This is a genomic window from Ruegeria sp. BJ5 (assembly GCF_056537865.1).
In genome coordinates, this window is the sequence record NZ_JBQFSH010000005.1 from 219,129 (window position 1) to 274,021 (window position 54,893).

60 protein-coding genes (2 of these 60 cut by a window edge) are annotated in these 54,893 nt (G+C 61.8%); 30 read left to right on the forward strand and 30 right to left on the reverse strand.

The window, feature by feature from the left end; all coding sequences use genetic code 11:
• From ACR0NY_RS16590 to ACR0NY_RS16630, 9 genes are all read right to left on the reverse strand, one after another.
• On the reverse strand, window positions 1-236 hold the start of the coding sequence (locus ACR0NY_RS16590; RefSeq protein WP_170342248.1) for a transcriptional regulator GcvA. 712 nt of this gene lie to the left of the window's left edge; 236 of the gene's 948 nt are visible here — the first part of the coding sequence; the start codon lies at window positions 234-236; its stop codon lies off the left edge, out of view.
• Window positions 237-534: 298 nt separating this feature from the next.
• A complete protein-coding gene (gene phbB, locus ACR0NY_RS16595; RefSeq protein ID WP_093963512.1) occupies window positions 535-1,257 on the reverse strand; it encodes an acetoacetyl-CoA reductase in 723 nt (240 codons plus the stop codon).
• A gap of 186 nt (window positions 1,258-1,443) precedes the next feature.
• Window positions 1,444-2,619, reverse strand: a complete 1,176-nt coding sequence (locus tag ACR0NY_RS16600; RefSeq protein WP_170342247.1) for an acetyl-CoA C-acetyltransferase — start codon at window positions 2,617-2,619, stop codon at window positions 1,444-1,446.
• Window positions 2,620-2,815: 196 nt separating this feature from the next.
• Window positions 2,816-3,649, reverse strand: coding sequence for an EAL domain-containing protein (locus tag ACR0NY_RS16605; protein ID WP_170342246.1), 834 nt, complete (start codon window positions 3,647-3,649; stop codon window positions 2,816-2,818).
• A 101-nt stretch (window positions 3,650-3,750) separates the two neighbouring features.
• Window positions 3,751-3,942, reverse strand: a complete 192-nt coding sequence (locus tag ACR0NY_RS16610) for a hypothetical protein (RefSeq protein WP_093963509.1) — start codon at window positions 3,940-3,942, stop codon at window positions 3,751-3,753.
• 92 nt (window positions 3,943-4,034) lie between these two features.
• On the reverse strand, window positions 4,035-5,006 hold the full coding sequence (locus ACR0NY_RS16615; RefSeq protein WP_170360087.1) for a sterol desaturase family protein: 972 nt from the start codon (window positions 5,004-5,006) through the stop codon (window positions 4,035-4,037).
• Window positions 5,003-5,389, reverse strand: coding sequence for a hypothetical protein (locus tag ACR0NY_RS16620; protein WP_170369804.1), 387 nt, complete (start codon window positions 5,387-5,389; stop codon window positions 5,003-5,005). Before ACR0NY_RS16620 ends, ACR0NY_RS16615 begins: the two co-directional genes overlap by 4 nt.
• A gap of 59 nt (window positions 5,390-5,448) precedes the next feature.
• Window positions 5,449-5,778, reverse strand: a complete 330-nt coding sequence (locus ACR0NY_RS16625) for a hypothetical protein (protein ID WP_170369801.1) — start codon at window positions 5,776-5,778, stop codon at window positions 5,449-5,451.
• Between the two features lie 81 nt (window positions 5,779-5,859).
• Window positions 5,860-6,426, reverse strand: coding sequence for a TlpA disulfide reductase family protein (locus ACR0NY_RS16630; RefSeq protein ID WP_170369799.1), 567 nt, complete (start codon window positions 6,424-6,426; stop codon window positions 5,860-5,862).
• 21 nt (window positions 6,427-6,447) lie between these two features.
• On the opposite strand from ACR0NY_RS16630, the gene argH reads away from it, so the two are divergent.
• Together argH and ACR0NY_RS16640 are read left to right on the forward strand one after the other, a co-directional pair.
• Window positions 6,448-7,839 (forward strand): argininosuccinate lyase, encoded by a 1,392-nt coding sequence (argH, locus tag ACR0NY_RS16635; RefSeq protein ID WP_170342241.1) that lies wholly within the window; start codon window positions 6,448-6,450, stop codon window positions 7,837-7,839.
• Window positions 7,836-8,018, forward strand: a complete 183-nt coding sequence (locus tag ACR0NY_RS16640; RefSeq protein WP_170360096.1) for a hypothetical protein — start codon at window positions 7,836-7,838, stop codon at window positions 8,016-8,018. Before argH ends, ACR0NY_RS16640 begins: the two co-directional genes overlap by 4 nt.
• 242 nt (window positions 8,019-8,260) lie before the next feature.
• On the opposite strand, the gene ACR0NY_RS16645 is transcribed toward ACR0NY_RS16640, so the two are convergent.
• Together ACR0NY_RS16645 and ACR0NY_RS16650 are read right to left on the reverse strand one after the other, a co-directional pair.
• Window positions 8,261-8,647 carry a glycine zipper family protein gene (locus ACR0NY_RS16645; protein ID WP_170360098.1) on the reverse strand — a complete coding sequence of 129 codons (387 nt, stop codon included), beginning with the start codon at window positions 8,645-8,647 and terminating at the stop codon, window positions 8,261-8,263.
• Window positions 8,648-8,740: 93 nt separating this feature from the next.
• Window positions 8,741-9,172 (reverse strand): DUF8051 family protein, encoded by a 432-nt coding sequence (locus tag ACR0NY_RS16650; protein ID WP_480771291.1) that lies wholly within the window; start codon window positions 9,170-9,172, stop codon window positions 8,741-8,743.
• A gap of 141 nt (window positions 9,173-9,313) precedes the next feature.
• Between ACR0NY_RS16650 and ACR0NY_RS16655 the strand changes: the two genes are divergently transcribed.
• The 3 genes from ACR0NY_RS16655 to ACR0NY_RS16665 all read left to right on the forward strand — a co-directional run bounded on the left by ACR0NY_RS16655 (window position 9,314) and on the right by ACR0NY_RS16665 (window position 13,845).
• A complete protein-coding gene (locus ACR0NY_RS16655) occupies window positions 9,314-9,901 on the forward strand; it encodes a TetR/AcrR family transcriptional regulator (protein WP_170369797.1) in 588 nt (195 codons plus the stop codon).
• A 98-nt stretch (window positions 9,902-9,999) separates the two neighbouring features.
• A complete protein-coding gene (gene lysA / locus ACR0NY_RS16660; RefSeq protein WP_170369795.1) occupies window positions 10,000-11,265 on the forward strand; it encodes a diaminopimelate decarboxylase in 1,266 nt (421 codons plus the stop codon).
• Window positions 11,266-11,301: 36 nt separating this feature from the next.
• A complete protein-coding gene (locus ACR0NY_RS16665) occupies window positions 11,302-13,845 on the forward strand; it encodes a TIGR02302 family protein (RefSeq protein ID WP_367646366.1) in 2,544 nt (847 codons plus the stop codon).
• Between the two features lie 9 nt (window positions 13,846-13,854).
• Here ACR0NY_RS16665 and ACR0NY_RS16670 read toward each other — a convergent pair whose 3' ends face one another.
• Window positions 13,855-14,622, reverse strand: a complete 768-nt coding sequence (locus ACR0NY_RS16670) for a zinc-ribbon domain-containing protein (RefSeq protein WP_170369793.1) — start codon at window positions 14,620-14,622, stop codon at window positions 13,855-13,857.
• Window positions 14,623-14,803: 181 nt separating this feature from the next.
• Between ACR0NY_RS16670 and ACR0NY_RS16675 the strand changes: the two genes are divergently transcribed.
• The 4 genes from ACR0NY_RS16675 to ACR0NY_RS16690 are packed head-to-tail and all read left to right on the forward strand — an operon-like array spanning window position 14,804 to window position 17,709.
• The gene (locus ACR0NY_RS16675) at window positions 14,804-15,481 is read left to right on the forward strand and encodes a cell division ATP-binding protein FtsE (protein WP_170342228.1); all 678 of its coding nucleotides are present in this window, start codon (window positions 14,804-14,806) and stop codon (window positions 15,479-15,481) included.
• Window positions 15,478-16,377, forward strand: coding sequence for a cell division protein FtsX (locus ACR0NY_RS16680; protein WP_170369791.1), 900 nt, complete (start codon window positions 15,478-15,480; stop codon window positions 16,375-16,377). The genes ACR0NY_RS16675 and ACR0NY_RS16680 overlap by 4 nt, the downstream gene beginning before the upstream one ends.
• On the forward strand, window positions 16,377-17,120 hold the full coding sequence (locus tag ACR0NY_RS16685; protein WP_170369789.1) for a lysophospholipid acyltransferase family protein: 744 nt from the start codon (window positions 16,377-16,379) through the stop codon (window positions 17,118-17,120). Before ACR0NY_RS16680 ends, ACR0NY_RS16685 begins: the two co-directional genes overlap by 1 nt.
• The gene (locus ACR0NY_RS16690) at window positions 17,104-17,709 is read left to right on the forward strand and encodes a pyridoxamine 5'-phosphate oxidase family protein (protein ID WP_170369787.1); all 606 of its coding nucleotides are present in this window, start codon (window positions 17,104-17,106) and stop codon (window positions 17,707-17,709) included. Before ACR0NY_RS16685 ends, ACR0NY_RS16690 begins: the two co-directional genes overlap by 17 nt.
• On the opposite strand, the gene ACR0NY_RS16695 is transcribed toward ACR0NY_RS16690, so the two are convergent.
• On the reverse strand, window positions 17,710-18,303 hold the full coding sequence (locus ACR0NY_RS16695; RefSeq protein ID WP_170369785.1) for an NAD(P)H-dependent oxidoreductase: 594 nt from the start codon (window positions 18,301-18,303) through the stop codon (window positions 17,710-17,712).
• 102 nt (window positions 18,304-18,405) lie between these two features.
• Here ACR0NY_RS16695 and ACR0NY_RS16700 point away from each other — a divergent pair, with 102 nt between their 5' ends.
• Window positions 18,406-18,984: a TetR/AcrR family transcriptional regulator gene (locus ACR0NY_RS16700; protein ID WP_170369783.1), complete on the forward strand. Its 579-nt coding sequence runs from the start codon at window positions 18,406-18,408 to the stop codon at window positions 18,982-18,984.
• Between the two features lie 18 nt (window positions 18,985-19,002).
• Here the strand turns inward: ACR0NY_RS16700 and lpdA are convergent, their stop codons facing one another.
• From lpdA to sucC, 7 genes are all read right to left on the reverse strand, one after another.
• Entirely contained in the window at window positions 19,003-20,391 is a 1,389-nt protein-coding gene (gene lpdA, locus ACR0NY_RS16705) for a dihydrolipoyl dehydrogenase (RefSeq protein ID WP_170369781.1), read from the reverse strand.
• Between the two features lie 72 nt (window positions 20,392-20,463).
• Window positions 20,464-20,733 (reverse strand): hypothetical protein, encoded by a 270-nt coding sequence (locus ACR0NY_RS16710; RefSeq protein ID WP_170342212.1) that lies wholly within the window; start codon window positions 20,731-20,733, stop codon window positions 20,464-20,466.
• 2 nt (window positions 20,734-20,735) lie between these two features.
• Window positions 20,736-22,238 (reverse strand): 2-oxoglutarate dehydrogenase complex dihydrolipoyllysine-residue succinyltransferase, encoded by a 1,503-nt coding sequence (gene odhB, locus ACR0NY_RS16715; protein ID WP_170369779.1) that lies wholly within the window; start codon window positions 22,236-22,238, stop codon window positions 20,736-20,738.
• Between the two features lie 6 nt (window positions 22,239-22,244).
• A complete protein-coding gene (locus ACR0NY_RS16720) occupies window positions 22,245-25,199 on the reverse strand; it encodes a 2-oxoglutarate dehydrogenase E1 component (RefSeq protein WP_170367629.1) in 2,955 nt (984 codons plus the stop codon).
• Window positions 25,196-25,738 carry a DUF805 domain-containing protein gene (locus ACR0NY_RS16725; RefSeq protein ID WP_170360119.1) on the reverse strand — a complete coding sequence of 181 codons (543 nt, stop codon included), beginning with the start codon at window positions 25,736-25,738 and terminating at the stop codon, window positions 25,196-25,198. The genes ACR0NY_RS16720 and ACR0NY_RS16725 overlap by 4 nt, the downstream gene beginning before the upstream one ends.
• Window positions 25,739-25,782: 44 nt before the next feature.
• On the reverse strand, window positions 25,783-26,667 hold the full coding sequence (gene sucD, locus ACR0NY_RS16730) for a succinate--CoA ligase subunit alpha (protein ID WP_170360120.1): 885 nt from the start codon (window positions 26,665-26,667) through the stop codon (window positions 25,783-25,785).
• A gap of 84 nt (window positions 26,668-26,751) precedes the next feature.
• A complete protein-coding gene (sucC, locus tag ACR0NY_RS16735; protein ID WP_093963486.1) occupies window positions 26,752-27,945 on the reverse strand; it encodes an ADP-forming succinate--CoA ligase subunit beta in 1,194 nt (397 codons plus the stop codon).
• 372 nt (window positions 27,946-28,317) lie between these two features.
• Between sucC and ACR0NY_RS16740 the strand changes: the two genes are divergently transcribed.
• Complete coding sequence (locus ACR0NY_RS16740; protein ID WP_170342203.1) at window positions 28,318-29,310, forward strand: zinc transporter ZntB; 993 nt, start codon at window positions 28,318-28,320, stop codon at window positions 29,308-29,310.
• 105 nt (window positions 29,311-29,415) lie between these two features.
• Here ACR0NY_RS16740 and mdh read toward each other — a convergent pair whose 3' ends face one another.
• Window positions 29,416-30,378: a malate dehydrogenase gene (gene mdh, locus ACR0NY_RS16745; protein ID WP_170342201.1), complete on the reverse strand. Its 963-nt coding sequence runs from the start codon at window positions 30,376-30,378 to the stop codon at window positions 29,416-29,418.
• 160 nt (window positions 30,379-30,538) lie between these two features.
• Between mdh and ACR0NY_RS16750 the strand changes: the two genes are divergently transcribed.
• Window positions 30,539-31,294 (forward strand): sulfite exporter TauE/SafE family protein, encoded by a 756-nt coding sequence (locus tag ACR0NY_RS16750; protein WP_170369777.1) that lies wholly within the window; start codon window positions 30,539-30,541, stop codon window positions 31,292-31,294.
• Between the two features lie 3 nt (window positions 31,295-31,297).
• Here the strand turns inward: ACR0NY_RS16750 and ACR0NY_RS16755 are convergent, their stop codons facing one another.
• Window positions 31,298-31,603, reverse strand: coding sequence for a hypothetical protein (locus ACR0NY_RS16755; RefSeq protein ID WP_170369775.1), 306 nt, complete (start codon window positions 31,601-31,603; stop codon window positions 31,298-31,300).
• A 168-nt stretch (window positions 31,604-31,771) separates the two neighbouring features.
• On the opposite strand from ACR0NY_RS16755, the gene ACR0NY_RS16760 reads away from it, so the two are divergent.
• From ACR0NY_RS16760 to ACR0NY_RS16810, 11 genes are all read left to right on the forward strand, one after another.
• Window positions 31,772-32,629, forward strand: a complete 858-nt coding sequence (locus ACR0NY_RS16760) for an HpcH/HpaI aldolase/citrate lyase family protein (RefSeq protein ID WP_170369773.1) — start codon at window positions 31,772-31,774, stop codon at window positions 32,627-32,629.
• 6 nt (window positions 32,630-32,635) lie between these two features.
• A complete protein-coding gene (locus tag ACR0NY_RS16765) occupies window positions 32,636-33,190 on the forward strand; it encodes an NnrU family protein (protein WP_170369771.1) in 555 nt (184 codons plus the stop codon).
• 12 nt (window positions 33,191-33,202) lie between these two features.
• Window positions 33,203-33,409: a DUF1737 domain-containing protein gene (locus ACR0NY_RS16770; RefSeq protein WP_170343327.1), complete on the forward strand. Its 207-nt coding sequence runs from the start codon at window positions 33,203-33,205 to the stop codon at window positions 33,407-33,409.
• Window positions 33,409-34,437 (forward strand): MaoC family dehydratase, encoded by a 1,029-nt coding sequence (locus ACR0NY_RS16775; protein WP_170369769.1) that lies wholly within the window; start codon window positions 33,409-33,411, stop codon window positions 34,435-34,437. The genes ACR0NY_RS16770 and ACR0NY_RS16775 overlap by 1 nt, the downstream gene beginning before the upstream one ends.
• Window positions 34,438-34,497: 60 nt before the next feature.
• The gene (locus ACR0NY_RS16780) at window positions 34,498-35,160 is read left to right on the forward strand and encodes a DUF1194 domain-containing protein (RefSeq protein WP_170342187.1); all 663 of its coding nucleotides are present in this window, start codon (window positions 34,498-34,500) and stop codon (window positions 35,158-35,160) included.
• A gap of 215 nt (window positions 35,161-35,375) precedes the next feature.
• Window positions 35,376-35,762 carry a succinate dehydrogenase, cytochrome b556 subunit gene (gene sdhC, locus ACR0NY_RS16785; RefSeq protein WP_170342185.1) on the forward strand — a complete coding sequence of 129 codons (387 nt, stop codon included), beginning with the start codon at window positions 35,376-35,378 and terminating at the stop codon, window positions 35,760-35,762.
• Window positions 35,763-35,773: 11 nt separating this feature from the next.
• Window positions 35,774-36,145, forward strand: a complete 372-nt coding sequence (gene sdhD, locus ACR0NY_RS16790) for a succinate dehydrogenase, hydrophobic membrane anchor protein (RefSeq protein ID WP_093963475.1) — start codon at window positions 35,774-35,776, stop codon at window positions 36,143-36,145.
• 19 nt (window positions 36,146-36,164) lie between these two features.
• Complete coding sequence (gene sdhA / locus ACR0NY_RS16795) at window positions 36,165-37,970, forward strand: succinate dehydrogenase flavoprotein subunit (protein WP_093963474.1); 1,806 nt, start codon at window positions 36,165-36,167, stop codon at window positions 37,968-37,970.
• A gap of 12 nt (window positions 37,971-37,982) precedes the next feature.
• Complete coding sequence (locus ACR0NY_RS16800) at window positions 37,983-38,762, forward strand: succinate dehydrogenase iron-sulfur subunit (RefSeq protein WP_170343321.1); 780 nt, start codon at window positions 37,983-37,985, stop codon at window positions 38,760-38,762.
• A 136-nt stretch (window positions 38,763-38,898) separates the two neighbouring features.
• Complete coding sequence (locus ACR0NY_RS16805; RefSeq protein WP_170342184.1) at window positions 38,899-39,039, forward strand: hypothetical protein; 141 nt, start codon at window positions 38,899-38,901, stop codon at window positions 39,037-39,039.
• A gap of 316 nt (window positions 39,040-39,355) precedes the next feature.
• Window positions 39,356-40,201, forward strand: coding sequence for an urea carboxylase-associated family protein (locus ACR0NY_RS16810; protein ID WP_170369767.1), 846 nt, complete (start codon window positions 39,356-39,358; stop codon window positions 40,199-40,201).
• A gap of 29 nt (window positions 40,202-40,230) precedes the next feature.
• Here the strand turns inward: ACR0NY_RS16810 and deoD are convergent, their stop codons facing one another.
• From deoD to ACR0NY_RS16825, 3 genes are all read right to left on the reverse strand, one after another.
• Window positions 40,231-40,941, reverse strand: a complete 711-nt coding sequence (gene deoD, locus ACR0NY_RS16815; protein ID WP_170369764.1) for a purine-nucleoside phosphorylase — start codon at window positions 40,939-40,941, stop codon at window positions 40,231-40,233.
• Window positions 40,942-40,958: 17 nt separating this feature from the next.
• On the reverse strand, window positions 40,959-41,276 hold the full coding sequence (locus ACR0NY_RS16820; RefSeq protein WP_170342178.1) for an H-NS histone family protein: 318 nt from the start codon (window positions 41,274-41,276) through the stop codon (window positions 40,959-40,961).
• A 114-nt stretch (window positions 41,277-41,390) separates the two neighbouring features.
• The gene (locus ACR0NY_RS16825; RefSeq protein ID WP_170369762.1) at window positions 41,391-43,358 is read right to left on the reverse strand and encodes a protein meaA; all 1,968 of its coding nucleotides are present in this window, start codon (window positions 43,356-43,358) and stop codon (window positions 41,391-41,393) included.
• Between the two features lie 146 nt (window positions 43,359-43,504).
• Here ACR0NY_RS16825 and ACR0NY_RS16830 point away from each other — a divergent pair, with 146 nt between their 5' ends.
• The 7 genes from ACR0NY_RS16830 to ACR0NY_RS16860 all read left to right on the forward strand — a co-directional run bounded on the left by ACR0NY_RS16830 (window position 43,505) and on the right by ACR0NY_RS16860 (window position 50,401).
• Window positions 43,505-44,890, forward strand: a complete 1,386-nt coding sequence (locus ACR0NY_RS16830) for a 1-acyl-sn-glycerol-3-phosphate acyltransferase (protein WP_170369761.1) — start codon at window positions 43,505-43,507, stop codon at window positions 44,888-44,890.
• 112 nt (window positions 44,891-45,002) lie between these two features.
• Complete coding sequence (gene ccrA, locus ACR0NY_RS16835; RefSeq protein ID WP_170369759.1) at window positions 45,003-46,289, forward strand: crotonyl-CoA carboxylase/reductase; 1,287 nt, start codon at window positions 45,003-45,005, stop codon at window positions 46,287-46,289.
• 205 nt (window positions 46,290-46,494) lie between these two features.
• Window positions 46,495-46,713: a hypothetical protein gene (locus ACR0NY_RS16840; protein WP_170369618.1), complete on the forward strand. Its 219-nt coding sequence runs from the start codon at window positions 46,495-46,497 to the stop codon at window positions 46,711-46,713.
• Window positions 46,652-47,371, forward strand: coding sequence for a helix-turn-helix transcriptional regulator (locus ACR0NY_RS16845; RefSeq protein WP_170369757.1), 720 nt, complete (start codon window positions 46,652-46,654; stop codon window positions 47,369-47,371). The genes ACR0NY_RS16840 and ACR0NY_RS16845 overlap by 62 nt, the downstream gene beginning before the upstream one ends.
• Window positions 47,372-47,453: 82 nt before the next feature.
• Window positions 47,454-48,092 carry an acyl-homoserine-lactone synthase gene (locus ACR0NY_RS16850; RefSeq protein WP_170360153.1) on the forward strand — a complete coding sequence of 213 codons (639 nt, stop codon included), beginning with the start codon at window positions 47,454-47,456 and terminating at the stop codon, window positions 48,090-48,092.
• Window positions 48,093-48,143: 51 nt separating this feature from the next.
• Entirely contained in the window at window positions 48,144-49,676 is a 1,533-nt protein-coding gene (locus tag ACR0NY_RS16855; protein WP_170369755.1) for an ATP-dependent DNA helicase, read from the forward strand.
• Window positions 49,673-50,401: an SDR family oxidoreductase gene (locus tag ACR0NY_RS16860; protein WP_170369752.1), complete on the forward strand. Its 729-nt coding sequence runs from the start codon at window positions 49,673-49,675 to the stop codon at window positions 50,399-50,401. Before ACR0NY_RS16855 ends, ACR0NY_RS16860 begins: the two co-directional genes overlap by 4 nt.
• 3 nt (window positions 50,402-50,404) lie before the next feature.
• Here the strand turns inward: ACR0NY_RS16860 and ACR0NY_RS16865 are convergent, their stop codons facing one another.
• From ACR0NY_RS16865 to ACR0NY_RS16885, 5 genes are all read right to left on the reverse strand, one after another.
• Window positions 50,405-51,184: a TIGR02186 family protein gene (locus ACR0NY_RS16865; RefSeq protein ID WP_170369750.1), complete on the reverse strand. Its 780-nt coding sequence runs from the start codon at window positions 51,182-51,184 to the stop codon at window positions 50,405-50,407.
• Window positions 51,171-52,091 (reverse strand): sulfite exporter TauE/SafE family protein, encoded by a 921-nt coding sequence (locus ACR0NY_RS16870; RefSeq protein ID WP_093963459.1) that lies wholly within the window; start codon window positions 52,089-52,091, stop codon window positions 51,171-51,173. Before ACR0NY_RS16870 ends, ACR0NY_RS16865 begins: the two co-directional genes overlap by 14 nt.
• Before the next feature lie 121 nt (window positions 52,092-52,212).
• Window positions 52,213-53,136, reverse strand: coding sequence for a sulfite exporter TauE/SafE family protein (locus ACR0NY_RS16875; protein WP_170342163.1), 924 nt, complete (start codon window positions 53,134-53,136; stop codon window positions 52,213-52,215).
• 90 nt (window positions 53,137-53,226) lie between these two features.
• Window positions 53,227-54,195: an ABC transporter permease gene (locus ACR0NY_RS16880; protein WP_093963457.1), complete on the reverse strand. Its 969-nt coding sequence runs from the start codon at window positions 54,193-54,195 to the stop codon at window positions 53,227-53,229.
• A protein-coding gene (locus ACR0NY_RS16885; RefSeq protein WP_170342161.1) for an ABC transporter permease crosses the window boundary here: on the reverse strand, window positions 54,195-54,893 show its 3' portion. It continues 396 nt past the right edge of the window; 699 of the gene's 1,095 nt are visible here — the last part of the coding sequence; its start codon lies off the right edge, out of view; the stop codon is at window positions 54,195-54,197. The genes ACR0NY_RS16880 and ACR0NY_RS16885 overlap by 1 nt, the downstream gene beginning before the upstream one ends.

Genomic DNA, 54,893 nt, shown 5'->3' on the forward strand with positions numbered 1-54,893 from the left:
GCAGCAAACCCTTTTTCCGTGCCTGGGGCCAAGGTTCGTCCGGCCTCGGTCAACTCGACCGCACGGTTCAATCGGCGGAACAACGGCTGGCCCAAATGCTCTTCCAGAGACTTGATCTGAAACGACAGCGCGGCCGGTGTCACGTTCAACTCGTCCGCGGCCTTGGCGAAGGACATATGGCGGGCGGCGGCATCAAAGGCCCTGAGGGCGGTGAGTGGGGGAAGTCGGTCGCTCATCTTCACATAAGATTTTCTAAACTGAATGTGGAAAAACTCTCGTTTGTACCCATTGAAAACAACAGGCATGTTGAGTGCAAGTCAAGTTCACCTTTAGTAGAAGGGAAAAGCCATGATCGAGATGACGACCAATCCTGCCGCACAAAAGGCAATTCTGCGCGCTCATCAAGAGCGCGGCAAGGCGATCCGGAGTTTCTGGAAGTGGGTTCTGGGTTCCCGCTGAACGCTGCGCGCGCGTTCTTACGGGATCAAAGAAGGGCCGACCCGTTGGGTCGGCCCGTTTTCATTTAAGCCGCGATCAGACGAAAAACTGCGCGCCGTTGGCCGAAATCGTCGACCCGTTGATGAACTGCGAATCTTCCGAGGCCAGGAATGCGACGCAGCGGGCAATTTCCTCGGGTTCGCCCAAACGGCCTGCAGGGATCTGACCGATGATGGCTTCACGCACCTTTTCCGGAACGGCCATGACCATCTCGGTCGCGATGTATCCGGGGCAGATGGCGTTTGCGGTGATGCCGGCGCGCGCGCCTTCCTGCGCCAGGGATTTGACGATGCCCAGATCACCGGCTTTGGTAGCGGCATAGTTCACCTGAGCGAACTGGCCCTTTTGCCCGTTGATCGAGCTGATCACGATCACCCGACCGAACTTGCGCTCGCGCATGCCGGGCCAGACGGGGTGTACGGTGTTGAACACCCCGGTCAGGTTGGTGTCGATCACCTGGTGCCATTGTTCCGGTGTCATCTTGTGGAACGGCGCGTCGCGGGTGATGCCTGCATTGGCGACAACGATGTCGATCGGGCCGAGCTCGGCTTCGACCTTTTCGATGCCCGCCTTGGACTCGTCATAGTCGGCCACGTTCCATTTGTAGGTCGCAATGCCGGTTTCCTCGGTGAACTTGGCCGCGGCTTCGTCATTCCCCGCATACGAGGCGGCTACATTGTATCCTTCAGCCTTGAGCGCTTTGGAAATTGCTGCGCCGATGCCGCGGGTGCCGCCGGTTACGAGTGCTGTACGTGCCATTTAGGACTCCTCCAAATTTAATCGTGTTGGTAATTCTGTTACTCTGAGAGATTGTGTAGCGCAATATCGTTTCGCCGCGAGCTGGCTCTTTCCGTTTGGTGATATTGTCGCATCCTGGGGATATTCCTCGAGAGTAACAAAAAAGGGCGCCCATTGGACGCCCTTATTCGTGACTTGTCAAAGCACTTAGACGCGCTCCACGCACAGGGCGACGCCCATGCCGCCTCCGATGCAGAGGGTTGCCAGACCCTTTTTCGCGTTCCGGCGCTTCATTTCGAACAGCAGCGTGTTCAGAACCCGGCAGCCGGATGCTCCGATCGGGTGGCCAATGGCGATGGCGCCGCCGTTCACGTTCACGATCGAGGGATCCCAACCCATGTCCTTGTTCACGGCGCAGGCCTGTGCCGCGAAGGCTTCGTTGGCTTCGACCAGATCCAGATCGTCAACCGACCAGCCGGCCTTTTCCAACGCCTTGCGCGAGGCATAGATCGGTCCGACACCCATGATCGACGGGTCCAGCCCGGCGGTCGCATAAGACGCGATGCGGGCCAGCGGTTCGATCCCGCGCTTTTCGGCGTTGTCGGCAGACATCAGCAGGGTTGCCGCCGCGCCGTCATTAAGACCCGAGGCGTTGGCCGCAGTCACCGAGCCATCCTTGGTGAAGGCCGGACGCAGCTTGGACATCGCCTCCATGGTTGCGCCGTGACGGATGTACTCGTCACTATCCATCACGATGTCGCCCTTGCGGGTCTTGATGGTGAAGGGGACGATCTCGTCCTTGAACTTGCCGGCCTTCTGCGCGGCCTCAGCCTTGTTTTGGCTGGCCACCGCAAACTCATCCTGCATATCGCGGCTGATCTGCCACTTCTCGGCCACGTTCTCGGCCGTCTGGCCCATGTGGTAGCCGTTGAACGCATCCCACAGGCCGTCGCGGATCATGGTGTCGATGTATTTCATGTCGCCCATCTTGTGGCCCGCGCGCAGCGATGCGGCGTGGGGGGACAGGGTCATGTTTTCCTGACCGCCTGCGCATACGATCTCGGCATCGCCCAACTGGATATGCTGAGCGCCGAGGGCAACGGCACGCAAGCCTGAACCACAGACCTGGTTGATGCCCCAGGCCGCGCTTTCCTGCGGCAGGCCGGCGTTGATGTGCGCCTGGCGTGCGGGGTTCTGGCCTTGGGCGGCCGTCAGAACCTGACCCATGATGGTTTCGCTCACCTCGGACTTGTCGATCCCGGCGCGTTCCACGACGGCTTCGAGGACGGCAGCGCCCAGATCATGTGCGGGGGTGTTCGCAAAGGAACCGCCAAAGCTGCCGACGCCTGTGCGTGCGGCGGATGCGATTACTACGTTGGTCATACAGTCAATCCTTTACCGTCAAGGTCCTGTGGGAAATCTGACGGCGCAGGTCGCACAGAGCCTCTCTGGCGATGCAAGAGCGCCTCGTGATCCCCCGCTCCAGCACTTTCTGCCATAGCGCAATGCTGCACGTGCAGCAACGGACAGCTTGTCTCATGGGAAAGCCTCGGCCGAATTGCGCCCAAGGGAATTGGGTTCAACTTCCTGTTTTGGCTTCTTTTTCGGGCTGCCACGGGGCTTTCACCGTCGGAGCGCCGAATAGATAGCCCTGCAGGCAGTCCACACCGCTGGCTACCAGAAACTCGGCATCTTCACGAGTTTCGACCGATTCGGCGATGACCAGAATCTCAAACTCACGGGCGACGGCGATCAGCGCGCGCACCAGCGCCTGATTGTCCGGGTTGGTGCTGACACCCCGTACGAACTGCCCGTCGATCTTCGCCGCGTCAAAGAAGAACTCGCGAAAATACCTGAAGCTGAAGTTGCTGGCGCCGAAGTCATCCAGCGCAAAAGCGATCCCGCGATCCTGAAGCCGGTCCATGAAATCGACCACCAGTTCGGGAACCTGCATTGCCGAGCTTTCGGAGATTTCGAGGATAAGCCGCTCGCCCAGGGTTTTGTCCCGTTTGAGAAACCGGTCCAATATCCGTGACCAGCGCGCGTATCCGATCGAGCGTGCGGACATGTTGATAGAAAGCCGGATTTCCGGATTTCTCGACAGGGCGCGCAACCCTTTTTCCAATGCTATGCAATCCAGTTCCCGGCCGATTGGTGTGTTTTCCACCTGCGGCATGAACTCCCGCGCGGGGATCACGCGGCCGGTTTCGTCCAGCACGCGGATGAATGCCTCGTAGAATGCGACGCCGTGCGGGTCGCGTGCTTGCATGACGGGTTGGAACGCGAGGCGGCATTGCTGATGCTTGACGGCCTCGGTCGCCATTTGAACGGTCGAATTGTCCCGCGCGGCGACGGCCGAATTCAACGGGCTGTCCCCACCTTCTGGCAGATCTGCAAAGTCCTTTTTCCGCATCGACGCCGAATCCCCGTACGTTTCCGAAACCGGTCAGCACGTAGTTTCGGATCGTACCGGTGAATTTGCGGTTAATGCGCGTCGGGAATCAGTGGGTGGGATCAGCGGGTCGTCTGGGCTGCGTGGCGCAATTCGACCACGGCGCCAATGACAGCGCCCAGGAAGCCTGTGCCCACCATAGCCACTCCAAGCATCATCACCGCCGGGGCAGGCTGCTGGCCAAGGGCGCTGAGCATCGCGATTACCAGGCCCAACAGGCCGGTTGCGGTGAAGATGGCAGTAACGCGAGACATTGTGGAACTCCGACCGATCAAACTTGTCACTTGTCCGGATATGGAGCACGCGCGCGGGATTTCAAGCGCCCGCCCGGCAGACGCCGCCAGTCTCAGGCCTGTTTTGCCTGTTGGTTGGGCAGGTTTTCGTCAAATTGCTCGAAACCGGGCGTTCCGCGATCTTCGGGGTGGCGGGCCAGGTGCTTGGACTTGATCTGCTCGGAGCTGTCGCGGCTGCCGTCATGGCTGTAGCCCGGCGGGGCAAAGCAATAGGCCAGCCGCTGTTTCAGGGTCAGGCCCGGCTGGGTCGCGTCGCGCCAGATGGCCACCCATTCGTGAAAGGCCACCCGCAGCGGGTTGAAGGTGCCGATATTGTGCACCAGGCCATAGTCGACCCGGTCGTGCTCCTGCTCGGGGACGAAGGTGCCGAACAGCTTGTCCCAGATGATGAACACCCCGGCATAGTTGCAATCCAGATAGCGCGCGTTGCGGCCGTGGTGGGCACGGTGGTGGCTGGGGGTGTTCATGACCGCCTCGAACCAGCGGGGCATCTTGCCGATGGCTTCGGTGTGGATCCAGAACTGGTAGATCAGGTTCAGGCCGCCGCAGAACAGCACCATCGCCGGGTGGAACCCCAGCAGGATCAGCGGCGCGCGCACGACCATCATGAAGGTGAAGGTATAGGTCCAGGTCTGCCGCAGGGCGGTCGTCAGGTTGTAGTGCTGCGAGCTGTGGTGGTTTACATGGCTGGCCCAGACCCAGCGGATGCGGTGCCCGAACCGGTGCACCCAGTAGTATCGCAGGTCATCCAGCACAAAGCACAGGATGATCACCGGGATCGATGTGCCCAGATCCAATGGCGTAATCTTCCACAGCCACATGAAGAACCCATAGGCGATGAAGCCCAGCAGGAATCCGGACGCGATGTTGCCCGCTCCCATGATCAGCGAGGTCACGGCGTCGCGGGTTTCATACCGCCCGCCACGGCCCTTCATGGCGATCCACAGAAATTCGGCCAGGATTGCGGCGATAAAGAACGGCACGGCCCATTGGACGACATCGGGAAAGCTGATCTGGTCGGTCATGCGGGCTCCAGCAGGTGGCGCCAGTGGCGGCGCTCGGTTTCATCAAGGCGGACGGTGACGCCGGGGGTGGCGAAGTCGTGGAACTGGACCTCGATGCCCTCGGGGTGGTCGATCCAGTCGAAATCGCGCAGGTGGCGGGCCACTGTATCGGCGCCAAAGGACCACAACAGGCCCGGCCCGGTCTTGGTGCGCAGCAATGCGGCGTGTCCGTCATGGGCCAGGGTGACGTCGATGATGGTGTCGTCGGGGAAATGGCGCAGCCATTCGGCGCGCGCGACATCGGCGCTCAGCACGCGCTGGCGCGATTTGCCCGTCAGATGCAGCAGTGCGGTGATGCCGGCAATGCCACCGACCACCAGAACCAGCAGGATTTCCAGCGGCATGATGTCCTCCCGCGGACAGAGTGCAAGCGGGGTCAGGCCCTGTCAAAGGTGGCGTTGCGTCAGGGGGTGTTGTGCGGCTCAAGCACTTCGTGCCGGACAACGCGCTCGAGGAAGGGCACCAGCCCTTCGGGTCCCGAGGCGCGATCCTTGAGGTGAATGCAGATATCCGGCCGCCGCGCCGCGATGATGCCCACCAGTTCGCCGCGCACCTTGTCATCGAGGCCCGCGCCCATAATCGCGCAGGCGATGCGCGGTTCGGCGTCCAGTTGCCGCCGCACCTCGTCGGGATCATGCGCGCCCAGCCACCGGATCGGAAGATGCTCCAGTTGCCGCGCCACGTCGCCGATCACGTTGGGCAGCCGGCCGATCAGTAAAACCACCGGTTTCATCTCAGCCTCCTGTCTGTTGCCAATGAAAAACCGGCCCTGTTCAGGCCGGTTCCAGTCTAGCACAAAAGGCCCGTCAGGTGGTCAGCTTTCGGGGTTCAGCAGGGCCGCGATGATCGCCTTGGCGCTGTCCGAGTTCCATTCGGCATCGCCGATCAGCCGTGCGATTTCCCGGCCGTCAGGGTCGATGATCACGGTGATCGGCAGGCCGACGATACCCATCTCGCGGGCGACGGCCTGTTTCGGGTCTTGATGGCGGGGCAGGTTGGTGATGCCGTTTTCATCAAAGAACTTCTTGATCCCCGCGGGCGAGTTGCGCCCGGTGGCCAGCGTCAGAACCTCGAACTGGTCTCCGCCGAATTCCTCCTGCAGCTCGGCGATCTGGGGCATCTCCTTGCGGCAGGGTGCGCACCAGGTGGCCCAGAAGTTCAGCAGAACGTATTTGCCGCGATAGTCCGCCAGCGTGGCGGTGCCGCCGTCATCTTCCAGCTGGAATTCCGCGTCCGAGACCGGTTTCGGCTCGGAATGCAGGATCAGGCGTTTCAGGCTGCCGTCGCGCAGGTCGGCCAGGGCCTGTGTGTCGGCGGCCAAAGCGGCATTTGCACCCAGCGCAAGGGCCATATAAAGGGGGATCAGACGAAACAGGCGCATATCAACTCCGGGTTTTCCAGCATGACCGAACAATCCTCGAACCAGATGTGGGGCGGCCGCTTTGCCGCCGGACCAGACGCGATCATGGAGGCGATCAATGCCTCGATCGGGTTCGACCGACGGATGGCGGCCCAGGACATCGCGGGCTCGCGTGCCCATGCCGCCATGCTGGCCGCCACGGGCGTCATAACTGATAGTGATGCCGAGGCCATTCGGGAAGGGCTGCTCACCGTTTTGTCAGAGATAGAAGGTGGTGAGTTCCAGTTCTCGACCGCGCTGGAAGACATCCACATGAATGTCGAGGCGCGCCTGAAAGAGATCATCGGAGAGCCCGCAGGCCGCCTGCACACGGGTCGCAGCCGCAATGACCAGGTGGCGACCGATTTCAAACTGTGGGTCCGCGATCAGCTGGACGCCGCCGAATCCGGCCTGCTGGCCTTGATCCGCGCGCTATTGGCGCAGGCCGAGGCCGGGGCCGATTGGGTCATGCCCGGTTTCACCCACCTGCAGACAGCGCAGCCGGTGACCTGGGGCCACCACATGATGGCCTATGTCGAGATGTTTGGCCGCGACCTTTCCCGCGTGCGCGACGCGCGGGCGCGGATGAATGAATGCCCGCTGGGCGCGGCGGCGCTGGCCGGCACCTCGTTCCCGATCGACCGGCACATGACGGCGCAGGCGCTGGGCTTTGACCGGCCTGCCGCCAACTCGCTGGATGCGGTCAGCGATCGCGATTTCGCGCTGGAATTCCTGTCGGTGGCCTCGATATGCGCGGTGCACCTGTCGCGCTTTGCCGAGGAACTGGTGATCTGGTCTTCGGCCCAGTTCCGCTTTGTCACCCTGTCAGACCGGTTCTCGACCGGCTCGTCGATCATGCCGCAGAAAAAGAACCCCGACGCCGCCGAGCTGATCCGCGCCAAGGTGGGCCGGATCTTTGGTGCCAACACGGCGCTGATGATGGTTATGAAAGGGCTGCCGCTGGCCTATTCCAAGGACATGCAGGAAGACAAGGAGCAGGTCTTTGACGCCGCCGACAACTGGATGCTGGCGCTGGCCGCGATGGAGGGCATGGTCAAGGACATGACCGCCAATCGCGACAGCCTGGCCGCTGCCGCCGGCTCGGGCTTTTCCACCGCGACCGATCTGGCCGACTGGCTGGTGCGGGTGCTGGGCCTGCCCTTCCGTGATGCGCACCACGTCACCGGATCGCTGGTCGCCATGGCCGAGAAGAAGGGCTGCGACCTGCCCGATCTGACGCTCGAGGACATGCAGTTGGTTCACGCGGGCATCACGCAGGATGTCTATTCTGTCCTTGGCGTTGATAATTCGGTAAACTCGCGCCAGTCCTATGGCGGTACGGCCCCGGACCAGGTCCGGGCGCAGATCGCCCGCTGGAAGGAGATGCTGGAATGACAATCTTGCGTGTGATTGCCCTGATCGGGGCCGCCTTCACCTTGGCGGCCTGCGGCGCTGACGGAGAGCCCGTCCAGCCGACCCTGAACGCCAATGTGGGCGTTTCGACCAGTGGCACATATGTGAGCGGGGGCGTCGGCCTGCACCGAGGCCCCCTCAGCGTGTTTCTGGGGATCTGAACGCTCTGCGGTTGAAAGCGACGTGCCAGTCGCCATTTAGCAAGTGATCCAACAAATGAAGGCAGCGAAATGAAACCACTCGGCCTTATCCTGTCGCTTGCCATACTGGCGGCGTGTGAGACCACGAATCCGCCGCGTTCGCAGCCAGTAGAAGAGCCCGCGCGCTCGGGGGCTGGAGTGTCCGTATCCGGATACGCGCGGGCCGGGGTGTCGACGAATTTCTGAATGAGCCGTTGATGCGTTCAGCCGGCCACTGGGTGCCCGCGCTGCCGCAGACACTCGATCAGAATGTCACGCCGGGTGTTGCGCATCTCGGCAGCTCCGGCGACGGCACCTGCCGCTGATCCCACTGCTGCGCCGGCTATGGCGCCTTCTGTGTTTCCAACCGTGTCGTCCGAAATGCCTGCCAGTGCGCCGATCCCGGCGCCTATCAAGGCCTGTGTCCGGGTTTCCGGGTTCCACAGGTCCTGGGACTTGGCCAATGCGCGGCACTGATCCAGATCAGCGGCGTAAGCCGGGCCCGGCTCGGCAGACAGGACGGGTTGGTGTTGGGCCCCGGTGCCGCTGCATGCGGCTGTGACCAGGGCCAGCGGCAAGACGGTCAATGTGAATCGTTCCTTGAACAGCATGAGTTGTCTTTCCTTGTCGGTATTCCGGCGGGACCCGGAGCCACTTCCTTTTGCTGTGGCTTCGGCCCCTATACGAGGGCGTGCCGGGCGGGTTCAGATGTGGCCCAGGCCACGATGAGCCAAGGCCACGATGTAGAAAGCCAGGATGAAATCCAGAATCTCGATCAGTCCCAGCATCAGCGGAATTGAGTCGGGTGATGTGGGGAAGACGTGACCCAGGTCCAACAGGACCACGAAGATGTATCCCCAGGCCGCCACGATGGCGCCCCAGCTTGCCGTTGCCGAACCGCGCAGCATGGCCACCGCCGACCCCACGGCCAGCAGGGCAAGGGCGATCAGAAAGGCGTTGAAACCCCAGAATACCGTTCCGCCCAGTCCGGAAAAGTCGCGGGTCTCGATCGGGCCGCCGGGGACCAGCGTGACAAAGCTGGCAACGAGGACAAGCATCAGTTTGGCGGCTGTCGCCGTGGGTTGGGACGCCATAGGCCGCGTTGGGCCGGTGTTGATTTGTGACGAATGCACCATGACAGAATCCTTTTAATGACTTGCGGGTCATAAATGGAGGTGGCGTTACTGACCGTCAAGTCATTAAAAAGATTGAATTTGCGTGACGCCGCGTCCAATCTGCGTCAAGAGAGGCGCGCCGGAAGAAAATCGGGGGGCAAGATGCCGAAGATCGTCGATCGCGAAGAGATGCAGGGGCGGATATTGGATGCCGCCATGGCCTGCTTTCTGGATCAGGGCTATCACGCCACCAAGATGCAGGACGTGGCCCATCAGGCCGGGATGGCCAAGGGCACGTTGTATCTGTATTTCCAAAGCAAGGAGGCTTTGCTTCTGGCGTTGCTGCAGCGGTATTTCGAGGATATCCGCGCTCGCATCAACGACATCCCGGCCCCGCAGACGCTGGACCAGTTCATGACCGGGCTACGTCTGTCCATGCCCGCTGACCGTCTGGCGGCGACGTGGCTGTTCTTTGACGTGCTGGGCCCCGGATTTCAGGACCCGCGCGCGGCCGAGATCATCGGCGGGTTCTTCGCCTGGCTTGCCGATCATTATGCTGCTCAGTTCGCCCCATTGATCCGCGCGGGTGAAATCCGCGGCGATCTCAGTGCGCTGGCCGCCGCGCAGGCGGTGACGGCGATGCTGGATGGATTAGTAATCCATCTGGCGATCTTCGGGGGCGATGAAAGCGACTTTGAAGCGCGGCGCGACGCGACCCTTTCGTTGCTTGAGGCCGGCCTGCGCGGATAAGCCGTTGCGCCCGACTACTGTGCGGTTCGCACCGGAATGCGTGCCCGCGACGCAAATCCCGTTGATCCACAGGCCTGTTTTGGTCTAAGCGCGCAGATATGGATCACTTTCTCTACCGCGATGGCGTGTTGTGCGCCGAGGATGTCCCGGTTGCCGAGATCGCAGCTGCGGTCGGCACGCCGTTCTATGTCTATTCCACGGCGACGCTGCTGCGGCACTACAACCTGTTCGACGAGGCGTTGGCAGGTACCGACCACGTGGTCTGTTATGCGATGAAGGCCGCCAGCAACCAGGCCATTCTGAAAACGCTGGCGCAAGCCGGCGCGGGGATGGACGTGGTTTCGGGCGGCGAGTACCTGCGGGCCAAGGCAGCGGGTGTGCCGGGCGAAAAGATCGTGTTCTCGGGTGTCGGCAAAACGGTCGAGGAAATCCGCATCGCACTGACAGGCGGGATTCGCCAGTTCAACGTCGAATCCGAGCCCGAGATGGAGGTGATAAACGCCGTCGCGCAGGAACTGGGCGTGATCGCGCCGATCACCGTTCGCGTGAATCCGGACGTTGACGCCAAGACCCACGCCAAAATCGCCACAGGAAAATCCGAAAACAAATTCGGCATCCCGATCGCCCGCGCACCCGAGGTCTATGCCCATGCCGCTAGCCTACCGGGGCTGAAGGTGGTGGGCATCGACGTGCATATCGGCTCGCAACTGACCGATTTGGAGCCGTTCCGTCTGGCCTACTCCAAAGTCGCCGAGCTGACCGAACAGCTGCGCGCACAGGGCCACGACATTCACCGTCTGGACCTGGGCGGTGGGCTGGGCATCCCCTATGCGCGCTCGAACGAGGCTCCGCCGCTGCCGGTCGAATACGGTGCGATGATCAAGGAAGCGCTGGGCCATCTGGGCTGCGAGATCGAGATCGAGCCGGGCCGACTGATCGCGGGCAACGCGGGGCTGATGGTGTCGAAGGTGATCTATGTGAAGTCGGGAGAAGGACGCGATTTCCTGATCCTCGACGGGGCGATGAACGATCTGATCCGTCCGGCCATGTACGACGCCTATCATGACATCGTTCCCGTCATCGAGCCCGCCCCGGGGGTCGAACAACGCCCCTATGACATTGTCGGGCCGGTTTGCGAGACCGGGGATACCTTTGCGAAACAAAGGGCGATGCCACCGCTGAACCCGGGGGATCTGGTCGCATTTCGCAGCGCCGGCGCCTATGGCGCGGTTATGTCCAGTGAATACAACACCCGGCCTCTGATCCCCGAGGTTCTGGTGAATGGCGATCAATTCGCGGTTATTCGTGAACGGCCAACCTTTGACGAAATCATAAACCGCGATACCATACCTGAGTGGCTGTGACGCGATAACCGCGCGGGCCCGACCCGGAGGCCTGACGTGACCGACACTCGCAACCTGCCGATCCCCAGACTGTCCCTGTTGCTGACGCGCACGGGGATGCTGGCCGAGCAGGTGATGCGCGCCTTTTGGCCGTTCCTGTCGATTGCGGCCCTGATCATGGCGGCCTTGCTGCTGGGTCTCCACGACCTGGTCGGCGTTGAAACCGTCTGGATCATCGGGGCCGCAGCCATTGTGGCGTTGGCGGCTGCACTGATTTGGGGCACGCGGAGGTTTCGGTTCCCCACCCGCACGCAGGCGCTTGTCCGACTGGACGAGACACTGCCGGGCCGTCCCATTCAGGCGTTGCTGGACGATCAGGCCATCGGGGCGATGGACGAAGATTCGCGCGCTTTGTGGCAGGCCCATCAGGCGCGCATGGCCGCCCGCGCCGCGCAGGCAGGACCGGTCAAGCCTGACCTGAACCTTGCCGCTCGTGACCCCTACGCGCTGCGCTATGCGGCGCTTTTGGCGCTGGTGGTCGGATTGCTGTTCGGATCGTTCTGGAAAGTTGGATCGGTCGCGCAGATGACACCCGGTACGGCCGTGGCCGGCCAGGGCCCCAGCTGGGAAGGCTGGGTCGAGCCGCCTCGCTATACCGGCCTGCCGACGCTGTATCTGGCCGATCAATCCGGTCCGACGCTGACAGTGCCACAAGGCAGCCGCGTCACTTTGCGCTTCTATGGCGAGGTCGGCGCGCACAGTTTGACCGAAACCAGTTCCTTAGCTTCCACCACGACAGCAACCGATCCGGATCAGGAGTTTGTCGTCGAGCGTTCGGGCCGATTGTCGATCGAAGGCCCTGCAGGGCGTGACTGGGGTGTCGAGGTCATTGCGGACGCGCCGCCGGTAATCGCCGTGGCTGAACCCGCCACGGCCGAGGCTGGTGGCCAGATGAAACTGCCGTTCTCGGCACGTGACGATTATGGGATCCTGTCAGGCACCGCGTTGATCGAACTGGACCTGGCCGCGGTCGATCGTCGCCATGGTCTGGCCGTTGCACCCGAACCACGCGATGCGGTCACCGTCGACCTGCCCATGCCGATCGCTGGTGACCGGAGCGATTTCACGGAAGACTTGATCGAGGACTTTTCGGAACACCCTTGGGCGCACCTGCCGGTCAAGATCACCCTTTCGGCCGTCGATGCCGCTGATCAGGTTTCCGAGTCGGATGTCTACCGAACCGACCTTCCCGCCCGCCGGTTCTTTGATCCGCTGGCTGCGGCGGTGATTGAACAGCGTCGCGATCTGCTGTGGTCGCGCGACAACGCCAAACGGGTGGCTCAGCTGTTGCGGGCGGTTTCGCACCGGCCCGAAGATGTCTTCCGTTCGGAAACCGCATATCTGCGACTGCGCTACATTCTGCGCCGGTTGGAAACCTTTACGGAATTCGGCCTGGACCCCGAACAGCAGACCGAGATCGCGCAAGCCCTGTGGGATTTGGCCATCCTGATCGAAGAAGGCACGCTCGCCGATGCGCTGGAGCGGATGCGCCGCGCTCAGGAGCGTCTGACCGAAGCGATGCAGAACGGTGCCAGCGACGAGGAAATCGCCGAGTTGATGCAGGAACTGCGTGAAGCGACCGACGAGTATCTTCGTCAGCTGCAGCGACTGGCGCAAGAGAACCCGGACGGCCAGCAGGGCCAGCAGAACCAATCCGGTGAATCCATGCAGATGACGCAGGATGACCTTCAGCGGATGATGGATCGGATCCAAGAACTGATGGAGCAAGGCCGCATGGCCGAGGCCCAGCAGGCGCTGGAGGAGTTCCAGCAGATGATGGAAAACATGCGCGTGACCCAGGGCCAGGGACAGGGGCAACAATCCGAAGGCCAGCAGGCCATGGAAGGTTTGGCCGAAACCCTGCGTGAGCAGCAGGGCCTGAGCGACGAGGCCTTCCGTGACTTGCAGGAGCAATTCAATCCCGGCGCGCAGGCCGGTGAAAGCCAGGGCAATGAAGGCCGCTCGGGCGGTCAGGGACGCGGCCAAAGCCATGAGGGTCAGGGCGGTCAGGGCCAAGGATCGGATCAGGCGGGCGAAGGCCAGCAAGGACAGGGGACTCTGGCCGACCGCCAACAGGCGCTGCGCGATGAACTGAACCGCCAGCAGCAGAACCTGCCGGGCGCAGGAACACCGGAAGGTGATGCCGCACGCGAGTCGCTTGGGCGTGCAGGTCGTGCCATGGATGAGGCTGAAGATGCCCTGCGGAGCGACGACCTTGCCGAAGCGATCGACCGCCAGTCCGAAGCAATGGAAGCGTTGCGCGAAGGGATGCGCGAGCTGGGTGAGGCAATGGCCCAGAACCAGCAGAACCAGCCCGGTCAGGGTACGCAGGACGGCGACATGCAGGCCAATAACCGCGATCCGCTGGGTCGGAACCCGGGCGCTGCAGGCTCGATCTCGACCGAGGAGAACCTGCTGCAGGGGGATGATGTGTATCGCCGTGCCCGCGAGCTGCTGGATGAAATCCGTCGCCGTACCGGCGAAACCGACAGGCCCAGAATCGAACTGGAATACCTCAAAAGGTTGCTCGAGCGGTTCTGACCGGCAGAGTTATTCGGTCGCGGAGCCAGCCTGCGATTCGAGCCAGACCCGGGCCTGATCGACCATCGAGACATACGACTGCAACACGGGTTCGGCCTGGGGAACCGCCTCGCTGATCTGGCGGGCGTTGCCGTAGACCAGGAACAGGATGACCCCGATGATCAGGATCAGCGCAAAGCCTCGCAGGAACCCGCCCGATTTCCGCGGCGGGGCCTCGGCGGGCTCTGCTTCGGCAGGTGCGTCGTCGCTGCGCAAAGTCGAATTGATGCTGTCCACATCCGGCAGCGCCTCTTTCTGACCGGTTCCCGAGGCGGTTTCGGTCGCCGCAGGAGGTGTCGGCTTGGGGGCCGGTTCCGGCTGCTGATCCAGGCCCAGATCCGGCTGGCTTTCCAGGCCGGACCCTTCCTTGGCGCGCAGTTCGGCCTCACGCGCGGCTTCCTCCCGCAGGATTGTCGCAACGGCCGGATCGACGTTGCCGGTCGGAGCGGTTGGCCGGGCTTCGTCCTCGGGATCGGGCTGTTCGGCTTCGACCTCTTCGTCTTCTGCCTGCTCCGGTTCGGGCGCAGCAGCTTCGGCGGCTGGCGGCTCAGACGCATCCGAGGGCGCGCTTTCGGCCGGCCCGTCATCGGTTTCGGCCGCGACAGGCTCGGCCTCCGGGTGTTTAGGTTGGAACCAGGTCTGCTCGCAGCTCGAGCATTGCACGTCTCGACCTTCCTCCGGAATGACCTCATCCGGAACCTCGTACTGGGCATTACAGTTCGGGCATGTTAGTCGCATACTGCCTCCCCGGCCGCTGGCGGCCTGTCGTCGTTTTTCCAAGAATGATAATCCGTTAAGGCGAAACAGCAAAGCGCGTTTTCGGCCCGGTGGATCAAGTGTCGCCAAATGGACTCGGTGCAGGCATTGAAACCGTGGTCGCGCTCGGGCAAGAAGGGCGCAAGCAATATTGAGGGCAGGCGTGATCGAGCTTGAAAATGTCAGCTACAGCTATGGCGGCGGCGAACTGCTGAGCAATGTCTCGGTCCAGTTGCAGCCGGGGTCGTTCCATTTTCTGACCGGCCCGTCCGGAGCGGGCAAAACGACCCTGTTGAAACTCTGCTATGGCGCGTTGCTGGCCAGTTCGGGGCGGATCAGCGCCTTTGATCAGGACATTGCCCGACTGGACCGAGACCAGATGGCCCTGCTGCGCCGTCGCATCGGTGTCGTGCATCAGGACTGCCGGTTTCTGGACCACATGACACTGGCTGAGAATGTCGCCCTGCCTCTGATGGTGTCGGGACGCTCTGTCGAGTCCGAGCAGGAAGATCTGACCGAACTCCTGTCCTGGGTCGGACTTGGTGGCCGCCTGGACGCACTTCCGCCGGAGCTTTCGGGCGGCGAGCGGCAACGGGCTGCTTTGGCGCGGGCGGTCATCCTGTCACCGGACGTGGTGTTGGCCGACGAACCCACCGGCAACGTCGACTGGGAGATGTCCCAGCGTCTGCTGCGTCTGCTGATCGAGTTGAACCACATGGGAAAGACCGTGGTGATCGCCACCCACGATCTGAGCTTGATCCGGGCGGCCAAAAGCCAGGTTCAGGCTCGGGTTCTTCGGATCTCGCAGCGGCGGCTGCAACTGGCGGGGGCAGATCTATGATCGCCGATGACATTCGCGCCCTGCTGCGCCGGGACGCCCGGGCCGACCGCGTCGTGCCGCCAACGGGATTTACGGCGCACCTGACCCTTTTCGTGTCAGGTGCGATGGCCTTTCTGACAGTTTTCGCGCTTGCGCTGTCGCTGGCCTCGGGGCGTTTGGCCGATCGCTGGGCCTCGGAACTGGCCGGAGCGGCCACTCTGCGGATCAATGCGCCCGCTGAACAGCGTGCAGCGCAGACCGAGGCCGCACTGGAGGTTCTGAAACAGACCTCGGGCGTGGCGTCGGCGCGCGCGCTCAGCGCCGAAGAACAGGCCGCGTTGCTGGCACCCTGGTTCGGGCCCGATCTGCCGCTGGACACGCTGCCGGTGCCACAGCTGATCGAGATCATCGAGGGTGAGCCGGGGCTGGACACGATGGGCCTGCGCCTACGGCTGGCGGCCGAGGTGCCGGGCGCGGTTCTGGATGACCATTCCCGCTGGCGCGAGCCGCTGGTCGATGCGGCCACCTCGTTGCGGCGGTTGGGCTGGATCTCGATCCTGCTGATCGGTGGGGCTACGGCGGCGATGATCACGCTTGCGGCCAATGCCTCGCTCGCGGCCAACGCCCAGATCATCGAGGTGCTGCGTCAGGTCGGTGCACGCGACCGCTTCATCGCCGGTGCCTTCGTGCGTCGGTTCACTTGGCGCGCGTTTTTCGGTGCCGTGGTGGGGACGGTTCTGGGCCTGACCGGGGTGCTGCTGCTGCCCGAGGCCTCGGATGCGGGCGGTTTCCTGACCGGCCTTGGGTTCCAGGGTGCAGACTGGCTGCTGCCCGCCGTAATCCCCATTCTGGGCGCGGCCGTGGCCTTTGCCGCGACATGGTCGGCGGCCCGTCGCAAATTGAAGGAGCTTTCGTGATGGCAATGGCGGTCCAATGGGTGCGCTCGCTGATCTTCATGGTCACGATCTACGCATGGATGGCGGTTCTGGGCCTGGTCTTCGCGCCCTATGCGCTGTTCTCCAAGCGCGGGGCCCTGCGCGCCTGCAAGACCTATGCGCGCACGACCATATGGCTGGCGCGCTGGATGGTGGGCATTCGCGGCGAGGTGCGCGGCAACGGGCCCACGGGCGAGGTGGTGATCGCGGCCAAGCATCAATCTTTCTTCGACATCATCCTGATCTTCGACGCGATCCCCCATGGCAAGTTCATCATGAAGCGCGAACTGCTGTGGACCCCGATCATCGGCATGTATGCCCGTCGTCTGGGCTGTATCCCGGTCAATCGCGGCAAGCGAGGCGCGGCAGTGGCCAAGATGGTCAAGGACGTTTCCAAAGAGTTTACCGAGCCCGGGCAACTGGTGATCTATCCGCAGGGCACCCGCGTGGCGCCGGGGGTCTACAAGCCCTACAAGGTCGGCACCGCCGTACTGTACGAGGGGCTGGGCTTCCCCTGCGTGCCGGCGGCCACCAATGTCGGTGTCTTCTGGCCTCGGTCGGGGATTCTGCGCAAACCCGGCCATGCGATCGTCGAGTTCCTCGACCCGATCGAACCGGGCGTTGATCGCGACTCGTTCCTGGCCCGGCTGGAAGAGGTGATCGAGACGCGTTCGAACGCGCTGATGCGCGAAGTGGGGTTTGATCCGGATGCAGTACATCAATGACATCACCGCGCTCGAGGCGCTGTACGGCACCCCCGGCGCGGCCTCGATGCGGAAGGTTGCGCGGCAACTGACGCCGCTCTACCGCAAATGGATCATGGCGTCGCGGCTGTGCGTGCTGTCCACGGTAGGGCCCGAAGGGGTGGATGGCAGCCCCCGGGGCGATGACGGCCCGGTGGTCACGGAACTGGACCCCGGCACCCTGGCCTTGCCCGACTGGCGCGGCAACAACCGCCTGGACAGCTTGCTCAACATCGTGCGCGATCCGCGTGTGGCGCTGATGTTCATGGTGCCCGGCTCGAACAACGTGGTGCGGGTGAACGGTACCGCCCGGTTGACGGCCGATGCCGACCTGCGCGCCCGGTTCGAGAAAAAGGGCAAGCAACCGGCCACGGTGATCGTTATCGAAATCTGGGAAATCTACTCGCAATGCGCCCGCGCGCTGATGCGGGCTGAAACCTGGACCGGCGGCGATCACAGCGCCGGGTTGCCGACGGTGGGCGAGATTCTGGCCGAGGTGTCTCAGGGCGAGGAAGGCGGCGCACGCTATGATCGGGAATGGGGCGCGCGCGCCGCAAAGACGATGTGGTGATCACGCTGCCGTCGCGCCCAGCCGGGTGACCCGTGCGATCCATTTCTGGACGCTGTCCTGCTTGGGGTAGCTGGCACCGGAAAACCAGGTGAACCGCGTCGGCTTGAACCCGACAAATCCCAGAACCTGACCGCGCATCTGGTGAATCAGCGCCCGGCGGTAAACCAACCGCATGAACCAGCCCGGCGTGTCCGAGGTGATGATGACTCGCGCCGTTCGGCCGTCGAGCATCGGCGCCGGGAATCCCAGTTTGTTGGGATTGCGGGTGTCGAACGTACGGCCCGGGATGAACATCCGGTCGATCAGCCCTTTGAGCTTGGCGGGCAGGCCGCCCCACCACATGGGCGTGGTCAGAACCAGATGATCGCTCCATTCGAAATCCTGCAGAACCTGTTCCAGAACCGGCTCCAGCGGTTTGAAATCATGATAGTTGCCCTGTCCGAAATCGAAATCGAACTGCAGATCGCTGAGGTGAACGGTCTTCACGTCATGGCCCTTGGCGCGGGCGGCTTCGGCATAGGTGTCGGCGAAGGTGCGCGACAGGCTGCTTTCGGCGGGGTGACCGTCGAGGATGAGGATTTTCTTGGGCTGCATCGGGGTTCTCCTAAAATTGACCACGGTCAGTTTATAGAATCAAAAATTGACCACGGTCAATATTAAATTTGACCACGGTCAAAAAACATGCGAACAAGCCTCATGCAGAAGACGATTCAGAAACGAACCCTGAAGACCCGCGCCAAGCTGCTGCAGGCGGCGGCAGACGTGGTACAGAAGAACGGATACCAGGCGTTGCGCGTGGAAGAGGTGGTACAGGCCGCCGGCGTGGCCAAGGGCACCTTCTTTGCCCATTTCCACGACAAGGACGCGCTGATGGAGATCCTGATCGGCGAAAAACTGGACGCCTGTCTGGATCAGGCGCAGGCGGCGGAACCGCCGAAAACCGTGCCCCAGATCATCGAGGCCCTGGCCCCGGTGCATGATTTCATGATGTCCGAACGCTATGTGTTCGACCTGCTGATCCGCTATTCCGGTGCCGCCGCGATTTCTGAAATCGGGCCGATCGCCTATTGCTTCGAGAAATACTTCCGGATCGTGATGATGTGGCTGGATCAGGCCGAGGTCCGGCAGGACGTGCCGTCAGAACTGCTGGCCGAGGGCGTGCAGGCCTTTGCCATCCAGGCGATGTCACTGAAATTCTGCGCCCTGCATTCGGCGACGACATTCACCGACCGGCTGGAAACCTATCTGCGGGCGTGGCTGTCTCCGGCGGCCTGACCGCCGGAGACGAACTCATCAGGCGTGGATCGGACCATCGCCGCAGGCCAGCGCGGCCTCGCGCACGGCCTCGGAATAGGTCGGGTGCGCGTGGCAGGTCAAAGCCAGATCCTCGGCCGAGGCGCCGAACTCCATCGCAACGCAGACCTCGTGGATCAGGTCGCCCGCGCCGGGACCGATGATGTGGCAGCCCAGGATGCGGTCGGTCTCCTTGTCGGCCAGGATCTTGACGAACCCGTCGGCGGCAAAGTTCGCCTTGGCGCGGCCATTGCCCATGAAGCTGAACTTGCCCACTTTGTAGGCGCGGCCCTGCTCTTTGAGGGTGGCTTCGGTCTCGCCGACATTGGCAACCTCGGGCCAGGTGTAGATCACGCCCGGAATGACGCCATAGTTCACATGGCCATGCTTGCCCGCGACCACTTCGGCGGCGGCCATGCCTTCGTCCTCGGCCTTGTGGGCCAGCATCGGGCCTTCGATCACGTCGCCGATGGCGTAGATGCCCGGCACGTTGGTCTGCCAGTCCTTGCCGACCTTGATCTGGCCGCGCGGAGTCAGCTCGACCCCCAGCGCCTCCAGACCCAGCCCGTCATGGAACGGCTTGCGCCCGGTGGCGACCAGAACGGTGTCGGCCTCGATCACGTGCTCGCTGTCATCCTTGCGCAGCTTGTAGGTCACCTTGGCCTTGGTCTTGGTGGCCTCGGTCTTTTGCACGGCGGCGCCCATGACGAAGTTCAGGCCCTGTTTTTTCAGGATGCGCTGGAAGGTCTTCTGCACCTCGGGGTCCATGCCCGGGGTGATGACGTCCAGATATTCGATCACCGTCACCTCGGCGCCCAGACGCTGATAGACCGAGCCCAGTTCCAGCCCGATCACGCCTGCGCCGATCACCACCAGCTTTTTCGGGATCTTGCCCAGCTCCAGCGCGCCGGTCGAGGTCACGACGACCTTTTCGTCGACCTCGACGCCGGGCAGCGACGCCGCCTCGGAGCCGGAGGCGATGATGATGTTCTTGGCCTCATGCACCTCATCACCGACCTTGACCTTGCCCGCCGCCGGGATCGAGCCCCAGCCCTTGAGCCAGTCGATCTTGTTCTTCTTGAACAGGAACTCGACGCCTTTGGTGTTGGTGTCGATCACGTCTTGCTTGTAGGCCAGCATCTGTTTCCAGTCGACCGAGGGGTTTTTGCCCTTGAGGCCCATCTTGGCAAAGTTGTGCTCGGCCTCGTGCAGCTGATGGCTGGCATGCAGCAGCGCCTTGGACGGAATGCAGCCCACGTTCAGACAGGTGCCGCCCAGCGTCTCGCGCCCTTCGACGACGGCGGTTTTAAGGCCCAGCTGCGCGCAGCGGATGGCGCAGACATAGCCGCCGGGACCGGCGCCGATTACGATGACGTCATAGTTAGCCATTTTGTTCTCCCAAATCCGCGGAGTGTTCTTTTTGAAAAGGCGACCCACGGGGTGGATCGCTTGGGTGCCTGTTCAGACGGGTGTCAGAACCTTCACCTGAATATGTGCGACGCCGCCACGTTCATGGTGCATGGCCAGCTCTTCCGATTCGATGAAGCTCTGGGCCCGGTCCAGATCGGTAATCTCGAACAGGGCAACCGCATGATCGCGCTGTTCGGGGTCTTTCCAGACGTGCAGATCGACAATCCCGGCCGCCTTGCGCATCGGCTTGTCCTCGCGGAACACCTTCAGCCAGGCGTCGAAATCGGCCACGTCGGCCTGCCAGAGTACGTGCGTCGCCATGATCACAGATCCATCAGCAGACGGCGCGGGTCTTCCAGCACCTCTTTCACGCGCACAAGGAAGGTCACCGCGCCCTTGCCGTCGACGATGCGGTGGTCATAGGACAGCGCCAGATACATCATCGGACGGATCTTGATCTCGCCATTGATGACCATCGGACGTTCCTGAATCTTGTGCATGCCCAGAATGCCCGACTGCGGGGGGTTCAGGATCGGCGAGGACATCAGCGAGCCATAGACGCCTCCATTCGAGATGGTGAAGGTACCGCCCTGCATTTCGGCCATGCTCAGCTTGCCGTCACGGGCGCGTTTGCCCTTCTCGGCGATGGCTTTCTCGATCTCGGCGAACGACATGCGGTCCGCATCGCGGATCACCGGAACCACCAGGCCCTGCGGAGTGCCGGCGGCGACGCCCATGTGGACGTAGTTCTTGTACACGATGTCATTGCCGTCGATCTCGGCATTGACCTCGGGCACCTCTTTCAGCGCGTGGCAGCAGGCCTTGGTGAAGAAGGACATAAAGCCCAGGCGGACGCCGTGCTTCTTCTCGAACTGGTCCTTGTACTGGTTGCGGAGGGCCATCACCTCGGTCATGTCCACCTCGTTGTAGGTGGTCAGGATCGCGGCAGTGTTCTGCGCGTCCTTCAGACGCTTGGCGATGGTCTGGCGCAGGCGCGTCATGCGCACGCGTTCCTCGCGGGCGGCGTCCTCGGCGGCTACGGGAGCGCGCGGGGCTGCTGCCGGTGCCGGAGCGGCCGCGGCCGGGGCAGCGGCGGTTGCAACGGCGCGGGCCACATCTTCCTTCATGATGCGACCATCGCGGCCGGTGCCGGTGACCTGATCGGCCGACAGGCCGGCCTCGGCCATGGCCTTTTCGGCCGATGGCGCACTGGCCACGTCCTTGCCGGTGGCGGCTGCTGCGGGGGCAGGGGCTGCCGCGGCCGGTGCAGCCGGTGCGGCGCCTGCTTCAGCGCCCGAAATCACGGCAAGCTTGGCGGTCGCGTCGACCGTCGCGCCCTCGGGCGCCACGATCTCCGCGAGTACACCCGCAGCCGGAGCAGGGACCTCAACCGAAACCTTGTCGGTCTCCAGTTCGCACAGCATTTCGTCCTGTGTGACGGTATCGCCGACCTTCTTGAACCAGGTCGATACGGTCGCCTCGGTGACGGACTCACCCAGTGTCGGAACCATCACGTCAACGCTGCCGCCCGAAGCGGCAGGGGCCGCTGTTGGCGCGGCTTCAGCATTTGGCGCGGGGGCCGCACCTTCGCCGGCCTGGATCGTTGCCAACAGAGCATCAACGCCGACCGTCTCACCTTCGGCGGCTACGATCTCGCCCATCACGCCGGCTGCGGGCGACGGAACCTCGACGGTGACCTTGTCCGTCTCAAGCTCGCACAGCATCTCATCCACGGCGACGGCATCGCCGGGTTTCTTGAACCAGGTTGCGACCGTGGCTTCGGTGACGGACTCGCCCAGCGTGGGAACACGAACTTCAATCGTCATCGTTAATTATCCTTCAATGGTCAGCGCTTCGTTCACCAGCGCTTCTTGTTGGGCTTTGTGTTGGCTGGCCAGACCCGTTGCGGGCGAGGCCGAAGTGGCGCGGCCGGCATAGATCGGCCGGGTATGCTTGGCGCCGATGCGGGACAGGACCCATTCGATGTTGGGTTCGATGAATCCCCAGGCGCCCTGGTTCTTGGGCTCTTCCTGACACCAGACCATCTCGGCCTGTTTGAACCGCTCAAGCTCGTTGATCAGCGAATGGGCCGGGAACGGATAGTATTGCTCGATCCGCAGCAGGTAGACGTCGTCGATCCCGCGCGCGTCGCGCTCCTCAAGCAGGTCGTAGTACACCTTGCCCGAACACATCACTACGCGCTTGATCTTGTCGTCGGGCACCAGCTGGGTGTCCGAGTTGCCTTTTTGCGCGTCGTCCCACAGCACCCGGTGGAAACTGGACCCGGTGGTGAAGTCCTCGGCGTTGCTGATCGCCAGCTTGTGGCGCAGCAACGATTTGGGCGTCATCAGGATCAGCGGCTTGCGGAAGGTGCGGTGCAACTGACGGCGCAAGATGTGAAAATAGTTCGCAGGCGTGGTGCAGTTGGCCACGATCCAGTTGTCCTGGCCGCACATCTGCAGGAACCGCTCCAGTCGCGCCGATGAGTGCTCGGGGCCTTGTCCCTCGAACCCGTGCGGCAGCAGGCAGACCAGACCGGACATGCGCAACCATTTGCTTTCGCCCGAGCTGATGAACTGGTCGAACATGATCTGCGCGCCGTTGGCGAAATCGCCGAACTGGGCCTCCCACAGAACCAGCGCGTTGGGCTCGGCCAGCGAATAGCCGTATTCGAAGCCCAGCACCGCGTATTCCGACAGCATCGAGTCGATCACTTCGTACTGCGACTGCCCGGCGCGGATGTGGTTCAGGGGATAGTAGCGCTCCTCGGTCTCCTGGTTGATGAAACCCGAATGGCGTTGGCTGAATGTGCCGCGGGTGGCGTCCTGCCCCGACAGGCGTACCGGATAGCCCTCGGTCAGCAGCGACCCGAAGGCCAGCGCCTCGCCAGTGGCCCAGTCAAAGCCCTGACCGGTTTCGAACATCTGTTTCTTGTGTTCAAGAAGGCGACCTACCGTCTTGTGCAGGGCAAAGCCTTCGGGCACCGTCACCAGCGCCTTGCCGACCTCGGCCAGAGTGTCCGGCGTGATGGCGGTGTCGCCGCGGACATATTCTTCCTTGTTCTTGTCCAGATGCGACCACCGGCCATCCAGCCAGTCGGCCTTGTTGGGTTTGTAGTCCTTGCCAGCCTCGAACTCGTCGTTCAGATGGGCCTGGAAGGCGGCCTTCATGTCCTCAATCTCGCCCTCAGGGATCAGACCGTCCTTGACCAGCCGCTCGGTGTACAGCGACAGCGTGGTTTTGTGGGTCTTGATCTTCTTGTACATGATCGGGTTGGTGAACATGGGCTCATCGCCCTCGTTGTGACCGAACCGGCGATAGCAGAAGATGTCGATGACCACGTCCTTGTGGAACTTCTGGCGGAATTCGGTCGCGACCTTGGCCGCGTGCACCACCGCCTCGGGGTCGTCGCCGTTCACGTGGAAGATCGGCGCCTCGACCATCAGCGCGATATCGGTCGGATACGGGCTGGAGCGCGAGAAATGCGGCGCGGTGGTAAAGCCGATTTGGTTGTTCACGACGATATGCATGGTGCCGCCGGTCTTGTGACCGCGCAGACCGGACAGGCCAAAGCCTTCGGCCACGACACCCTGGCCGGCAAAGGCCGCGTCGCCGTGGAGAAGTATGCCCATGACCTTGCTGCGGTCGGTGTCACCAAGCTGGTCCTGCTTGGCCCGAACCTTGCCAAGAACGACCGGGTTCACGGCTTCGAGGTGGGACGGGTTCGCCGTCAGCGACAGGTGCACGGTGTTGCCGTCAAACTCACGGTCGCTGGACGCACCGAGGTGATATTTCACGTCGCCCGACCCATCCACGTCCTCGGGCTTGAAACTGCCGCCCTGGAATTCGTTGAAGATGGCGCGATAGGGTTTGCCCATCACGTTGGCCAGAATGTTCAGACGTCCGCGGTGCGGCATGCCGATCACGATATCGCTCAGGCCCAGGGCGCCGCCACGCTTGATGATCTGTTCCATCGCCGGGATCAGCGCCTCGCCTCCGTCCAGACCGAACCGCTTGGTGCCCATGTATTTCACATGCAGGAACTTCTCAAAGCCCTCGGCCTCGACCATCTTGTTCAGGATCGCCTTGCGGCCTTCCCGCGTGAACGAGATTTCCTTGCCATAACCTTCGATCCGTTCTTTCAGCCAGGCGGCCTCCTCGGGGTTCGAGATGTGCATGTACTGCAGCGCGAAAGTGCCGCAATAGGTGCGTTTCACGATCTCGACGATCTGGCGCATGCTGGCCATCTGCAGACCCAGCACGTTGTCGATGAAGATCGGCCGGTCCATGTCGGCATCGGTAAAGCCATAGGTCTTGGGGTCCAACTCGGGATGGTTGGTCGCGGCGCGCATGCCCAGCGGGTCCAGATCAGCGGCCAGGTGACCCCGGATCCGATAGGCCCGGATCAGCATCAGCGCGCGGATCGAATCCAGCACGGCGCGCTTGATCTGTTCGTCGCTGACATCAACCCCTGCCTTGGCGGCCTTTTCCTTGATCTTGTTGCCAGCTGCCTTGGCGTCGACCTCGATCCACTCGCCGGTCAGGGCGCCGGTCAGGTCATCATTCGGCATCGGTGGCCAGTCGGGGCGCGCCCACGACGGCCCTTCGGCCTCTTTCTGGACGTCCGGTGCCGCGTCTCCCATCTGCCGGAAAAACTCGGCCCAGGCCGCATCGATCGCGCCGGGATCCTTTGTGTACTGGGCATAAAGCTGCTCCAGGTACTCGGCATTGTGCCCCTGCATGAAGCTCGAGGCATGGAAGGCAGAATTGGGCGAGTGTTCGGTCATTGGGTTACCTCATATGGGTTGGGACCGTATTTGTTGGTGCCTGGCTGGCTGGGGCGGGACAGCCACCACAGAACCAGGAGGGGCGACACCAGAAGAACAAGCAGTGTCGGAATGACGATCAGCAGCGTGGCGCGCGTGAACAGGATGTCGAGGCTTCCGCCATGCTGGAAGCTTGAGGCGAGGCCGATGCCGAAGACCAGAACGGCAAAAGCCCCAAGGATCAAAAGGATCGGCAGCAGCGCGTAGAGACCGTTGCGCCCGGTGTCATGCATGCGCCGCCACGCCACGGCCAGATGCGGAAAGAACACGATCAGTGACACGATGCTCTGCACCGGCTGGCTGGATGTTGCGGTCACCTCGACCGAGCCTTCGGATTGCACGGTCGTGACCTGCCCGAAGAAATGCCAGTCGATCACCGTGGCGATTGCGCTCCAGACCAGAATGAACAGAAAAAAATACCAATACTCGGGGCGAGAGGCCCGCCCCGAGAATGTGAAGTATTTGGAGAAACACGTTTTGACGGCTTCGTTGAAGGTCATGTGTTTCGCTCCGCTGAGGCCAGCCCACGCAAGGGGCCGGCGGTTTACTTGCCGATTGCTTCCAGCACAGCCTCACCCAGCTGCGCCGGGCTTTCGGCCACGACGATGCCGGCGCTGCGCATGGCTTCGATCTTGTCCTCGGCACCTCCTTTGCCGCCGGCAACAATCGCGCCCGCGTGGCCCATGCGGCGGCCCGGAGGCGCCGTGCGGCCGGCGATGAAACCGGCAACGGGCTTCTTGCGGCCCCTCTTGGCCTCATCCGCCAGGAACTGCGCGGCTTCTTCCTCGGCCGAGCCGCCGATCTCGCCGATCATGATGATCGACTCGGTCTCGTCATCGGCCAGGAACCATTCCAGCACGTCGATATGCTCGGTGCCTTTGATCGGGTCGCCGCCTATGCCCACGCAGGTGGACTGGCCCAGACCCACATCGGTGGTCTGCTTGACCGCCTCATAGGTCAGGGTGCCGGAACGCGACACGACGCCGACCGAGCCACGCTTGTGGATGTGGCCGGGCATGATGCCGATTTTGCAGGCGTCGGGCGTGATTACGCCGGGACAGTTCGGGCCGATCAGGCGCGATTTGCTGCCTTCCAGCGCGCGCTTCACCTTCATCATGTCCAGAACCGGGATGCCTTCGGTGATGCAGACGATCACTTCCATCTCGGCGTCGATGGCTTCGAGGATCGAATCCGCGGCAAACGGAGGCGGCACATAGATCACGGTGGCGTTGGCTTCGGTCACGTGCTTGGCTTCGTGGACCGAGTTGAACACGGGCAGGCCCAGATGCTCCATCCCGCCTTTGCCCGGGGTCACACCGCCGACCATCTTGGTGCCATAGGCGATGGCCTGTTCAGAGTGGAATGTGCCCTGCGAGCCGGTAAAGCCCTGACAGATCACTTTGGTATTTTCGTCGATGAGGACTGCCATTTGGCGTTCTCCTGTTTTCGGCGGGATCTGACCCGCCAGCATTCATCGGAATGGCGGGCCGCGACCCGCCCTGATTTATCGGGTTCAGCCTTTGACTGCCTTCACGATCTTCTCGGCACCGTCTTTCAGGTTGTCCGCCGCGATCACGTCCAGGCCAGAGGTGTTGATGATCTCTTTGCCTTTTTCGACATTCGTGCCTTCCAGACGCACGACCAGCGGAACCTGCAGGCCGACCTCTTTCACCGCGGCGACCACGCCCTCGGCGATGACGTCACAGCGCATGATGCCGCCGAAGATGTTGACGAGGATGCCTTTGACGTTGGGATCAGACGTGATGATCTTGAACGCCTCGGTCACTTTCTCTTTGGTGGCGCCGCCGCCGACGTCGAGGAAGTTGGCAGGCTCCGCACCGTACAGCTTGATGATGTCCATCGTCGCCATCGCCAGACCCGCACCGTTGACCATGCAGCCGATCTCGCCGTCCAGCGCGATGTAGTTCAGGTCGTATTTGCTGGCTTCCAGTTCCTTGGGGTCTTCCTCGGTGGTGTCGCGCAGTTCGGCGATGTCGGGGTGGCGGTAGACCGCGTTGCCGTCAAAGCTCAGCTTGGCGTCCAGCACCTTGAGGTCGCCGCCTTCGGCCACGATCAGCGGGTTGATCTCCAGCATCTCCATGTCCTTCTCGACGAAGGCCTTGTACAGGATGCCCATCAGACGCACGCATTGCTTGACCTGCGCGCCTTCCAGACCCAGCGAGAAGGCGATGCGCCGGCCGTGATACGGCTGGTACCCAGTGGCCGGGTCAACCGAGAAGGACAGGATTTTCTCGGGCGTCGCTGCGGCTACTTCTTCGATGTCCATACCGCCTTCGGTCGAGCACACGAACGAGATGCGGCTGGTCTGGCGGTCCACCAGCAGGGCCAGGTACAGCTCGCGCTCGATGCCCGAGCCGGCCTCGATGTAAACGCGGTTGACCTGCTTGCCTACGGGGCCGGTCTGGTGGGTGACCAGCGTGCGGCCCAGCATCTTCTTGGCTTCTTCGGCGGCTTCTTCCACCGATTTGGTCAGACGGACACCGCCTTTTTCACCGGCATCGGCCTCTTTGAAGTGACCTTTGCCGCGGCCGCCCGCGTGGATCTGTGCCTTGACCACCCAAAGGGGGCCGTCCAGTTCACCGGCGGCTGTTTTGGCTTCCTCGGCGCGCAGAACTGCACGTCCGTCGGAGACCGGAGCGCCATAGCTGCGAAGAAGAGCCTTGGCCTGATATTCGTGAATGTTCATCGAAACTGTCCCGTCTGACTGCGATTAGATCGTTATAGGGGTGTCTAGCGGTAAAAATTAAAGGGTTTTCTGTCTGGATCGGGTTATTTACCGAAGATTTTCAGCATTTGTGATCACACATTTTCGGGGTGTGATCACAAACAAACCGGTGCCAAAAAATGATTCGAGCGAGTCAGAATAGGCTTTGAAAACATATTCGAAGACCGTGTTCGCAACCCGTTTGCGCCAACATTTCCGGTAGCGTTCGAAGTGGCGGGACCGGACCTGTCAGGCTTTCGGGGCTTGGCGCATTCTCGCAGGCTGGCTAATCTGACCGGGCCTGTGTGGGTCCGGTTGGGTCGGGCAGGTCAAACATGAACAAGCTCCGAGCAGATGACAGTGCCGAACCCAGATTTCCCCGATGTCATGACCTGGATCTTCGACGGGTCCGGCAAAGCTGTGTCACTGGACGCCGATGAATTTGCCAGCTGGATACCGGCCGGACCGGAGGGGCAGTTCGCTTGGCAACACCTGAGGCTGGAAGCACCAGGCACGGTTCCGCTTCTGCGCGCCGGCGGGCTTGATGAGTTCGTGATCGACGCTCTGACGGCGGACGAGACCCGGCCCCGCTGTACCGTCCATGGCGATGGCGTAATCCTGAACCTGCGCGGAGTGAACCTGCAAGAAGGGCAACCGCCCGAAGACATGATCTCGGTCAGGCTGTGGTTGACGGAGAACAAGATCATCGGTGTCTGGCGCCGCCCCTTGGATGCGGTTGCGGACATGCTGGCGGCAATCGACCGCGGGCAGGCACCGAAATCGCCGGGTGACTTCGTCGCGCGCTTGGCCTTGCGGCTGGCAGATAGGGCCGAACCTTCGATCACTGATCTGAACGAACGTGTGGATGACCTCGAGGAGGCGCTTCTCGAGGCGAATGCCGAGATTTCTCGGGCCGAGCTGGCGGCGATCCGCAGGTCCTCCATCGTTCTGCGCCGGTATCTGGTACCCCAGCGCGACGCGCTGACGACGCTCGAGATTGAAGACGTGCCGTGGCTGCAGGCTCACGACCGGTCGCGGTTGCGCGAAGCCTCGGAGCGCATCTACCGGATCGGCGAGGATTTGGCGGCTGTACGGGAACGGGTTCAGATCATACACGATCAGCTGATGGATGAACGGGCCGAACGTATGAACAACCGTATGCTCGTTCTGTCAGTGGTCAGCGCGGTCTTTCTGCCGCTGGGCCTGGTGGCGGGTGTTCTGGGGATCAATGTCGGTGGCATTCCCGGCGCCGAAAGTCCGAATGCGTTCTGGGTCGTTTGCGCCTTGCTGGTCGCACTTGGCGGGATGCTTCTGGGAGTAGCCAGGTGGCTTGGGATGTTCCGATAGAACTCGAGGGCCAAAAAAGAAATGCCCCGCCGGTTGGAGCCAGCGGGGCAGGGTGTCATGCCTTTGGCCGGATCTTTGGTGGGGTCCAAAGATCCGATCAATGTATCAGGCCAATGAGCTGTCGATGCCCTTGCAGGCCTCGATCAGACCTTTCACGGCGTTGACCGAATTGTCGAAACCGGCCTGCTCTTCTTCATTGAGCTGGATGTTGACGACCTTTTCGATGCCGCCGGCGCCGATCACGGTCGGGACGCCCACATACATGCCCTTCACGCCCAACTCGCCATCGCAATAGGCGGCGCAGGGCAGAACGCGCTTCTGATCCTTCAGATAGGCTTCGGCCATCTCGATCGCCGAGGTTGCAGGCGCGTAGTAGGCCGATCCGGTCTTCAGCAGGCCGACGATCTCGGCGCCGCCGTCACGGGTGCGCTGCACGATTGCGTCCAGCTTCTCTTGCGTGGTCCAGCCCATCTTGACCAGGTCGGGCAGCGGGATGCCCGCAACGGTCGAATAACGCACCGACGGTACCATCGTGTCGCCATGGCCGCCCAGAACAAAGGCGGTGACGTCTTTCATCGATACGTCGAACTCTTCGGCCAGGAAGTGGCGGAAACGGGCCGAGTCCAGCACGCCGGCCATGCCGCAGACCTTGTTGTGGGGCAGGCCCGAGAATTCGCGCAGCGCCCAGACCATCGCGTCCAGCGGGTTGGTGATGCAGATGACGAAAGCGTCGGGTGCATTGGCGGCGATGCCTTCACCGACCGACTTCATGACCTTCAGGTTGATGCCCAGCAGGTCATCGCGGCTCATGCCCGGTTTGCGCGGCACACCGGCGGTCACGATGCAGACATCGGCACCGGCGATGTCCTCGTAGGACTGGGTGCCCTTCAGCTTTGCGTCAAAGCCCTCGGACGGGCCGGATTCGGCGATGTCCAGCGCCTTGCCTTCCGGGATGCCCTCGGCGATGTCGAACAGAACGACATCCCCCAGTTCCTTCATTGCTGCGAGGTGGGCAAGCGTGCCCCCGATCTGACCTGCGCCGATCAGCGCGATCTTGGGTCTGGCCATTTGGAATATCTCCGGTCGGTTTTGAAATCGACGGTTTGCTAGTCGTTAAAACGCCGTTGCGCAAGGGTTCTGCAGCGCGGCATGCGACCGCATACCGTTTGCCTGCCCCCCGCCGGTTGCGCTAAACCACCCGCAGGACAAGCCGTTTCGGGGCCGCCGCATGGTCGAATTGAACCTGATGTTTTTTGCCGTGGCGATCCCGGCCGTGATCTTTGCGGGCATCTCCAAGGGTGGCTTCGGCTCGGGCGTGGCCTTTGCGTCCTCGTCGATTCTGGCGCTGATCCTTGACCCGGGGCAGGCGCTGGCGCTGATGTTGCCGATCCTGATGGTGATCGACCTGGCCACCCTGCGCCCCTACTGGAAACGCTGGAGCTGGCCCGACGCGCGTCTGCTGATGCTGGGGGCGGTGCCGGGCGTGGCGCTGGGCGCGCTGCTGTATCGGGCGACCGACGAAGACCTGCTGCGCCTGCTGATCGGCGGCATCTCAGTGGGCTTCGTGGTCTGGCATGTGGCGCAATCCCGCGGCTGGGTGCGCGGTTTCGCCAACCGCCTGCCGCCTCCGGCCGGGCTGTTCGCGGGGCTGGTCGCTGGCTTCACCAGCTTTGTCAGCCACGCCGGCGGCCCGCCCGCCGCCGTCTACCTGCTGTCGCAACGCCTGACGAAAACCGAGTTCCAGGCCACCACCGTGCTGGTCTTCTGGGTCATCAACATCGCCAAGTTTGTCCCCTATGCCTATCTGGGCATGTTCACCCTGCAGACCGCCTGGGCCGACCTGCTGCTGACCCCCTTCGCCATCCTCGGTGCCTGGCTGGGCGTGCGCGCCCACTGGATGATGTCCGAGCGCCTGTTCTTCGGCATCGCCTACGTTCTGCTGACCCTGACCGGCACGAAACTGATCTGGGACGCGTTGACCTGACCCTTAGGCATCGGGCGGCAGCGCCTCGGCCATCACCTCATAGGCCTCGCCTGCCGCGATCAGGCAGGTCATGCCATCCAGCAAGGTCACGGTGATGGTCCATGTGCCGGTTTCGTCCGAGGCAAAGATTTCCATCACCGCCCCCTGCCGCGCCATGCCGATGCCGCGCCGGGTCTCGCCATAGGTCTCGGCCAACCGCTGCAGCACGTCCGGCCGGGGCGCACAGTTCGGCGACTGCGCCTGCACCTGCTGCGCCGCCAGCACCATGATGCCCAGCCCCATCGTCATCTGAAACAACCACTGATTCATCTCCGGCCCCCTTTGCCTGTTGACTGGACCAAAGCTGCCGGAACCCTCTGCAATTGCGGTAAAACCACCGCGCGTTGCTTCGCATGCTGCAATGCGGCGATTTTGGCCTTGAAGTTTCCGGCAAAAAATGCCCCATTCTGCGCAACTTTATTTCAACGAGAGGTTCCCATGGACCCCCGCCAGCGCCCCTACCGCTCTGTTCTGTATATCCCCGGCTCCAAGGAGCGGGCGCTCGACAAGGCGCGCTCGCTGCCGGTCGATGCCATTATCTTCGATCTGGAAGACGCGGTTGCCGCTGATGAAAAGGACAATGCGCGCGAAACGCTCAAGGCCGCGCTGACGACGGGCGGATACGGCCCGCGCGTCAAGATCGTTCGAATCAACGGCCTCGACACCCCGTGGGGCCGCGCCGATGCCGAGGCCGTACGCGAGATGGATGCCGACGTGGTTCTGCTGCCCAAGGTGAACTCGGCCGCCCACGTGGATGCGCTGGCCGCGATCACCGGCGACCTGCCGATCTGGGCGATGATGGAAACCCCGCGCGGCATGCTGAACGCGGCCGCGATCGCGGCCCATCCGCTGATGGCGGGCTTTGTCATGGGCACCAACGATCTGGCGAAAGAACTGCAGACCCGCTTCCGCCCCGACCGCCTGCCGCTGATGACCTCGCTGGGCCTGTGCCTGCTGGCCGCCAAGGCCGAGGGGCTGGTGATCGTCGATGGCGTCTACAACGCCTTCAAGGATACCGAGGGGCTGGCCGCCGAATGCGCGCAGGGCCGCGACATGGGCTTTGACGGCAAGACGCTGATCCACCCCGCGCAGGTCGAGACCGCCAATACCGCCTTCGCCCCCTCCGAGGCCGAGATCGACCTGGCCCGCCGCCAGATCGTCGCTTTCGAAGAGGTCGAGGCCAAAGGACAGGGCGTTGCCGTGGTCGACGGCAAGATCGTGGAAAACCTGCACGTTGTAACTGCCCGTGAAATTCTGGCAAAAGCAGAGGCGATATCAGCTTTGCAAGCGGGGTAAGCCAGCATGGGCTTCGTTCTTCTCATTCTCGGCGTGGCGCTTTGGTGGGCCGCACATCTGTTCAAACGTCTGATGCCCGCCCGCCGCGCGGCCATGGGCGATGCTGGCAAGGGGGCCGTCGCGGGTGCGCTGGTCGTGTCGATCCTGATGATGATCTTCGGCTATCGCATGACCGATTTCATCCATGTCTGGGCGCCGCCTAGCTTCATGATCCACATCAACAACCTGCTGGTGCTGATCGCGATCTGGATGATGAGCCCTGCCGGAACCAAGGGCCGACTGCTGAACAAGGTGCGTCACCCGATGCTGGGCGGGTTCAAGCTCTGGGCCTTTGCGCATCTGCTGGTCAATGGTGATCTGGCGTCGATCATCCTTTTCGGTGGCCTGTTGGCCTGGGCCGTGGTCGAAGTGATCGTCATCAACAAATCCGAGCCCGACTGGACCCCGGGCGAGCCCGGAACGTTGGGCAAGGATGCGATGTTCTTCGTGGCCTCGATCGTGCTGCTGGGCATCATCGGCTACATTCATGGGCTGGTCGGCCCGTCTCCGTTCCCGGGCTAGGCAGGTGATGTGATGGCAAAGCTTTACCGACTGCTGACCGAAGAGGACACCTCGGATTTCTGCCACAAGGTGTCCGAGGCGCTGGCCAAAGGGTGGGAACTGCACGGCTCTCCGGCCTATGCGTTTGATCCGTCCACCAGCAAGATGCGCTGTGCGCAGGCTGTGACCAAGGAGGTCGCGGCCGACTATTCCCCCGACATGAAACTGGGACAGCAATAATGGCAAAAACCAATCCGGGCCGCTTTTTCGAGGATTACTCCATCGGGCAGGTGCTGCACCACGCGGTGCCCCGCACCGTGACGGAGGGCGAGCGCGCGCTCTATCATGCGCTCTATCCCGCGCGCCACGCGCTCTATTCCTCGGACGAGTTTGCCCGGAACTGCGGCCTGCCGCAAAGCCCGATCGACGATCTGGCGGCGTTCCATGTGGTGTTCGGCAAGACGGTGCCGGACATCTCGCTGAACGCGGTTGCGAACCTGGGCTATGCCGAGGGGCGCTGGCTGAAACCGGTCTATCCCGGTGACACCTTGCGGTCGGAATCCGAGGTCATCGGCCTCAAGCAGAATTCGAACGGCAAGACCGGGGTGGTCTGGGTGCGCACGCGCGGGCTGAACCAGCGCGACGAGGTGGTCATCGAATACGTGCGCTGGGTGATGGTGCGGAAATCGAACCTTGATGTGCCGGCGCCCGAAACCGTGCTGCCGGACCTGAAAAAAGCGCTGGAACCCGGCGACCTCGTGGTGCCGAGCGGGCTGGATTTCAGCAAATACGACTTTGCTCTGGCCGGTGAACCGCACCGCTGGGGAGACTACCAGATCGGCGAGACCATCGGCCATGTCGACGGCGTGACCGTGGAAGAGGCCGAGCACATGCTGGCCACCCGCCTGTGGCAGAACACCGCCAAGGTGCATTTCGACCTGACCTTCCGCCACGACGGCCGGCTGATCTATGGCGGCCATGTGATCTCGATGGCGCGCGCGCTGTCGTTCAACGGGCTGGCCAATGCGCAGATGATCGTCGGTTTGAACGGCGGGGCCCATGCCAACCCCTGTTTCGCCGGAGACACCATCAAGGCGTGGTCCGAAGTGCTGGACAAGGCCGAAACCGGCGTGCCCGGCGTGGGTGCCATCCGCCTGCGCCTGGTGGCGACCAAGGGCGGCGAGCCCTTTGCGCTGCGCGGCCCGGATGGAAAATACAGCCCCGACGTCCTGCTGGATCTGGACTATTGGGCGCTGATGCCGATCTGAGCGGGCAGGCCCCCACAGTCTTGTGATCCCGACCGGGCCGAACCGTGCTAGGTTCGGCTCATGTCTTTTCTGCGTATCCTTGCTGCCGCGCTCTGCCTTGCCCGCCCGGCGTCGGCCTGCGAACTGGCGCTGGCGCTGGCCGTAGATGTGTCCGGCTCGGTCGACAGTTCGGAATACCGCATCCAGATGGATGGCCTGGCGGCCGGACTGCGCGATCCGGTCGTGTCCGAGGCGCTGGTGCGCGGCCAGGCCCGGTTGATGCTGGTGCAATGGACCGGGACCTCGCGGCAGCGGATCACCATCCCCTGGACCAAAATTGACGGGTTCGAAGCACTGGATGCGTTTGCCGCAAAAGTGTCGGCCGATCCGCGTGTCTGGCGGAACTTTTCGACCGCGATCGGTGAGGCGCTGGAAATGACCGTGAACAGCTTTCTCGAGGTGCCCGAGTGCAAGCGTCATCTGATCGACATCTCCGGGGACGGCGTCTCGAACGAAGGGGTCGAGCCGACCGAGATCCGAGACCTTTTGCGCCGTCAGGGGATCACGGTGAACGCAATTGCGATCGAGGAGAGCGAACCAGACCTGACGGCCTATTTCTTTGAAAACGTCATAGTTGGCGAAGGGGCCTTCGTCGTATCGGCTGCCGGTTTCAAGGACTATCCCGAACGGATCCGGAAAAAACTTCTGCGTGAAGTCACGCGGCAGACTGCAGATATGCGCTGAGCGCGAAAAGATTCGTGATCACATTGCTTGACCCTTGAAAACGCTAACATTGGAGCGTTGGAATGCATTTTGTGATCACGAGAATATTTTGTGTGATCACGTTTCCGAATTATCGGCGAAATTGCAGGTGATTTGATCTTTTTTACGCGCGGAGCGCGTGACAGGGTCGCAAAATGGAGTAAAAACTTCGGTAGCCAACCTCAAAAGGAGCCGCCATGGCCGATGTCAATCGGGGGAACCGCCCGCTATCGCCGCATCTGTCGATCTATCGTCCGCAGTTGACCTCTGTCACTTCCATCCTGACCCGGATCACCGGCAACGCCATGTTGGTGGCCGCGCTGTTGATCGTCTGGTGGTTCCTGGCCGCAGCCACGTCGCCCGAAGCCTTTGATCGCGCCAACAGTGTGATCACGTCGCTCCTCGGGGACTTTGTCATGGCACTGTCGCTTTGGGGTCTTTGGTACCACACGCTTGCCGGCATCCGGCACCTGATCTGGGACAACGCGATCGGACTGGATATCCCGACAGCCTACAAGTTGGGCTGGGCGGTTGTGATCGGCTCTTTCGTACTGACTTTCCTGACACTGTTGATCGTTGCCTGAGGGAGGCTGACATGCGTTATCTTACCGACCGCAAACGCGCTGTAGGCTTGGGATCGGCCAAGTCGGGCACCGAACATTTTTGGGCGATGAAGGTCAGCTCGGTTGCGCTGCTGATCCTTGTCCCGCTTTTCGTCTTCACATTCGGCCCCACGCTGGGACAGCCCTTTGACGTGGTGCTGGACTATTACTCGCGGCCATTCCCGGCGATCGTGGCGGCCCTAACGCTGGCCGTCGGGTTCAAGCATTTCGCTGATGGTGCCCAGGTGATGATCGAGGACTATGTGCACGGCACAATGGAAAAGGTTCTGATCATTCTCGTGAAGTGTCTCTCATATGGCGCCGCGGCGGCAGGTATCTTCGCCGTCGCCCGCATTGCCCTCTAACACCCCGGAGCTGAATGAAATGGCTGCTTACGAATACGAAACGCACGAATATGATGTGGTCGTGGTCGGCGCCGGTGGGGCCGGTCTGCGTGCCACGCTGGGCATGGCCGAACAAGGTCTGCGCACCGCTTGCGTAACCAAGGTTTTTCCGACCCGCTCGCACACCGTTGCGGCGCAGGGTGGCATTGCGGCGTCGCTGTCGAACATGGGCCCCGACCATTGGCAGTGGCACATGTATGACACCGTCAAGGGCTCGGACTGGCTGGGTGACACAGACGCGATGGAGTACCTTGCGCGCGAAGCACCCAAGGCCGTTTATGAGCTGGAGCATTACGGTGTGCCGTTTTCGCGTACCGAAGAAGGCAAGATCTACCAACGTCCCTTTGGTGGCCACACGACCGAATTCGGTGAGGGCCCCGCAGTTCAGCGCACCTGTGCCGCTGCCGACCGGACCGGTCACGCGATCCTGCACACGTTGTACGGGCAGTCACTGAAGAACAACGCGGAATTTTACATCGAGTATTTCGCCATCGACCTGATCATGTCCGAAGACGGGCAGTGCCAAGGCGTTGTCTGCTGGAAGCTGGACGACGGCACCATGCACGTCTTCAATGCCAAGATGGTGGTGTTGGCCACTGGTGGTTACGGCCGCGCCTATTTCAGCGCGACCTCGGCCCACACCTGCACCGGCGACGGCGGCGGCATGGTGGCCCGTGCCGGCCTGGCCTTGCAGGACATGGAGTTCGTGCAGTTTCACCCGACCGGCATCTACGGCTCGGGCTGCCTGATCACCGAAGGTGCCCGCGGCGAAGGCGGATATCTGACCAACTCGGAAGGTGAACGGTTCATGGAGCGCTACGCGCCCCAATACAAGGACCTCGCACCGCGCGACTATGTCTCGCGTTCGATGACCATGGAAATCCGCGAAGGGCGCGGCGTCGGTCCCGAAGGCGACCATATTCACCTGAACCTGAGCCATCTTCCGGCCGAAGCCCTGCACGAGCGTTTGCCGGGCATCTCGGAAAGCGCAAAGATCTTCGCCGGCGTGGATGTCACCAAGGAACCGATCCCGGTTCTTCCGACGGTGCACTACAACATGGGCGGTATTCCGACCAACTATTGGGGCGAGGTGTTGAACCCGACCGCCGACGATCCGAACGCTGTCGTGCCCGGCCTGATGGCCGTGGGCGAAGCTGGTTGCGCGTCGGTTCACGGAGCGAACCGGTTGGGGTCGAACTCGTTGATCGACCTCGTGGTCTTTGGCCGCGCCGCGGCGATCCGGGCGGGCAAGGTCGTCGACCCCGAAACGCCCAACCCGGTCCTGAACCAGGCCTCGGTCGACAAGGCGTTTGATCGGTTCGATGCGGTGCGCAATGCCAGCGGTGCAATCCCGACGGCCGATCTACGGCTTGAGATGCAGAAAACCATGCAGGCGGATGCTGCGGTGTTCCGGACAGCCAAGACCCTGGCCGAAGGGGTCGAGAAGATGACCGCAATCGCGGCCAAGATGGAGGATATCAAGGTCACGGATCGCAGTCTGATCTGGAACAGCGACTTGATGGAGACGCTGGAACTGACCAACCTGATGCCCAACGCGCTTGCCACTATCGTCGGCGCCGAAGCGCGGAAGGAATCCCGCGGCGCTCATGCACACGAAGACTTCACCGAGCGCGATGACGAAAACTGGCGTGTTCACACCGTGTCCCGGGTTGACGGGAACAAGGTCGAACTCAGCTATCGCCCGGTCATCGTCGATCCGCTGAGCACCGAGGCTGAAGGCGGTATCAGCCTTGAAAAGATCGCGCCCAAGGCGCGGACATTCTGAGGAGAGGAACACATGGTCCAACTGACCCTCCCTACGAATTCCCGGATTACGACGGGCAAGACCTGGCCGAAGCCGGAAGGCGCGAGCAACGTGCGTAAGTTCCAGATCTATCGCTGGAATCCCGATGACGGGCAGAACCCTCGGGTCGACACCTATTTCGTCGACATGGACGATTGCGGGCCGATGGTTCTGGATGCGCTGATCTACATCAAGAACAAGGTCGACCCGACCCTGACCTTCCGCCGGTCGTGCCGCGAGGGGATCTGCGGCTCCTGCGCGATGAACATCGACGGGATCAACACGTTGGCCTGCATCTACGGCATGGACGAGATCAAGGGCGACGTGAAGATCTACCCGCTGCCGCACATGCCGGTGGTCAAGGACCTGATCCCGGATCTGACCCATTTCTATGCACAGCACGCCAGCATCATGCCCTGGCTGGAGACCAAGACCAACCGCCCTGCAAAAGAATGGAAGCAGTCGATCGAAGACCGGAAAAAACTGGATGGTCTGTACGAATGCGTCATGTGCGCCAGCTGCTCGACCTCGTGCCCCAGCTATTGGTGGAATGGCGACCGGTACCTTGGCCCCGCCGCGTTGCTGCATGCCTATCGCTGGATCATCGACAGCCGCGACGAGGCCACCGGCGAGCGTCTGGATCAGCTTGAGGATCCGTTCAAGCTGTATCGGTGCCATACGATCATGAACTGTGCAAAGACCTGCCCCAAGGGGCTAAACCCGGCCAAGGCGATTGCTGAGATCAAGAAGATGATGGTCGAACGCGCAGTTTGACCGATGACGACCAACGCGCTTGCCGCGTTGCGGCAAGTGCATGGCCCACATGCGAAATCATTGGATGTGGGCCGCCCCGGCCAAGACTATGTTTGGTATCGGGGAGGAGTGACGGATTGGAAACAGGATCACTCCGATGAAGAACGAATCCAAAAAAACAAACGCAGCCAAAGCCTTGGAATATCTTGAGCAAGCCTGGGCCTACTACGAGCCTGAGCCGGTCAAGCCTGCAAAAGATGCAGAGCCGGAGTTGTTTGAATACGCCAACGCGGCCTGAGTTTACCAAGCCAAGTCTTGAGTCCCGGCGCATATTGCGCGAAGCAGGGGAATGCCTGTTCTTCTGCTTCTGCTCGGCGCCGGCGTGTTCGCCTATTTCGTCTGGCGGTCACGCACGTCTTCTTTGACCCGCGACTGCCGGTGGCGGCAGCACAGGCATGCCGGCACGTGGAGTTGCGCGTATTGCGGGGCGGTTTCCGTCTCCGAGACGCAGCCCACGCGATGTGAACGGAAATAAGCCTTCTTGCCTGAGGGAAACGGGGTTTTCCCAAAGGTCATTCTGGGTCAATCTGCGCAAAACAGCGGAAAGATGCAGAATGCCAAATCCTCCTTCGGATGCCGCCGCCCGCCGCGGAATCGCTCCGGTCATTTGCTACCCAAATGACACCCTGCCCAGCGTTGACCTTGACCTGCTGCTGGACGCCCGAAAGAGCGCGCGAAAGACAGCCGAAGTTCTGGTGCCGCCACGTGATGCCCGCTGCTTTGAGGTGCCGGCCGGGCACTTCTTTCGGATCACCTCGGTCGAAGGCCCGCAGGTCGGCGACCTGAACCTGTGGAACCTGCACGACCTGAACGAACGTTTCTATTCGGGCAAGACGCGTGCATTGCATGGCACCCATGTCACGACCGGCAAGCGGCTATGGTCCAGCTTTCCCTTTCTGCGCCCGATGGCCACGATCGTTGCGGACACCTTGGATTGGTACGGAATCGATCAATACGGCGGGTCGGTGCATGACGTGATCGGAACGCGTTGCGATCCTTATACTGGAAACCTGCTGTCGGGCACTCAATACCATCATTGCTGCCACTCCAACCTGACCCGGGCGCTGGCTGGCCATACTGGTCTGGAGATTCCGGTAGCCGAGCGTTTGGTGCACGACGTGTTGAACGTATTCATGTGCACCGGCTTTACCCGCGATACGGGGCAGTATTTTATGAAGGCTTCACCGGTTCGACCGGGTGACTATTTGGAGTTTTTCGCGGAAATCGACCTTCTGGGTGACCTCAGCGCCTGTCCGGGTGGGGATTGCTCGTCCGAACACTCGTCGGATACGGCCGCCTGTCACCCGCTGTTGGTCGAGGTTTTTGCACCTGCCGAAGGCACGCTGAGCGGTTGGCAAAGTCCGGCGCCCAATGGCTATGACCGTACGCATGGGCGCTGAGGCCCGGGGGTGACCCGGGCCGTTTTGTGTCAGGCGTTCGGGAACGCCGCCTGCAGCGCGATTTCCACCATGTCGCCGAAGCTGCTCTGGCGCTCGGATGAGGGCAAGGCCTCGCCGGTCAGGAGGTGATCGGACACGGTCAGAACCGCCAGAGCCCGGCATTTGTGCCTCGCGGCCAGGACATACAGCTCGGCTGCTTCCATTTCGACACCCAGGATTCCGTGGCGCACCATCTGTTCGTTCAGGTCGGGGCGTTCGTCATAGAACACGTCAGACGAATAGATGCCGCCGATATGGGTTGCCGTGTCCTTGGCCTCGGCTGCCTTAGCGGCCGCCTGCAGCAGGCCCCAATCCGCACAAGGCGCAAAGTTGAGCTCTTTCATGATGCCCCGGGACGGGGTGCTGAGCGTCGTTGACGTCATGGCTAGGATTACATCCCGGACTTTCACGTTTTCCTGCATACTGCCGCAAGACCCGATGCGGATCAGGGTTTCTGCACCGTAGTCCCGGATCAATTCATTTACGTAAATGGACAGCGACGGCATTCCCATTCCGCTGCCCTGAATGGTGACCGGATTTCCTTTCCACTCGCCGGTGAAACCCAGCATCCCGCGGACATCGTTGACTTGCCGCACATTGCTCAGAAAAGTTTCGGCGGCCCATTTCGCACGATACGGATCACCCGGCAAAAGCACGGTTTCGGCGATTTCACCTTTTTCGGCGCCAATGTGAATTGTCATTTTGATACTTTTCCCGTTCAGATTTCCAGATCGGAAATATCTGCACCGGCTTTCAGCGCTTCGTGGACCCATTTTGGTTTACGCCCACGCCCCGTCCAGGTTTGCGCCGGATCGGCCGGATTGCGATATTTTGCTTTGGCTTTCGATCCCTTGCCGGACCGAGTGGGCTGAGATGCCAAGTCGGACAAGGAAAACCCATAAGCGGCAGCTGCTTTTTCAGCGGCCATCAATGCTTCCTGACGCTCTCTGGCCTCAGCGTTTTCCAGCGCCTTATCGACCTGATCGCGCAATTCAAGCAATTCCTTACGCGACAGCTTGTCCAGATTTATGCCCATTGTCGTTCTCCGTACCCACCTGATTCATTTTTTACTCATCAGGCAACGTTACGGAGAATCCCAATCAATGGCCATTCTTTAAACGAAATGGGCAATGGAATTAATTCTGGGCGATTATTCCGCGGCCAGCGTTTTTGGATCGGCCAGCAAAACGATATCCCCCATAATGGCATTCAGCTCGAAATTCTTGGGCGTATAGACTTTGGCAACACCCATCGATCTGAGGCGATCCGCATCCTCGTCCGGGATGATGCCTCCGACGACAACTGGAATATCACCCAGACCTGCTTCTCGAAGGCGTGTCATCACTTCTTGAACCAGCGGCAGGTGGCTGCCCGACAGGATCGACAGGCCAATCACATGGGCTTGCTGCTCGATGGCCGAAGCGACGATTTCGTCGGGGGTCAGGCGGATGCCGTCATAGGTGATGTCCATGCCGCAATCGCGGGCGCGGAAGGCGATCTGTTCGGCGCCGTTGGAATGACCGTCCAGACCCGGCTTGCCGACCAGGAATTTCAGGCGACGCCCCAGGCGGTCGCTGACCGCATCCACCGCCGCCCGCAGGTCGTCCAAGCCTTCGGTCTTGTTCGAGACCGACCCCGAAACGCCCGTCGGGCCGCGATAGGTGCCAAAGACGCGGCGCATCTCTTCTGCCCATTCGCCGGTGGTGACACCGGCCTTGGCCGCGGCGATCGAGGGCTCCATGATGTTGGCGCCCGATTGCGCGGCGGCGCGCAGATCGGCCAGCGCCGCGACCACGGCGGCGTCATCGCGGGCGGCACGCCAGACGTTCAGGCGATCGATCTGTTCCTGTTCGACCGCCGGATCGACGACCATGATCCCGCCATCCTCGGTCTGCAGCGGCGAGGACTCACCCTCGGTCCAGCGGTTCACGCCGACGACGATGGTCTCATTGCGCTCGATCCGGTTGAGCCGCTCGGCGTTGGAATCCACCAGCCGCGATTTCATGTAGTCGATCGCCGCAACCGCACCACCCATCGACTCCAGGTTGGCCAGTTCAGCCCGGGCGCCCTGCTTCAGTTCCTCGACCTTGGCATCGACCACCGGGTTGCCGTCGAACAGGTCGTCATATTCCAGCAGGTCGGTCTCGTAGGCCAGGATTTGCTGCATCCGCATCGACCATTGCTGGTCCCACGGGCGCGGCAGGCCCAGTGCTTCGTTCCAGGCGGGCAGCTGTACCGCCCGGGCACGCGCCTTTTTCGACAGGGTCACGGCTAGCATCTCGATCAGGATGCGATAGACGTTGTTCTCGGGCTGCTGCTCGGTCAGGCCCAGCGAATTGACCTGAACGCCATAGCGGAATCGGCGGAATTTGGGGTTTTCCACGCCATAACGCTGTTGCAGGATTTCATCCCAAAGATCGACAAACGCCCGCATTTTGCACATTTCGGTGACAAACCGGATGCCCGCATTCACGAAGAACGAGATGCGGCCGCACAGCGCCGGAAAGTCCTCGGCCGGAACGCGGGGGCGCAGCTCGTCCAGCACGGCGATGGCGGTGGCCAGCGCGTAGGCCAGCTCCTGCTCGGGCGTCGCGCCGGCCTCTTGCAGGTGATAGGAACATACGTTCATCGGGTTCCATTTCGGTACGTTCGAATAACAGTACTCGGCCACGTCCGCGATCATCTTGAGCGAGGGCTTGGGCGGGCAGACATAAGTGCCGCGGCTCAGGTATTCCTTGATCAGGTCATTCTGCACCGTGCCCTGCAGCTTGGATACATCCGCGCCCTGTTCCTCGGCCACCGCGATATACAACGCCAGCAGCCAGGGGGCAGTGGCGTTGATCGTCATCGAGGTGTTCATCTGCTCCAGAGGGATCTGGTCGAACAGGACCCGCATGTCGCCCAGGTGACAGACCGGCACGCCGACCTTGCCGACCTCGCCCCGCGCCAGGGTGTGATCGCTGTCGTATCCGGTCTGCGTCGGCAGATCGAAGGCCACCGACAGGCCTGTCTGCCCTTTGGCCAGATTTGACCGGTACAGCGCGTTCGAGGCCTTGGCCGTGGAATGACCGGCATAGGTTCGGATGAGCCAGGGGCGGTCTTTCTGCGTCTGCGTCATGGTCAGAGCCTCATGCATCGATGGGTAACAATATTTCTCAAGATGGTTCTAAAGCGCAATTTTCAGCACATGTCAATTCGCTGCGTTGCGGCATGTACGGCGTGCTGCCGATTGTGACAGCGGCGGTTTGATGGCACTGTGCGGGCATGACGCAGACCGTTGAGTTACCGATTTGGCTGTTTGTTCTGATCGTGGTGTTTGCTGCGGTCACCTTCGCCTCGCATTTCCTGTTCCCGTCGGTGCGCTGGTTCTTTCGCCGTCGGCTTGAACGGGCTGTTGAACGGTTGAACCAGCGCCTGCAACGGCCGATCCAGCCGTTCAAACTGGCCGAGCGTCATGACATGATCCAACGCCTGATCTATGACCCGCAGGTTGGTCAGGCTGTTCAGCACCACGCCGAAGAGCATGGCATCCCCGAAGCGGTCGCGTTCGAGCAGGCCCGGCGCTACGCCCGGGAAATCGTCCCGTCGTTTTCGGCTTTCATGTACTTCAGCTTTGCCATTCGGTTGGCTCGATGGTTGAGCAACGCGTTCTACAATGTCCGCCTAAGCCACGAGGATGAGGCCGCATTGAAGGAGATCGATCCCAAAGCAACCGTGGTCTTTGTGATGAACCACCGGAGCAACATGGATTATGTTCTGGTGACCTATTTGGCCGCGCAACAGTCGGCGCTGTCCTATGCGGTGGGCGAGTGGGCACGGGTCTGGCCGCTCAGCCGGTTGATCCGCGCGATGGGAGCCTATTTCATCCGACGCAAGTCCGGCAGCGAGCTCTACCGACAGGTTCTGGCCAGCTATGTGCGCCTGGCCACCAATGCCGGTGTGACGCAGGCGATGTTCCCCGAGGGCGGTCTGAGCCTCACCGGGTCTTTGGGACGACCCAAACTGGGACTGCTGAAATACATCATCGACGGCACCAGTCCCGATGGTCGCGACGTCGTGTTCGTACCGGTTGCGCTGAACTATGACCGGGTGCTGGAGGATACGATTCTGACCGCCGCCGCCTTGGGCAGCGAACGGCGGTTCCGCGCGCGGATCGGCGTGATCACAAGGTGGAGCCTGAAACAGATATGGCGCCGTATCATCGGGCGTTACAAACGGTTTGGTCTTGCCTCGGTCCGATACGGCCTGCCCATTTCGCTGCAGGAGTTTCGCGAACAAGCCGGCCCGGACCTGATGACGGATCTGGCTCGAGAGTTGATGCGCCGGATTGGCCGGGCGATTCCTTTGGTCCCAGCGCCCGCCGCGTGCTGGCTCGTTCGCGAAAACGGCACCATCTCCGAGTCTGACGTTCAGTCACGGATCGTCGAGCTGATGCGGCGCGAGGGCGCCACGGACGAAGACCTGAAGGCCATCCCGCCAGCGATCGAACAACTGGTCGAGCGGCGAATACTGAGCAGAAACAACGGTATGCTGTCGCCATCGGTCGAGCGGCTGGATCTGATGCAGTATTATGCGGCCTCAGCGCCCATCAGCGAAGACCCGGATGGTTCTGCGACTGCAAAAGAAATTTCTGCGGCCGCTGGGTCATAAAATTTCAATAATGATCCGAAATGGGTTGCAAAATTACTCATGGGCCAATATTCCAGCCTATGAAGCGCGCAATTCTGCGTCGCGGCGAACATGTTTGACAGAGGAGGCCACAATGGCTTTGGACACCGACGGCGGCATCGCGTCCTACGAGGCACCGGAAAAAGACCTCTACGAGATGGGTGAAATCCCTCCGATGGGATATGTGCCCAAACAGATGTATGCATGGGCCATCCGCAAGGAGCGCCACGGTGAGCCCAACACTGCAATGCAGTTGGAAGTGGTCGATGTGCCCAAGCTGGACAGCCACGAAGTGCTGGTTCTGGTGATGGCGGCAGGCGTCAATTACAACGGCGTCTGGGCCTCGCTCGGCAAGCCGATCAGCCCCTTCGATGGTCACCAGGCCCCGTATCACATTGCCGGATCGGATGCTTCGGGCATCGTCTGGGCGGTGGGCGACAAGGTGAAACGCTGGAAGGTCGGCGACGAGGTCGTGATCCACTGCAACCAGGACGATGGCGACGATGAAGAGTGCAACGGCGGCGATCCGATGTATTCGCCCAGCCAGCGGATCTGGGGCTATGAAACGCCCGATGGGTCGTTTGCGCAATTCACCAACGTGCAGGCGCAACAGCTGATGCCGCGCCCCAAGCACCTGACCTGGGAAGAAAGCGCCTGCTACACGCTGACGCTGGCCACCGCTTATCGGATGCTGTTCGGGCACGAGCCGCATGACCTGAAGCCGGGTCAGAACGTTCTGGTCTGGGGCGCGTCGGGGGGTCTGGGCTCCTATGCGATCCAGCTAATCAACACGGCCGGCGCTAACGCGATCGGTGTGATCTCGGACGAAAGCAAGCGCGACTTTGTCATGGGGTTGGGCGCCAAGGGCGTCATCAACCGCAAGGACTTCAACTGCTGGGGGCAGTTGCCCACGGTAAACACGCCTGAATATGCCGAGTGGTTCAAAGAGGCCCGCAAGTTCGGCAAGGCGATCTGGGACATCACGGGCAAGGGCGTGAACGTCGACATGGTGTTCGAACACCCCGGCGAGAGCACCTTCCCGGTCTCGACCTTTGTCGTCAAAAAAGGCGGCATGGTCGTGATCTGCGCCGGGACCACCGGCTACAACCTGACCTTTGACGTTCGGTACATGTGGATGCACCAGAAGCGTCTGCAGGGTTCGCATTTCGCGCATCTCAAGCAGGCGTCCGCTGCAAACCGGCTGATGCTGGAGCGGCGTCTCGATCCCTGCATGTCCGAAGTGTTCACTTGGAAAGAACTGCCCGAGGCGCACATGAAAATGATGCGGAACGAGCACAAGCCGGGCAACATGTCTGTCTTGGTTCAGGCCCCGCGTACGGGCATGCGGACCTTGGAAGAGGTTCTGGACGCCCGCGGTTGATCACCGCGCTTTGAAAGCAAGCGCCCGCGAATCGCTTGGACGGTTCGCGGGCGTTTTGCGTTCGGAAGATGGGATATTGTTTTTCAATACCATGCACATTTGGGACCCGCTGTTTTTGGGGAGTAGAAAGCAGTGAATAGGCAAGAAAACAGCGTACATGTTATGGTTGTGTTAACCCTTCGTTAACTGTTTCGGAGAGACCATGATGGCGCGAAATGAGTGGATACTGGACGTATTGTCGGACCTCAACGCCTTCGCCGTTGCGAATGGGTTGACCGCGCTGGCCGAGCAGCTTGACGACACCAGGCTGATCGCCGCGGCCGAAATTGCGTCCCTGAACGATGAGGCAAAAGCGCCGTCGAATGGGAACACAGTTCGATTTGAGCCAGATCCTGGAGGATTTGGAAAACACCAGCACGCTTGACGAGCTGGGTGCGGTTGCTGTCCGCATCAGGGACAAACTGAAGGTCGATCACATCGTCTATCACTGGGTCGATGGCGCCGGCGATCAATATGGCTACACCACCTATCCGGATGCCTGGGCCGACCGATACCGTGAACGCAACTATCACCGAATAGATCCCGTAATCCTGGGCTGCTTCCAGCGGTTTCATCCGGTCAATTGGAAATCTCTGAACTGGTCCGGCAAGGTCGCAAAAGCCTTTCTGCAGGATGCTTTGGATCATGGTGTCGGCAATCAGGGCTATTCGATCCCAATTCGTGGGCCGAATGGCCAGTTCGCGCTTTTTACGGTCAATCACATTTGCAGCGACGAGGCTTGGGGTGCCTTCATCGTGACCTACAGCCGCGAGTTGATACTGCTCGCCCACTACTTCAACCGCAAAGCTTTGGATTTCGAGCAGGACCGCAGACCTGAATCCGCGCGCGGTCTCTCTCCGCGCGAGATCGACGCGATGACGCTACTGGCCTTGGGCTACAGCCGGGCGCAGGTCGCGCACTCCCTGTCTATTTCCGAGCACACATTGCGTGTCTATATCGAAAGCGCCCGGTCCAAGCTGAGTGCTCTGAATACAACCCATGCCATCGCCACTGCCCTCAGCAGAGGATTAATAGTGGTTTAAGGCCCGCGCGAGGGCCACACGGTAAATTAACCACGACTTTGTACCCCCTTCGTTCCAGTACTGGACGACAAGGGGAAAAGTCATGCTGCGTTATGTTTACGCTGACGAGCTTCATAAATTTCCAAAATTGGCCGAGGGGATGTTTCGCGACCGCGCAGATCAATTCAAAACCCGCCTCGGATGGGATGTTCATGTCAATTCCAAAGGAGAGGAACGGGATCAGTATGATGATCTGAACCCGCTGTATGTCATCTGGGAAGAGCCGGACGGCAGTCACGGCGGATCGATGCGGGTATTGCCCACGACTGGCCCTGTCATGGTAAATGAGGTGTTCGGGCATCTGACCGGCGGCAGCCCAATCCGCAGCCCGCTGATCTGGGAAGTGACGCGGTTCTGCCTGTCCCGCACCGCTCATCCACACACGGCCGGGGCAATCATGCTGAGCGGGGGGGAGATCATGGAAGGCTTCGGTCTGACCCACATCGCCGGGGTCTTTGATGCAAGGATGATCCGCATCTATCGGCTAATCGGTTCCTCGCCGGTGGTCTTGGGCTCGGAGGGGGCGGGCCGTGACCAGATTTCGGTCGGTCTTTGGCCCTATTCCGCTGACGATTGCAACCGCGTGGCCGAGCGGGCGGGCATCCCGCGCGAGCTGTCGCGATTGTGGTTCAAGACGGCGTTCGGGTCCGCCGCGCGGCATCGGTTCGCACTGTCTGCCTGACGTTGAATTCCGCATCTGGCGCAGGTTGGCGCGGCCCTGTAGGGTCGCGCCATGTCTCTGCCCAAGGTTACTTTTTCCGAAGATCAGGCCGCCGCGTTCGACAGCATTGCCCAGATGCTGAAAACCGCAGGCGTGGACCTGGAAGATGATGCGCTGCTCAAGCTGCCCGGCCAGGGCGAATCGGGGGTCATGGCGGTGATCGGCAAGGCCGGGTCGGGCAAGACCCTGCTGTTGGCCGAACTCTTCAAGGCACTGGCTGAGACCGGAGTTCAGATCGTCTCGGGCGACTATGAAAGCCGCAAATCGAAAGACAAGCGCAGCCTTGCCATTTTGGCCCCGACCAACAAGGCCGCCAGCGTGTTGCGATTGCGCGGTGTTCCGGCCACCACCATTCACCGCATTCTGTACACGCCGGTCTATGATCCGGAATACGAACGGATCGCCGAGTGGCTGGCGGGCAATGACGACCGCCCCGAGATCGAAGGCCTGACCGACGAGGCGTTGGACCGCGCGGCCGCGTTCTATGCCAACAACAAGTCCATCCCGGGTGCCCTGGCCGCCGCCGGCCTGCGCGGGTCGGATTTCATAACCGGATGGAAACGTCGCGACGAGCCGCTGGATATCGGGTTCGTCGATGAAGCCTCGATGCTGGACGACCGCCAGTTCGAGGATCTCAAAGAAATTTTTCCTACCTTGTTGCTGTTCGGCGATCCGGCACAGTTGGCACCGGTGAATCAGTCCGGGTCGATGGTGTTCGATGCTTTGCCCGAACCGCGCAAGCTGATCCTGCACCGGGTGCACCGGCAAGAGGCCGACAACCCCATTCTGGACCTGGCCCATGCGCTGGCCGATCCTGCCATGGGGTTCGAGGATTTTGAACGTCTTGTCGAGCAGACCGCCCGCACGGATGACCGTGTGGTCTGGGGCCAGCGGGTCGAGGTCGACCTGATGGCCCGCAGCCCGGTTCTGGTCTGGCGGAACGCGACGCGTATCCGGCTGATCCAGGCCTTCCGTCAGGTGCATGGCGCCCCCGAGACCGAGCTGTTGGAAGGCGAACCGTTGATCTGCGACGGGATCGAGCTGCCGCTGAAGCACCGCAAGAAACGGCTCGACCTCGAGGCGCGCGGGCTGATCAAGGGCGCGCAGGTGATCTATCTGGGGCCGGGGCGCAAGCCTGGGTTCTCGCGGCTGCATGTCATGGGGGCCGAAGACCCGCAGGTCAGCGCCGCGTCGATCGTGCAGATCGAAAAACCGGACGAGGAAGAGCCCTTCATCCCCTTTGCCGCGCGCATGGGGGCCACGTTTCTGCATGGGGCCGCCGTGACGATTCACAAGGCGCAAGGCTCGCAATGGGACACGGTGCAGGTCTTTGCACCTGACCTTTATGCCGCCGCCCGCATGGGCCGGACCGAGGCCGGGCAACCCCTGTGGAAACGGCTGGCCTATGTGGCCATCACCCGCGCGCAAGAGCGGCTGATCTGGGTGGTGCGCAACCGGCTGTCCAAACCAAGCCACCCGTTGCGGGTTCACGACCTGCGCGCGGTTTCGGCCGCAAAACTTACGCTGGAGGCGGAGGAGACGTGAACACGATCATCGTAACCGGGGCGAGTTCGGGCATTGGGCGGGCGACGGCCGAGCTGTTTCTGGACCAGGGTTGGACGGTCGGCCTGCTGGCGCGCAGTGCGGACAAGCTGAGCCAGATGGCCGCAACGCGCGAAAACGCCATTCCCCTGGTGGCCGACGTAACCGACCCCCAAGCGGTGTCGGCGGCGTTCGATGAATTTCAGGCGCAGGCTGGACGGTTGGATGTTCTGTTCAACAACGCAGGGATCCTTGCCCCCGCGGGAACGATCGACGAGATCACGCTGGACGACTGGTATCAGAGCGTCAACGTGAACCTGAACGGGATGTTTCTGTGCGCCCGCGCGGCCTTTGGCCTGATGCGCAGGCAGGTGCCCAAGGGGGGCCGCATCATCAACAACGGCTCGATCGCGGCGCATGTACCGCGCCCGAATTCGGTTCACTACACCGCCACCAAACACGCGATAACCGGGCTGACACGAAGCCTGTCGCTTGACGGCCGCGCTCATGGTATCGCCTGTGGGCAGATTGACATCGGAAATGCCAGAACCCAGATGGTGCAGACCCTGGTCGATAGGGCGGTTGCTGAAGGGCGAGAGCCTGATCCGACGATGGCGGTCGAAGATGCCGCGCGCTCGGTCCTGCACATGGCCAGCCTGCCGCCCGAAGCCAACGTCCAGTTTATGACCGTGATGGCAACGACGATGCCGTATATAGGGCGCGGGTAGCGGTCAGTTTTCGCGCAGCAGTCGGAAAGCCGTCGAAGCGCCCCAGCCTGCGGCGATGGCAATGACAAGGGACATCAACCCGTACCAGACCGGCTGTTGGCGCGACATGTTGTAGAGAAACCGCTCGAGCCCGACTTTCCGAACGTCGATAACCGTCTCGAACTGCGAAATGACTTCGCCATTCCGCATCAGGAAGATGCGGGTCAGGTAGTCGCCTTCGGTCAGGTCGGCCGGCATCTCGATGGAGGTGCGGAATAGCGTTTGCTCATCCACGGCAACCGTGTTCTCACGGATCGAATACAGGCCCTCATCCTCGCGGATCCTGACGACAGCCCGGGCGAAATTCTGCGCCTCCCGGATATGCATGGCCGCCCCGACGGACCGGATCGCGCGCCGGATCGAGATGCGATAGCGCAGATCTTCGGTGTCGGTGATGATGTCCGTGAACGGCGCGCTTGTGGCGACTGCGTAGAAGCTGGGTGCGGAATCGACCAGAACGCTGTCGGTATTCACCCAGATGCCGAATTTCTTTTCCTTGCGCCGCACCATGACCGGCTCGGACGGGCCCGCGACTGCCACGATCACCTCAAGCGGAGGGCCGGGCGGGATAGGCGCTTCGCGCTTGACGGCGCCAAAGATCAGAATCTCGGATCCATCGAAATCGGCGGTGATGGCTACGCGATCCTGGCTGAGGCCAAGAACGACCTGCTCATCCGCGGCATGGGCGGGGAGGGTCAGGAACACAAGGGCGATGAACCAGCGCAACACGTCAATGCCCCCCATCGGTGCCAAGCGAATAGAGCTCGGCCGGTTGCAACAATAGATCCAGGGCCAGCTTGCCGCAAACCGCCAAAACAAGAGCGGCCAGCAGAACACGCAGCTGCTCGGCCGGGATGCGTGCCCCCAGCACGGTCCCGATCTGAGCCCCGATCACCCCGCCAACCAACAGTAGGACAGCCAGCACGATATCGACCGTAAAGTTGGTCGTGGCGTGCAGCATGGTGGTGAAGCCAGTGACGAAAATAATCTGGAAAAGGGATGTCCCCACAACCACTTTGGTCGGCATTCCCAGCAGGTAGATCATGGCGGGCACCATGATGAACCCGCCGCCCACGCCCATGATCGCCGACAACACGCCGACGAACAGGCCGACAAGCACCGGCGGGATGACTGAGATATACAGCCCCGAGGTCCGGAACCGCATCTTGAACGGCAGGGCGTGGATCCACCCCCTCTGGCGCCGTTTGACAGGGACTGCACCGGCTTTTCGGGACCTGCGCAGTGCATTGAGGCTTTCAAAGAACATCAGCCCGCCAATGACGCCCAGAAAGACGACATAGCAGAGCTTGACCAGCAGATCGACCTGACCCAGGCTTTTGAGATAGTTGAAGAAGACAACGCCCACGGCGGCGCCGATCAGACCACCCACAAGAAGGACCGTGCCCATCTTCAGATCGACCGTCTTTCTTCGGAAATGCGCCAGCACGCCCGAGAATGACGAGGCAACGATCTGGTTCGCCTCGGTAGCCACGGCAACGGCAGGTGGGATGCCGATAAAGAACAGCAGCGGGGTCATCAAAAAGCCGCCACCGACACCGAACATGCCGGACAGAATTCCCACCATGCCGCCGAGGCCCAGCAGCAGAAAGGCGTTCACGGAGACTTCGGCGATAGGCAGATAGATATGCATGTGGTCTAGCCGATCCGTGCTGCGGTGGACTGGTTACAACGATCAAAGGTGGGTGCGCTGCGTTGGGCGAGGGAATGCACTGGCGAGTACACGGCGGTTTCGAGGGAAAAACTGGTCACGGTCAAACCCCCGCCAATTCAGATAGCGAATAGAATTCTGTCGGAGTCACGATCAGTTCCAGCCCAACTTTTCCGGCCACGATCATGACCAGTACCGCCAGCAAAACCCGCAGCTGCTCAGCCTTCAGCCGGGCGCCGACCATGCTGCCGAACTGGGCCCCAACGACACCCCCGATCAACAGGAACAAGGCCAGCACGATATCCACGCTGAAGTTGGTCGAAGCGTGGATCATCGTCGTGAACCCGGCCACGAAAATGATCTGAAACAGCGAGGTTCCGATCACCACCTTTGTTGGCATACCCAGAATATAAATCATTGCCGGAACCATGATGAACCCGCCGCCAACGCCCATGATGGCCGACAGGATTCCGACGCCAAAGCCGACCAGGATGGGTGGAATGACCGAGATGTACAGGTTTGACTCGCGGAACCGCATTTTGAACGGCAGCGCATGAACCCAGGTGCGTTGGCGACGTGCGGTCGGTGGGGTGCCGCCCGCTGCCCGTGACCGGCGGATTGCACGCAGGCTCTCAACGAACATCAAGGTGCCGATGAGGCCAAGAAACACGACGTAACACAGCTGGACCGCCAGATCGACCTGCCCCAAATGCTTGAGATAGTTGAAGACGAGCATCCCCAGCGTCGCGCCCAGCAGGCCGCCACCCAGCAGAACCGATCCCATCTTCAGGTCTACGGTCCTGCGCTTGAGATGGGCCATCAGCCCCGAAAATGAGGATGCCACGACCTGGTTGGCCGATGTCGCCACGGCGACTGCGGGCGGAATGCCAATCAGAAACAGCAGTGGCGTGATCAGAAAACCGCCTCCCACTCCGAACATGCCGGACAGAACGCCCACGGAAACACCAATCGCCAGCAGCATAAACGGGCTAACGGATACTTCGGCTATGGGAAGGTAGACGTGCATACCCCCTTAGAGCGCTTGCGGCATGCAAAATCAACTCTGCATGCCGCTTTGCAGCAAACAGGACTGAAAACCAGTCCTGAACTGGCCTTATCAGCGCTCTTTCACATAGGGCTCGCCACCGGCCCTTGGCGGGACCGCTTTGCCGACGAAACCCGCCAGGATCACCACGGTCAGAATATAGGGCAGCGCGTCCATGACCTGAACGGGGATTATGATGCCGCCCAGGTCGATATTCTGGAACCGCAAAGCAACCGCCTGCAGCAGCCCGAACAGCAAACACGCCCACATGGCGTGCCACGGCCGCCACTTGGCAAAGATCAGTGCGGCCAGTGCGATAAAGCCCCGGCCAGCCGTCATGTCTTTGACGAACCCTGCCTGCAACGCAGTAGCCAAATAGGCCCCGGCGATGCCACATAGCACGCCACAGATGGCGACGGCTGCGTAGCGAAGCCCCACCACCGAGACGCCGGCGGTGTCCACTGCCGCCGGGTTTTCACCCACGGCGCGCAGGCGCAGGCCAAAGCGGGTGCGGAACAGCACCCACCAGGTTGCGGGCACCATCAGGAACGCCACGTAAACAAGAATCGAGTGGCCTGAGAGCAGCTCGGCATAGATGGGGCCGATGATCGGCACACCGCTCAGTGCCTCGGCGAAGGGGAAGTTGATTGGCTCGAACCGGCCGCCTCCGAACAGCGACGGCGTGCGGCCGCCTTGCTGGAACCAGTCCTGCGCTACCAGCACGGTCATGCCGGCAGCCAGGAAGTTGATGGCGACACCGGAAATCAGCTGGTTGCCCCGGAACGTGATCGAGGCAAGCCCGTGCAGGCCAGACAGCGCCAAGGACGATGCGATGCCGGCCAGCAGGCCCAGCCATACCGACCCGGTGACCGCGGCAACGGCGGCCGAAAAGAATGCCGCCATCAGCATCTTGCCTTCCAGTCCGATGTCGAAAATGCCAGCGCGTTCCGAATACAAGCCGGCCAGGCAGGCCAGCAGCAGCGGTGTGGCCAGGCGAATGGTCGAGTCCAGAACCTGGACGATCGTCAGGAACAACTCCATCAGTTCGCCTCCTTCCGCAGGGCCAGGAACAGCTTTTCAAGCGGCATACGGACCATGTTGTCCAGCGCCCCGGTGAACAGGATCACCAATGCCTGGATCACCACAATCAGTTCGCGCGGGATCGAGGTCCACAGCGCCAGTTCAGCGCCCCCCTGATAGAGGAAGCCAAACAGGATGGCCGCGAGGAATACGCCGAACGGGTGCGAGCGGCCCATCAGGGCCACCGCGATGCCGATGAAGCCCGCGCCCTCGGTCGAGTTCAGAACCAGCCGCTCGGCCTCACCCATGACGTTGTTGATTGCCATCAGGCCCGCCAGAGCGCCCGAAATCAGCATCGCCACGATGGTGATGCGCACCGGCGAGATACCGGCATAGACCGCACCGGTTTCCGAATGCCCATAAGCCCGAATTTCATAGCCCAGGCGAGTGCGCCAGATCAGCGCCCAGACTACGATGCAGGCGATGACCGCGATGATCAGCGAGATGTTGGCCGGAGCCGCCTTGGAGAAGTTGATCGCGATCGGGGCCAGCATCTCGTGCAGGGTGGGCAGATGTACCGCCTCGGCAAAGCGGGCGGTCGCCGGGTCCTGCGAGCCGGCCGGTCGCATCACGTTGACCAGCATGTAGTTCAGCAGCGCCGCAGCGATGAAGTTGAACATGATCGTGGTGATCACGATATGGCTGCCGCGCTTGGCCTG

Coding starts and splice junctions, on each gene's coding strand:
- phbB (WP_093963512.1), bottom strand. CDS start 1,257: ATGGCACGTACAGCACTCGTAACCGGCGGCACCCGCGGCATCGGCGCA.
- ACR0NY_RS16600 (WP_170342247.1), bottom strand. CDS start 2,619: ATGACCAACGTAGTAATCGCATCCGCCGCACGCACAGGCGTCGGCAGC.
- ACR0NY_RS16605 (WP_170342246.1), bottom strand. CDS start 3,649: ATGCGGAAAAAGGACTTTGCAGATCTGCCAGAAGGTGGGGACAGCCCG.
- ACR0NY_RS16610 (WP_093963509.1), bottom strand. CDS start 3,942: ATGTCTCGCGTTACTGCCATCTTCACCGCAACCGGCCTGTTGGGCCTG.
- ACR0NY_RS16615 (WP_170360087.1), bottom strand. CDS start 5,006: ATGACCGACCAGATCAGCTTTCCCGATGTCGTCCAATGGGCCGTGCCG.
- ACR0NY_RS16620 (WP_170369804.1), bottom strand. CDS start 5,389: ATGCCGCTGGAAATCCTGCTGGTTCTGGTGGTCGGTGGCATTGCCGGC.
- ACR0NY_RS16625 (WP_170369801.1), bottom strand. CDS start 5,778: ATGAAACCGGTGGTTTTACTGATCGGCCGGCTGCCCAACGTGATCGGC.
- ACR0NY_RS16630 (WP_170369799.1), bottom strand. CDS start 6,426: ATGCGCCTGTTTCGTCTGATCCCCCTTTATATGGCCCTTGCGCTGGGT.
- argH (WP_170342241.1), top strand. CDS start 6,448: ATGACCGAACAATCCTCGAACCAGATGTGGGGCGGCCGCTTTGCCGCC.
- ACR0NY_RS16640 (WP_170360096.1), top strand. CDS start 7,836: ATGACAATCTTGCGTGTGATTGCCCTGATCGGGGCCGCCTTCACCTTG.
- ACR0NY_RS16645 (WP_170360098.1), bottom strand. CDS start 8,647: ATGCTGTTCAAGGAACGATTCACATTGACCGTCTTGCCGCTGGCCCTG.
- ACR0NY_RS16650 (WP_480771291.1), bottom strand. CDS start 9,172: ATGGTGCATTCGTCACAAATCAACACCGGCCCAACGCGGCCTATGGCG.
- ACR0NY_RS16655 (WP_170369797.1), top strand. CDS start 9,314: ATGCCGAAGATCGTCGATCGCGAAGAGATGCAGGGGCGGATATTGGAT.
- lysA (WP_170369795.1), top strand. CDS start 10,000: ATGGATCACTTTCTCTACCGCGATGGCGTGTTGTGCGCCGAGGATGTC.
- ACR0NY_RS16670 (WP_170369793.1), bottom strand. CDS start 14,622: ATGCGACTAACATGCCCGAACTGTAATGCCCAGTACGAGGTTCCGGAT.
- ACR0NY_RS16680 (WP_170369791.1), top strand. CDS start 15,478: ATGATCGCCGATGACATTCGCGCCCTGCTGCGCCGGGACGCCCGGGCC.
- ACR0NY_RS16685 (WP_170369789.1), top strand. CDS start 16,377: ATGGCAATGGCGGTCCAATGGGTGCGCTCGCTGATCTTCATGGTCACG.
- ACR0NY_RS16690 (WP_170369787.1), top strand. CDS start 17,104: ATGCAGTACATCAATGACATCACCGCGCTCGAGGCGCTGTACGGCACC.
- ACR0NY_RS16695 (WP_170369785.1), bottom strand. CDS start 18,303: ATGCAGCCCAAGAAAATCCTCATCCTCGACGGTCACCCCGCCGAAAGC.
- ACR0NY_RS16700 (WP_170369783.1), top strand. CDS start 18,406: ATGCAGAAGACGATTCAGAAACGAACCCTGAAGACCCGCGCCAAGCTG.
- lpdA (WP_170369781.1), bottom strand. CDS start 20,391: ATGGCTAACTATGACGTCATCGTAATCGGCGCCGGTCCCGGCGGCTAT.
- ACR0NY_RS16710 (WP_170342212.1), bottom strand. CDS start 20,733: ATGGCGACGCACGTACTCTGGCAGGCCGACGTGGCCGATTTCGACGCC.
- odhB (WP_170369779.1), bottom strand. CDS start 22,238: ATGACGATTGAAGTTCGTGTTCCCACGCTGGGCGAGTCCGTCACCGAA.
- ACR0NY_RS16720 (WP_170367629.1), bottom strand. CDS start 25,199: ATGACCGAACACTCGCCCAATTCTGCCTTCCATGCCTCGAGCTTCATG.
- ACR0NY_RS16725 (WP_170360119.1), bottom strand. CDS start 25,738: ATGACCTTCAACGAAGCCGTCAAAACGTGTTTCTCCAAATACTTCACA.
- sucD (WP_170360120.1), bottom strand. CDS start 26,667: ATGGCAGTCCTCATCGACGAAAATACCAAAGTGATCTGTCAGGGCTTT.
- sucC (WP_093963486.1), bottom strand. CDS start 27,945: ATGAACATTCACGAATATCAGGCCAAGGCTCTTCTTCGCAGCTATGGC.
- ACR0NY_RS16740 (WP_170342203.1), top strand. CDS start 28,318: ATGACAGTGCCGAACCCAGATTTCCCCGATGTCATGACCTGGATCTTC.
- mdh (WP_170342201.1), bottom strand. CDS start 30,378: ATGGCCAGACCCAAGATCGCGCTGATCGGCGCAGGTCAGATCGGGGGC.
- ACR0NY_RS16750 (WP_170369777.1), top strand. CDS start 30,539: ATGGTCGAATTGAACCTGATGTTTTTTGCCGTGGCGATCCCGGCCGTG.
- ACR0NY_RS16755 (WP_170369775.1), bottom strand. CDS start 31,603: ATGAATCAGTGGTTGTTTCAGATGACGATGGGGCTGGGCATCATGGTG.
- ACR0NY_RS16760 (WP_170369773.1), top strand. CDS start 31,772: ATGGACCCCCGCCAGCGCCCCTACCGCTCTGTTCTGTATATCCCCGGC.
- ACR0NY_RS16765 (WP_170369771.1), top strand. CDS start 32,636: ATGGGCTTCGTTCTTCTCATTCTCGGCGTGGCGCTTTGGTGGGCCGCA.
- ACR0NY_RS16770 (WP_170343327.1), top strand. CDS start 33,203: ATGGCAAAGCTTTACCGACTGCTGACCGAAGAGGACACCTCGGATTTC.
- ACR0NY_RS16775 (WP_170369769.1), top strand. CDS start 33,409: ATGGCAAAAACCAATCCGGGCCGCTTTTTCGAGGATTACTCCATCGGG.
- ACR0NY_RS16780 (WP_170342187.1), top strand. CDS start 34,498: ATGTCTTTTCTGCGTATCCTTGCTGCCGCGCTCTGCCTTGCCCGCCCG.
- sdhC (WP_170342185.1), top strand. CDS start 35,376: ATGGCCGATGTCAATCGGGGGAACCGCCCGCTATCGCCGCATCTGTCG.
- sdhD (WP_093963475.1), top strand. CDS start 35,774: ATGCGTTATCTTACCGACCGCAAACGCGCTGTAGGCTTGGGATCGGCC.
- sdhA (WP_093963474.1), top strand. CDS start 36,165: ATGGCTGCTTACGAATACGAAACGCACGAATATGATGTGGTCGTGGTC.
- ACR0NY_RS16800 (WP_170343321.1), top strand. CDS start 37,983: ATGGTCCAACTGACCCTCCCTACGAATTCCCGGATTACGACGGGCAAG.
- ACR0NY_RS16805 (WP_170342184.1), top strand. CDS start 38,899: ATGAAGAACGAATCCAAAAAAACAAACGCAGCCAAAGCCTTGGAATAT.
- ACR0NY_RS16810 (WP_170369767.1), top strand. CDS start 39,356: ATGCCAAATCCTCCTTCGGATGCCGCCGCCCGCCGCGGAATCGCTCCG.
- deoD (WP_170369764.1), bottom strand. CDS start 40,941: ATGACAATTCACATTGGCGCCGAAAAAGGTGAAATCGCCGAAACCGTG.
- ACR0NY_RS16820 (WP_170342178.1), bottom strand. CDS start 41,276: ATGGGCATAAATCTGGACAAGCTGTCGCGTAAGGAATTGCTTGAATTG.
- ACR0NY_RS16825 (WP_170369762.1), bottom strand. CDS start 43,358: ATGACGCAGACGCAGAAAGACCGCCCCTGGCTCATCCGAACCTATGCC.
- ACR0NY_RS16830 (WP_170369761.1), top strand. CDS start 43,505: ATGACGCAGACCGTTGAGTTACCGATTTGGCTGTTTGTTCTGATCGTG.
- ccrA (WP_170369759.1), top strand. CDS start 45,003: ATGGCTTTGGACACCGACGGCGGCATCGCGTCCTACGAGGCACCGGAA.
- ACR0NY_RS16840 (WP_170369618.1), top strand. CDS start 46,495: ATGGCGCGAAATGAGTGGATACTGGACGTATTGTCGGACCTCAACGCC.
- ACR0NY_RS16845 (WP_170369757.1), top strand. CDS start 46,652: ATGGGAACACAGTTCGATTTGAGCCAGATCCTGGAGGATTTGGAAAAC.
- ACR0NY_RS16850 (WP_170360153.1), top strand. CDS start 47,454: ATGCTGCGTTATGTTTACGCTGACGAGCTTCATAAATTTCCAAAATTG.
- ACR0NY_RS16855 (WP_170369755.1), top strand. CDS start 48,144: ATGTCTCTGCCCAAGGTTACTTTTTCCGAAGATCAGGCCGCCGCGTTC.
- ACR0NY_RS16865 (WP_170369750.1), bottom strand. CDS start 51,184: ATGGGGGGCATTGACGTGTTGCGCTGGTTCATCGCCCTTGTGTTCCTG.
- ACR0NY_RS16870 (WP_093963459.1), bottom strand. CDS start 52,091: ATGCATATCTATCTGCCTATCGCCGAAGTCTCCGTGAACGCCTTTCTG.
- ACR0NY_RS16875 (WP_170342163.1), bottom strand. CDS start 53,136: ATGCACGTCTACCTTCCCATAGCCGAAGTATCCGTTAGCCCGTTTATG.
- ACR0NY_RS16880 (WP_093963457.1), bottom strand. CDS start 54,195: ATGGAGTTGTTCCTGACGATCGTCCAGGTTCTGGACTCGACCATTCGC.